This window comes from Lysinibacillus sp. UBA6686, from assembly GCF_002455205.1.
Taxonomy (GTDB): Bacteria; Bacillota; Bacilli; order Bacillales_A; family Planococcaceae; genus Lysinibacillus; species Lysinibacillus pakistanensis.
This window is the reverse complement of record NZ_DKJS01000014.1, coordinates 1-57,671: the sequence shown is the minus strand read 5'-3', so window position 1 is coordinate 57,671 and position 57,671 is coordinate 1. Positions and strand designations below refer to the sequence as shown.

Here is a 57,671-nt window from a genome sequence, read left to right as displayed (position 1 = left end):
ACACAGAGGAAAAAAAGGCAGATTTAAAAAAGCCGAAAAGTGCAGTTTGTTTTGATGCTCCAAGCTGGTATGAACTTGTGGTAGAGGGGAAAAAAGTTGCTGGTAGTGCACAAACACGTCAAAAGGGTGTTATTTTACAGCACGGAGCCATTTTACTAGATTTAGATCAGGAAAAATTATTATCCGTTTTTAATTTTTCAAGTGAAGAAGCGAAGGACCGTATGCGTAGAAAGCTACCAGAGAAGGCCGTTGCCATTAATAGTCTTGTCAAAGAACCTGTAACCATTGAACAATGTGTGATAGCTTTTCGGGATGGCTTTGCAAAATCGTTGCAAATTGATTTAAAACCATTTACACTTTCTGAGGAGCAATTAGAATATGTCCATGCACTAGAAGAAAAAAAATATGCATGTGACGATTGGAACTTCAAAAAGTAAAAAATGGTATAAGAAAAATATTTTTTTATCGTTCAAACCTTGTGATGGCAAGCAGTTCTGATTCTATTCCAAATTGCAAGAGTTGAATTAAAAAACTATATATAGTATCTTTTTTTAAGACAAATACACAATATGTAGTGTTTAACAACACATGATATTGTGTATTTATTGTGTGTAAGGCAGAAAATAAGGGAGGCAAAACGATGGTACTCACAAATCATCAACCCGAAGTAAACAAACAAATTGAACAGTTAAACAAAGATATTGAGCTATTTCCACAGGTTCACCCTGTAACACCTGATATGCATATCACGCATAAGGGTGTATCAAGGCTTGTCATGATCGATCGCTACTCGTTTAAAGATACGGAAAAGAAAACGCTAAAAGCTGGTGATTTTGTCGTATTAACAGTGAAGGCAGATCCAAAATTTCCTGCCCGTGGTTTAGGGACAATTCAGAAGTTGGACATGTCTGCAAAAACAGCAGATATTTTGATTGAGGAAGACTACCGTAGCGCTTTAGATAATCCAAAAGAGCAAGAAACAGGTGTGATTACGCGTTCAATTGACGTGTTAGAAAAGCCTCTTGAAATTTTTTATGAACAAATCGCAAAACGCAATGCAACAGGGCTTGCTGCTGTTGAAAAAACACCAGAGAAACGCCAAGAATGGTTTGAGAAGTTTTATGATCAGTTAGTATCATTAAAATTTATTCCAGCTGGACGAGTTATTTATGGAGCTGGTTCTGAAACAGATGTAACCTTCTTCAACTGTTACGTAATGCCATTTGTAGCAGATTCACGTGAAGGAATAAGTGATCACCGTAAGCAAGTAATGGAAATTATGAGCCGCGGTGGTGGTGTAGGGACAAATGGTTCGACATTACGTCCACGAAACACTTTAGCCCGTGGTGTAAATGGTAAATCATCTGGTTCTGTCTCATGGTTAGATGATATTGCGAAGCTGACTCATCTTGTCGAACAAGGTGGATCCCGTTAACCGATAACGGCGGGATTAAAATCTCGTGAATTGCTGGAACACCCTTAGAGCTTTTCTTGCTACAACGTAAGCTGCGAAGCTAAACGTGAATGCTTGAAAAAAGAAAAGATTGGGCAATCAGCAGCGAAGCATCTATGGAAACGTAGTTGAACGTTCAACGACTATTGAACCTTCCTAAACTTTGAACCACATCGGAGGTGGAAGCANNTAAATCGTATTGTACGGAGACGTCCTTACGAGGCGCGAGACAAGGAACGATTGATTAAAAGAATTATTGAGTTGCATGAAAATGGTATGAGCCAAGTGGATATTGCAAAAACACTTAACATAGGAAGAGGAACAATCCTTAGATGGAACAAAGAATTAGAGCTTTTTAAAGCGAGAAAGCCTGGTCAAGCGGGAAAGCTGAAAAATAAGAAGTATCATTACGATGAAAACTACTTTAAAAATATTGATACAGCAAATAAGGCTTATTTAGTAGGTTATATTACAGGTGATGGCACTATATATGACCGTGGTAAATCGAAACGTCTTGTTTTATCACTTGCTGAGCAAGACCAGCAACTGCTTGAAGATATCGCAAAAGAATTGTCTATGCAAGAAGCGATTAAATTTCGTAAAAAATATGCACCAAATGAACAAAACAAATACTCTTTAATAATTAATTCAACAGAAATGTGCAATGATTTAATGAGGTTGGGAATTAAACCTCGAAAAACAGGCTTTGAAAGTTGGATTGATTTTAAAAATGAGGATTTACAATGGACCTATTTAAGAGGTTTTTTTGATGCAGATGGCCATTTTTCCAAGCGTGGGAGAATAGGTTTTACGGGTAATCGCGAAATGCTTTTATCATTACTTCAATTTTTGCATAATCAACAACTGGCTTTAACGGTCCATAAAGTTTACCCAAAACAAGGATGCTTTGACTTATTTATTTATCGAAAAGATGATGTGTTAAAGATTATTCGTAAGTTATATGAACATGGTTCCATACAACTCAATAGAAAGTATGAAAAAATCAAATCCTTCTTTGATGATATAGTCTGATCTTATGTGAAAGCATAAGAATGTGGCAGAAATGACCACATCGTAAAAGTATCTTAAAATACTTTTTTGTAACAAAAAGCGTGGGGCACAAATGATTATGCTGGCAGATTGGCATCCTGATATTGTGGAATTTATTATTTCAAAAATGCAAAATCCACGTATCTTGAGATACCTAATCGAAAATACAACGGATGAAACAATCATTCGACTAGCTAAAGAAAAATTAAACTTTAAGCCTCTTTCTTTCCAAGAAGAAGCTATGTACCAAGGCATTGTCAACTATAAAAGTATCGAGGGATTAGGCGGTTTTGATACAGCAATTATCCGTGAAGCGGAAAATAAATTGCGTGATGGTGGTACGTATACTGTTCATAATCCAGAATTCTTAACAGGTGCAAATATTTCTGTTACATTAACAAAAGAATTTATGGAAGCTGTTGAAAATGATGCTGACTTCGAGCTTCGCTTCCCAGCAGTTGAAGAGTATTCGAAAGAAGAAATGAACGTTTATAACACGGAATGGCATAAAGTAGGTGATGTTCGTGAATGGGAGAAAATGGGCTATAAAGTACGCACATACCGCACAATTAAAGCAAAAGAATTGTGGAATTTAATTAATGTATGCGCAACATACTCTGCAGAGCCAGGTATTTTCTTCATCGACAACGCGAATGATATGACCAATGCGAAGGCATATGGTCAAAGCGTTGTAGCGACAAACCCGTGTGGGGAACAACCACTTGCACCATATTCTGTGTGTAACTTAGCGGCTGTGAATTTAGCACAGTTTGCGAATAAAGAAAATCAAACTGTGGATTATGAAGCACTACGTGAAACAGTTCGTGTAGGTGTTCGTATGCAGGATAATGTTATTGATGCCACACCTTACTTCTTAGAGGAAAACCGTGTACAAGCTCTTGGTGAGCGACGTGTAGGTTTAGGCGTTATGGGCTTAGCTGATTTACTTATTTATTGTGAGAAGGAATACGGTTCAGAAGCAGGTAATGAGCTAGTAGATGAAATCTTTAAAACAATTGCTGAAACGGCATATGAGGCTTCTACAGAGCTTGCTAAAGAACGTGGTAGCTTCCCATTCTTAGTAGGTGCTACAGACGAAGAAACAGCTCGTTTACGTAAAGCCTTCACAGAGACAGGCTTTATGCAGAAAATGCCTGCTCATATTAAGGAGCAAATCTTAGCGACTGGTATTCGTAACTCACATTTATTAACAGTTGCGCCAACTGGTTCAACAGGAACAATGGTAGGGGTAGCAACAGGTCTTGAGCCATACTTCTCATTCACTTACTACCGTTCTGGTCGTCTAGGTAAATTCATTGAAGTAAAAGCTGAAATTGTTCAAGAATATTTAGATCGTCACCCAGAAGTAAACGAGCAAGAGCTTCCTGAATGGTTTGTCACTGCAATGGAGCTAAAACCAGAAGCGCATGCTGATGTACAATGTATTATTCAAAAATGGATTGATTCATCCATCTCTAAAACAGTAAATGCACCAAAAGGCTATACAGTACAGCAAGTAGAAAAAGTATATGAGCGACTTTATAAAGGTGGCGCTAAAGGTGGTACGGTCTATGTGGATGGTAGCCGTGATTCACAAGTGCTTACACTAAAAGCTGAAGAAAATGATATGGATCAGCTATCATTCGAGGAAGAATTGGTAGAAGAACATACAAAACGTCCAGTCGTATTAGTAGATACAATCCAAGCGTTAGAATCTACAACGGTTATCGGCTCAGACGTAGGGAATACATGTCCAGTATGCCGTAAAGGAACAGTCGAAGAAATGGGTGGCTGTAATACATGTACAAACTGTGGTGCACAGTTAAAATGCGGTCTATAGATAATAAAAGGACCATCTGTTGTAGATTTGAAAGAAAGTCGTACCGTTTATAAAAAAGTTATACCGTTTTGCCCCTTTGGATAATAGTAATCTAAAGGGGTATTTTTATGTCAAAATGAACTAGAACATCTAAATTCGAAAAGTGGATTAAAGAAGGTCGTGGAAAACGCTTTTTATTTTATAAAAAGAAAAACTAAATAAAGAAGTGCATAAATAGGAAGTGCGGTTGTGGTTAAAATATACAATGACATTTCAGATTTAGAAAGTTTTCTTTTCCACTTAGTAAGTGTAAGTTTCCTACAATAAATCGCACTAGAAATAAAAATAATTATTAAAGCTAAATTCATTACGTTTTCTAAAAAGGTAATCATATAATCGGCTCCTTTATGGTTACTCAATCATTATCGTTTTGATATATTACATGAGTAATCGATAAAGAATCTCATATTTTAAGGATAGTAAAATATGAGATTCCTTGTAAATAGACAGCTGTTTTTTTATCCAGCTTTTTCAAGACCACATGTAGCTACAAATATTGCAATTGTAATAGGACTAACGGATATTTCTAAAATAAAGAGAAGGGTAGCAGCCTCTGACCAATAATTCCACCATCAATTAAGGCCTTTATTTCATTATATGCACCTGCACTGATTCCTAATGTTGAGTAATAATAAAGTTAAATTGAATTTAAATCTAAACCCACGAATTTTGATCAGTCTTTGTCAAAATACGTGGGTTTTTCTATTCTCGATTGTTAGGATTATTTGTATCTAATAAAAAAGTATTATCTTTTCTTATTAGGTATTTTGGGATTGAGAAACCCATCTGTCATACGGGAAGGGATTTTCAATTCAATTTCTATTTCCGAAAATGGATAATCAATAGACATACTAATAAGGTGTTTTATTGAAGATTAGATTACAGAAAAGGATCAAACTTTTTTATAAAAATTAAACAATACTTCACAAAGGACGAATCCATTTTGATCATTTTTTTTCAAAACAGGTTCTTTTTATTTAACGTAAGATGATAATTTGTGAGGTGTTTTTGATCAAACTTTATTTTAAATCAACAGTATTTGTGGCTTTGAAATAAAGTTGCGATGTTTATAAAAAAGACAGGATGTTTAAAACAAAGTCGCGATATTTATAAAAAAGTTGCGAAGTTATACCCCTTTAGATACGCTTAGACTAAAGGTTTTTTATAAAAAGTCATTATTTAGCAAACGAGCCATTTAATTACATAATAAACTTTGGAAATATGCTTTTATTTACGGAGATGTTATTAATGACCGCAGGGGGGAAATATGGAGTCAAAACTAATTATCATACGGGGAAACTCTGGAAGTGGAAAAACAACGACTGCGAAAAGTCTTCAAAATTATTTGGGAAATGGAACGCTATTGATTTCCCAGGATGTTGTGCGCCGTGAAATGTTGAAGGTCCAGGATAGAGAAGGGAATCTTTCCATTGATTTAATTCGCCAAATTGCGGAATACGGAAAAGATAAATGTGAATTTATTATTGTGGAAGGGATTTTATATAAAGAGCGTTACGGGGAAATGCTAAAAAACTTAATTCAGTTCTATGACCATGAGGCTTATGCTTTTTATTTTGATTTATCTTTTGAGGAGACAGTCTTACGACATAACTCTAGGAAAAAAAAGATGGAATTCGGAGAGGATTCTTTACGTGCCTGGTGGAATCCAAATGATTATCTTGGCGTAGTCGGAGAAATGAAATTGACTGGTGATATGTCACAAGATAGGGTATTGAAATTAATTTTAAATCAACTACCAGTACAAGTTGATTTGAAATATTAACTTGTTTGTTCAACTAAAGGGGCTTTTCTTTATAAGGAATGCGTCTTACTTCATCTAAAGGGCCAGAATATGGAGGAAACAGTAAGAGTAAGAATACTGATTAAAGATTATTTGTGAAGTGTTTCACTTAAACTAAGTGCTTTAGTTCAATAAGAATTTAGAAGGGAAAAATGAAACTTCATCGAATTATCTTTTATAAAAAACAAACATTAAGGGTGAAAAGGATGATGAAAGACAAAAAACGTTTCAAAAAGACAAATAATAGAGTAGTACATGGTAAGACACCAGAAGAACGTTTTAAGGAAATACGAGGAATGACAATAGAGGAATGGAACGAACAACAATTCAAAGCTAAAACTGGAATGACACCCGATGAATGGTATATTAATGAGGCGAAATCAACAACACCTTTTAATTTTATAAAAGAACGCTACGGTACTGTTACCGAGGATGATATAAAGCTTGTTAAGGATTTGCAACTAATGGGATTAAAAGATGACGTTATATATGTATTACTTGATTATGTAGCAATTGTAAGTAGAATCGGAATGGTTCACCTGTTGGTAAAAGAGATGGGAGAAAATTGGTTTAATGAAAAAATATTTACAATTGAAAAAGCGATTTCTTACGTTAGGGAACAACAGAAGAAATATATGTGATTACAATTAAAATGGAAAGTTTGTGAAACATTGTTCTTAAAAAAACGGGCGCGATTCTGTTATAAGGATCAGCGCTCTTTTTCATTAAAGGGCCAGATTGTTATAAAGGTTAGCATAAAAGCCCCCTTCTTTTTGAATAATAACATTCGAGGGGTGATGAATCATGTATTATTTAAGAGTTATTATTTACATTTGTTTTTTAGGAATATTGATACACGCTCAAATATCATTTGCTGAAACAGATGAGGAAGTACCCTTTTTAATTGACAATGGTAAATGTCCGAACGCGCAAAGTTTGGGACATGTCCGTTTAGATAAAGGTCTTATAAATGCATTGAATAAAATTATTCCTGAGGTTTATAAAGAAGATAATTATAAAGGTTGGAAAATAGAAACCATAGCACATCTTTCAAAAGCACCACATCCGGAAGCATATTATGCAATGGCGAAACATTATTGCGGGGAGGAAATAGCTAACAATTCTTGGTTTGTGGAAGTACTATTTCCACAGTATTTACCGGCATATGATGCATCTCACAGACAAATTTTTGTGACCAAAAACAAACAAGGGCAATGGTTTGCTTGGTTTAGATTTCATTAACCATTCCACAAACGTGCGCAATTGTGGAACAACAACAGATAGAAAATAATCAAACTATTTTATAAAAATTGCATAGCTCTTCAAAAAGAAAGAATCCGTTTTAATCAATCTTTTTTTAAAACGGATTCTTTTAATTTAACGTAAAATACGTGTTTGCAGGGTTCAAAGCTACAATAAAGTTATACTGTTTGTAAAAAAGATGTACCTTTTTAATAAAGTTGTATCAGTTTTACCGATTTGGATATAATTTCTGAACGAATGCAATTACACCAAGGTAAAATTGATATATCCCTATACAACAAACCACTCAAAAAAATGGGGTTCTGTTAGTGATATATACAAAAGCAACTAAATCATCGAAGCCAAAACATATGAGAAAACTTTGAGAATGGAATTATCAGTTGAAACAAGTAAAAAAATTGTTTATGCAAAAAACGAAATAAAATAATTGATATGGTTAGTCTAGGGAATTATTAAAGTAATACACCAGATAGCCTTTTTGTTTTTTTTAATCTAAAATATGATGGTTAATTACAGTTAATGGAGCAAAGAAGCCAATAGAAACATAGGGTTTCTTATCGTACAGGAAGTTGATTTTATAAACGAAGAGAGTCTACCATGAAAACAAATATAATCCATAATTTTATCTTAATAAAAAATTTTCAAGGTATTTTTCTATTTCTTCAATTGAATTTATAGTGAATTTTTTATCTTTATAACTTATAATGCCTTCATTTATGCACTGAGCTATGGAACGATTTAAGCTTCTAATTGGTGCACAGACCTCACTTGATAAAATTTGCTTTGTAAGGTTATCTAAATCACCGATTTTATAATGATTATGTATACTTAATAAAATACGATCTTTAACTGTTAGCAATGATAATTTTGCTGTAGCATCTGAACTTAAAGTTAATTTTGAGGCAAGTTGTTTAATTATATAAAAATTAAAATTAAAATCGATTTTCATCCATTCATAAACCTTTGTTTTATGGATAGCTATCGTTTCACAATTTTGTTTTGCAATAACACCGAGTGTTTTCATTTTTTCATTAAAAATTTCTATTTCCCCAAAACAACTATATGAATCATAAATATATAGGGAAAGCATGGCTCCCTCATAACTTTGTCTATACACTTCTGCCCTACCTGTAGTTAGAATATAAAGATAATTATTTTGTTCATGCGGGTGAATAATAAGGCTACCTTTCTCGTGTCTTCTATAAATAAATTCTTTCTTAATATGCGATGGTGCATTCTTCACAATATCTTTTAAATCCATATGTTCACCTTCTTTTCGCTTTTGGTCATTTGACCTATTTACATTATAGATTGAATTATATAATCAGGGCAAATAGGTATTGGAGGTATTATTATGAGGAAATTAATTATTGATACAGATACTGGCAGTGATGATGCTGTTGCGTTAATTATGGCTTTAAAATCAACTAATCTTAAAGTAGAAGCGATCACAACTGTTTGTGGCAATGTCCCAGTGGAATTGGCAACAAAAAATGCACTAATGACTATTGAAGTTGCTAATGGTCAAAAGCCACCTCTTTATGTTGGAGCAGGCAAACCACTTATGCGTGATTTAGTTACAGCTGTTAATGTTCATGGTGAAGACGGAATGGGAGATTGTCATTTAATTAATCCTACTCTTTTGCCAGAAACAAAGCATGCCGTAGATGCTATCCTTGAAATGATTGAAAATAACCCTGGTGAAATCGAAATTGTAACGATTGGGCCGGTTACAAATATTGCCCTTGCTATTTTAAAAGCGCCAGAGACAATGAAAAAGGTAAAGCATATTTACACAATGGGTACTTCTGGCTTTGGCCCTGGAAACACTACACCTGTTGCTGAATTTAATGTGTATGTAGATGCAGAGGCATATAGTATTATGCTCAACGCAGGTATACCTACTACCATCATTGGATTTGATGTCTGTTTAGGCGAAGCAGCTTTGACTAAGGACGATATGGATGTATTAGTATCAAGTGGAAAAGAAGAAGCTGTGTTCTCTGTTAAATGTAACCGTTCCTTGCTTGAATATAATTTACAAAGTAATAATGAACATATTGTTGATTTACCAGATGCCGTGGCAATGGGTGTTGTATTATGGGATGATATCGTTCTTGAAGACAAGTTATGTTACTGCTATGTGTGTACGATAGAAGCTGCTGCCTATGGTCAAGTGATAGTAAACGATGGTAGTAAACTTTCCATTTCTGATGGATTTGCAGGGAATACTCCTAATGCAAAAGTTTGTAAGACCATTGACAATCAGTTATTCAAAAAACGTCTATTAGAATTATTGGTAAGTTAACATTTTGGGGTGATTAAAAAAGTAGTATATTTGGAATTTACCTATTTCAATTATCGGGTGCAATTCTTGTCAATATTAAACCCACTCATTTTGACTAATCTTTTTTTCAAAATGAGTGGGTTTCTTCTATTTTAGCTATTTCATTCATCTTCTTTTTCATTTACATCGAGTAAAAGTATACTTACGATATACTGATTATCTTGAATCCATTGATTATAAATTCCACCATGCTCTTCTACAATTCTTTTCACATTTTTAATGCCTATTCCCTCGAATCGTCTATTCTTTCGAGTTTGAAGCTCCGCAGTATCAAATACATTTGAAATTTCTATAAGTAGGTTATTATCAAGTTGTTTGATAAGAAGTGAAATCTCTTTTTCTTTAGAATTAGATAAACGTAAGACTGCGTTTATAGAATTATCTATTAAATTTCCAAGCACAACTGCAAAAATATCAGTATCTAATTTCATCTTTTCAGAAAAGAAAGATTTAACGTTTAAAGTTATTCCATTTCTTTCAGCAATAGATTTTTTTTCATTCAGAAGATAATTTAGCACATAGTTATTTGTAAAATAATAATCAATGTGTTCGATTGTCTGTATCGAATTTTGAAGATATTTTTCAGCTCCAGCAGTATCTCCCTGACTTAACATACCCAATAGAACTACGTATTGATTTTTTAAGTCATGCTTCATTGAATATAGTTTTGATTGTGAATCCTTTAGTTGTTTGAAAAATTTCAATTCTGATTCAAACACTTTTTTTTGCGTTTTAGTTTTTTCAAGCTTTTCATAATAATTTCCGAGGGTTATATAAAGATATAGTATGCATAAATTCATATAAATAATAAAAGTAGCAATCAATATAAAAATAAAATTAGGTTGATTAATAATATGAATTTCAGATATTACAGCAGTGCTTAACACACAAATCGATATGATTGGTATAGAAATTAGTGTCATTAGGAGAAAAACATTTATAGGTCTCTTTAATTTACGCTTTTGAGGAAAGATAATTTTAAAAACAGATACAGCCATTAGTTTTAAAATTATAGCCATACCTCCTCCTACAGCCATAAAGAGAAAATTTGAATTATAACTTTCTAATCGTGATACCACTCTCGTAATAAAAAACGAAACGAAATCACAGATTAAAAACATAAATAGTAAATAAATTACCAAAAGGAACTCTTTTCTCAAATCTATCTGAGTCCTCTTTACGATAACTAAAAACAATAAAGCAGTGAAGATCATATTGATAAGTATATAAGGAAAATTATTGAAGTTGAATAATGTAACGATCGTGTCTTTCATTATATAAAGTCTCTTAACTTCATCAGTATTTGTTTTCTGGCACTATCTATAAATTTTCGACTTATTGGTATTTCAACAGTTTGATTATCATTTAAATTGGCAGTAATTGTATTATTGCTAATTTGTTTTACATATCTAACATTAACAATAAACGAGTTGTGGACCTGCACAAAATTATCATTAATTTTGGATAAAAGGGCTTTTGTTTGAAGAATCGTTTCATATATATCAGAGGGTGTGTGAATAAGTACTTTCCTTTTATTTTTTTCAAAGTAAATAATTTCACTAAAAGAAAGACTGTAAAAAACTTTGTTAAATGTAAACCTAAATTTTGAATCATCTAAATCTAAATATTTAATAGCTCGATTCAAGGTAGGATATAGTTTGTCTTTTGTAACTGGTTTTAAAATGTAATCAAAAGTGTTAACCTTAAAAGCCTTTTCCATATATTCTTTGAAATTTGTAATAAAGATAATTGGACAATTATAATTATTCTTTCTAATGGTCTCGGCAATCTCTATTCCCGATAGATTTGGAAACTCAAAATCTAAAATAAACAAATCATATGTATTTTCTTTAAGTAATTCAATTAAACGAAAAGGATTGTAGAATATATCGATATCAAATAACGAGGAGTCATATTCTAACATTAAATCTTCGATAGCCTTTGCAATAACTGGAACATCATCACAAATAGCAACTTTTACTACCATCGTTTCACTCCTAAATTCTTATTATATTTGTCCTAGACAGTAACCAGAGACATTCTGAAAATGCTTGTTATTTTTATAGTTTACCACTTCTACCATTCTACAACCATCTTCCATAATTAGTTTAGTTAGACAGTATTATTAGAAAAGATCCTATTCTCTATCATTAGACTAGAATAGAAATAATGTCAACAATTACATATAACTTGCAGTTTGTTACACAAAAGAAAAATAGCTTAAAAATAGATTATTATTTAAACATATTTTTAGTTATCTGAAACCATTAACGATGTTTAGTTCCTATTTGTTAAATTTAGAAACTGAAATTCTGTTAATCAATACTAATTTCAAAGGAGATATTTATATTGACGAATACTACAAACAATATTGTTATATCACAATTATGTAAGCGACATGGAGAAAAAGATATTTTAAAAAATGTGTCATTTGAAGCGAAAGAAGGGAGAATCACAGCCTTCCTTGGACCAAATGGTGCAGGAAAAAGCTCCACACTTCGTATTTTGTTAGGGCTTGATCGTTCAACAGGAACGGCAACTTTTGGTGGAAGTAACTATGTAACATTTAATACTCCATTGAAAGTGGTAGGAGCAGCATTTGACGGTATAGGTGGTACGCCTTCTAGAAGGGTAAAAACCCATCTGAAAATCATAGCACAAAGTAACAACATTTCTTTCCGTCGTGTGTCCGAAGTATTGAAAATAGTCGGTTTATCAGAAAAAAGCACAGCTAGGCTGGGAACTTTATCATTGGGTGAAGGGCAACGTCTTGGACTGGCAGTAGCACTTTTGGGAGACCCTCAATATATTGTTCTTGATGAACCAACCAATGGACTTGATCCAACAGGAATTCGCTGGTTTAGAAAATTTATTCGTCAGCAATCAGACATGGGAAAGACGATTTTGTTGTCATCACATCTTCTTTCCGAAGTGGAAGCTGTGGCAGACGATGTAGTTATTATTAATCACGGAAAAGTAATAGCAACTGGTGAACTTCAGCATGTTATGAAAAATCTAGAATCATTGGAGGATGTGTTCTTTTCTCTTACAGAAGGAGGTGAAGCAAAAGATGACGACTTTTTCTAGGACCATACGATTTGAACTAATAAAGATTTGTTCAAGTAGAGTATGGTGGGTAATTTGTGCTTTAGTTGTCGTTATTCAACCATTACTTGCACTTATCTCTGCAAAAAGCTTCGCCGAGTTGGGTTTAGACGCGACACCAGAAACTCACCCGCAATTAGTGGAAGCGTTACCGCCTTTGGATTATTTTGGATTTGATATAGTGCCATTTGGGTTATTACTGATGGTTGTCTTTGGAGGAATTATAGGGGCAAGTGAATATAAACATCATACACTACGTACAACCTTACTAAGTCAAAGTAGTCGTATAAAGGTTTTTTGTGCGAAAGTACTCGCACTTTTAATATGCAGTACATTTATATCATTTTTAGCGATTACTGCTACAATTTCTTTCACGCATTTTAGTTTGGGGGAACAAGGATTACATCCATTTTATTTAAGTACAATAGCTTGGCAGTTTATTGGTTTTTCAGTGCTGGATTGGATTTTACTAACCATACTTTCTTTTGGGATCGGGATGCTCTTTAGAAATGCTATTATACCTTTAGCTTTTTTGGTTCCTCAGATTTATAATCTTGGAAATTATTTAGCGCAAAGATGGGAATGGGGGGAGTATCTCCCTGTGGCAGCAGGTAATCTTCTCTTTGCAACACCAACATACCCTTTAAAACATGATCCATTAAACGGAGGCATGGTACTGCTCATATGGGTAATATTAACTTTAATCACATCTTATTTCGCTTTTATTCGTAATGATGTAGGAGGGAAATATTGATGTACACCGCGTTACGTAGTGAGAAAACTAAATTTTTTTCTTTTGGTTGGTGTATTTTAGGTGTAATCGGAGCTATTATCGTTCCCTTACTTTTCTTATTAACATCCGATACCCCGAAGGCAGGGAGTGAGAAGGAGATACTTTCTCTGTGCTTGCAAGCTCTCTATTTAGGTCACCCAGGAATTATTGTTGCCAGTGCGGGGTGTTTTGGACAAGAATATTCGCACTCTGCTTTAAGAACAACACTTCTCACACAACCATCTAGATTAACATTATTTTGCGTGAAATTTGTGAATATTACCACAATTGTAGTGTTTACAGGAATAGTTTCAATTGTACTTAGTTTACTTGTTCTTTTTTTTCAACATGATATGGAATGGACAGGTACTTTAGTCATACGGTTACTTGGAAGTATTTCTCTCCCCATACTTAGTTGGATTCAATTAGCTTGGATTACCTCTGCTTTATCGATTATCACAAAATCGCTTATAGCACCAATCGCTATCATGTTACCGCTTATTTTGGGACTTAGCCAAATGTTTTTTGCAATTTCTCAGTTGGCAAAATTTTTACCTACTCTTGCTACATTGAATCTTTTTTCAATACCTGAAGTAAATACCTTATTGGATAAATGGTCGGGGCTAGCGGTTCAATTTTCTTGGGTAGTATTATTATTAACCATTTCTGCTTGGGTGTTTTTATATCGTAATGTTCGTTAATTTAATATAGTCTTGATTCTATTAATAAAGTGCAATTATACTGAAAATTTTGTTGCAAATTCTTCAGTATAATTACGTAATTTGTTTCATGTTAAGATGAGGGGATATTTTAAGCTTAAACAACACATATGTACATTCAAAATATTGTGGTTTGCAATATTATCGCTTGGTATAAAAATTCACATCAATCCCGCTCCAAATTGTTGTTTTCTAATGGAAAAGTCATACCTGATTGAGGATGAAAAGTCAATAATTAAAAGTAATCTTATTTATCGTATTCTAATAGGAGGAAATAACATAGATTTATTTTAGAAACAAATCACTAGCTCGCATTAGAATAGTTTAACGAAGTAAATGAAACTGAATTTTCTGTAACTATTTTTAGTTCAATCGCATGGATAAGTTTACACGAAAAACCTCAGAACCTACTTTAACTTCAATTGTATTAAAGATAATACGTGAAAGAGGTGGGCATACTTGAGTGCCGCATTCAAAGAAAAAAATAATATCAATATAATTATAGGCTTTTTAGTCTTTTTTTATGTAGCTTGGACCATTAAAGAATTATGGTTATTAGAATACATATATTCATTCGGTGAAATAATATCCCCTCTAGTAGATGCATTGGTTAAGAGTCTCATTTGGATTGTTCCAGTGTCGATTTATATAAAAATCCATTTACATTCAGATCCAATCAGCTATCTAAAAATGAATGTTAATGTGAAGGAAGGTGTGTTTTGGGGAATTCTTCTTTCGCTACTGTTAGGAGCCGGTTTAATTTTAGAAGCATTCCTCTTTAATGGTGTTTCTTTTCATTTTTCATTATCTTTTGATGACTATCTGAATACTGTTCTAATGGCGGGGCTTGCTGAAGAGATTGTATTTAGAGGATTAATTTTACAAGAGTTCAATAAAAAATTAGCTTTTTGGAAAGCGAATATAATGACGGCTTTATTATTTTTAGTCATACATTATCCAATTTGGATATACAATAATATCATTTTTCAATTTGGTTCTCATATTTACATTTTTCTCATTGGCTTACTATTTGGATTTGTTTTTAAAAAGACGGGTTCATTATGGACTGTCATCTTACTACATGCATTTCATAATTATGTTCTTAGCATCATTTAATCAAAAGGATTTATTATAAAGAGGAATTATTCAATTCACCTCTATGGATTTTTTAGAGGTGAATTGATTTTTTTGTTGGATATTTAAGTTAACATCATCTATCTTAAACGAATGGAGTAGGATAGTTGGAGAGTATTAACTTGTGTTCAACAATCTGGCCATTTGATTAATCTGAGAAGACTGTCCAAATAACAACAAGGAGATTGGTAAAATTTCACCATTTAAAGCATTCTCATTCACCATTGTTTGTTTATTCACCCTTTAATCGATTGTTACCATTCTCTTTTCCTTTTTGAGATATAAAGATCATCTATTTATAATCGGTATTAAATGTAATTATTACATTTAATACGATTTTCCTATCTTATGTATAGGGATTTGATGCTTACTTAAAGTTCATTGGGCTGCTTAGACAGCTCTTTTTGCAGTTTGGTAGAATAAGGAATAATTATAAATAATAAGCCTGTAACGATTACTTAATAAATCTAACTTTGGTAAAAAGAAATATTTTTTTAAAATTGAACCTATTATGATTTGGTAATCGTCTAATAGCAGAATTTAAAGTAGGTTGAAGGGGAGGGTAGTAGATTGGACAGAGAAGAAAAAGATTTTATATTAGAAAAAATAATGATTGAATATGGTAATGAGTTGGTACGATTGGCATTTTCTTATGTAAAAGATACAGAGATTGCTAAGGATATGGTTCAAAATACGTTTATCAAATGCTACAAAAACCTTGAGTCGTTTCGATTTGATGCACAAATAAAAACATGGCTCTATCGCATAACAATCAACGAATGTAAAGATTATTTAAAAAGTTGGAATTACAAAATGGTACAGGTGAAAAGTTTTATCAATGAAACAGCAAAATCAATATTACCATCAACAGAAAAAACGGTTATCAATAAATACAATAATGAAGAAATAAAAGATACTATCTTTTCTCTTCCAAAAGTGTATCGGGAAGTGGTTTATCTATACTACTATGACTCATTAAACACAGAGGAAATTGCCAAAGTTTTGGATATTCCAGCTAATACGGTGAAAACTAGATTAAGAAGAGCAAAACAAAGATTAGAGTCGATGATAAAGGAGGCAGAACTGAATGGAAGATAAACGATTAAGAGATAAATTATATAATATGTCTGAACAAGAACTAAGATTTACGAAAGAAGACCGTAATGAAGTATTTAAACAAATTCATAAACTCGAGAAGAATAATACGCAAAAAAATTCTCTTGTTTCTTCTTCAAAAAAATTCGCACCACTGACAGTTTCTTTATTAATAGTAGGCTTGTGTATATTTTTGTTTATGCCATCGATTCTTTCGGGAAACTTTAATGAAAAATCTAACACAAATGTTGCAAGTGAACCTGTCGTTGAGGAAGCTGGATTTGTAACCACTTTACTTACGGTGAAGTCGAAAGAAATGGATAATCGAATATATCTTAACCTTTTACTTTCTTATAGTAAAGATAAAAAGACAATGAAAGTTTTATCGATTCCTCATTTTACGTATGCGCCAATAGCAGATAACAATGATGGGACTACTTTGTACGATAAATTGTTATTTGCTTATAGTTTTGGTGGTGCTGAAAATGTAAGAACTACTGTTTCAAAACTATTAGATTTACCAATTGATTATTATGCAGTAATCGATTTAGAAACCATTTCAACGTTAATTGATTCAGTGAATGGTATCGATTACAACTTGCCAGAAGATATTCGAGTAAGAGCGATAACTAGAGTAGCATTTGACTTCGAAAAAGGACCGCATCGTTTGAATGGAGAAGAAGTTGTGGCATTAATGATGGCTGCTACAGTGGGAGAGGGAAGGGGCTTAGATGAAGAAAACCTATTAAACATACTGAATGCTGTTATGAATAAAACAGAAAACGAAATTCCACCAACACTATTAAAAGAACTGCTTACTCAAATAGAAGCTAATGCATCACTAGATTATTGGTTAGAGAATCAAATAGAAATCAATTCTATAAAACCGTTATCTTTAATTGATGGAATTAGAGATGATATGATAGATGGTAAATACTACATGGTGTTTGACAAAGATTTTTTAAATTCAATTTCAGAAGAACTAACCACATTTAACTAAATAGGAAATTATTTTATTGAAATACCTATAGTGCGTTAATGAAATGTAGATTAACGCACTTTTTAATATTTAAGGTAAAAACAATTGGGTTACTGTAATTGAAATTAAAGAGTGTCAAGAGTTAAAGATTAGGCTACCGAAATCAAAGGTAGCTTTTTTATTGAGCAAACGGTGCTGTTTAGTTCAATAATTGTATTTGGTTGTTCATTACCTATACTGTATAATTTAGGATATATTTATTGCTTTAAGTATTTCTAAAGAATTATTTTGGAGGGGATAATTTGTTGTATTTAACCTTATTAATCTGCATCGTTTTAATTGTAATGATGGATAAGCTTACTCAAGCTTTTAAATTATCAAGCATTTGGGGGTTGATTGGTCAAATTTGTGTGTCGCTTGTATTAATAGTGGTCGGCAAACTCGAGGTTAGTTATATTAATCTAGGAAATCACTTTGAATTAGGATATTTGACGATTCCATTTACTTTATTAGTTCTTGTAGGTTTTACAAATGTAATGAATATAGAAAAAGCGCAAAATACTTCAATATTGCTGTTGCCATTTGTTTCTTTAGTTTATTTCTCAATTGCAGCTTACGTCATGGGCCATTCATTTGTTCTAATAATAGGATTTTGTACTTGTTTAGTGATTTTGTTTATTATGCTATATGGTTATTTTTCAAGTAAAGTATTTGTAGGAAGAACGATTATTATGTCAGTAGGTTTCATAATAGCGGTACTTTCAATATCTTTCATTAAAACATCTATTGTAACAATTTATATCCCGTTATTTACTTTAGCATTACCATTTACTTTATATTATTTTATTTCAGATAAATTTACGAGTATAACATCAATTTTAGTTAGCACTATAACAGCTATATTCTTTGGTGGATTAATGTTTATAGTTCCTTTTAATATAATGTGGTATTTCATTGTTGGGTTAACTATTATTTTGGTTATTATGCAATCTTCACGTAAATATCGTATTATCTAGATTTATAAATTAGCTTGTGTAAGTACTTTTATTTTACTCTTATCAGGGTGTAATGCATTTCCATCTAAAACGGAAGAACCTTCTTTAAAATTAATATCGAAAGTTGTAAATACTGAACCTGTTGCATTAGATATCACTCTAAATGAAAAAGAAGAAAAATCAATATCCTTCTCATGTAGACTTTTATTGTAATAAATATGTGGGATTAGTTGTCTATTGTTGACTTTCAACATTCAAAACTACACTCCATCACTCATTAACCACAAGACTTGTGCGTAAAATTCACTACAGTCCTTTTGTTATGGCCTACTTTGCTTTACTATAATCATCGCAGTTAAACTATCCAGCTTGTTAAGACTTTTCAAAACACATTTTGTATTATGAAACAAAATGTTTAAAGGAGTGAGGAACATGAGTGTAGAAATTTTTAATGGTGAGCGTTCTGAGGAAAGTGTTCAATTTGAAAAATTGTTATTTTCCCAGAGTAATAAAATAAGTTTTTCTAGTATTGAAAATACCGAGCAGTTTATAAAGCAAAGGGGAATTGAAAATATTCAGCCCTATGTGATTGGGGATGATGTTAAATTTTTAAGTGATAGTAAGGAGCAGGTATTTGAAGGTATGCAGGTTTTTACTTTAAATGACCGAAAGTTCTTGAATCAAAAAGTTATTCTCTATATACATGGTGGTGCTTGGACGAATCAACCTTTAAATTTGCACTGGATGCTTATGGATAAAATAGCGCAATCGTTAAATGCGAAAATTATTGCGCCCATTTATCCTAAAGTACCACATTTTAGCTATAAAGATACCTACCCAAAGATCCTAAACCTATATAAAGAAATTCTTGGAACTGTTGAAGGCTTCCATCAATTGACCATCATCGGAGATTCGGCAGGCGGAAATATAGCACTTGGACTGGTCCAACTTTTAAAGAGAAATAATCTACCACAACCAAAAGATATTATTTTACTATCAGCATGTGTTGATATGAGTTTAGAAAATCCTCTTTTACCTGTATATGAGGAAAAGGACCCGATGCTAGCTAGTGTGGGCATGGAAGTTATTACAAAGATTTGGGCAGCTGATAAACATTTAAAGGACCCGTTAATTAGTCCAATTTACGGTGACTTTAAAGGACTTGGGAAAATTACTCATTTTATTGGAACACACGAAAGCTTATATCCAGATGCCATAAAATTTGATGAACAACTAACAGAACAAGGCAATGACATCACTACCTTTGTTTATCCTAACATGAATCATGTGTTTGTAGCTATGCCTATCCCTGAAGCCGTAGATGCTCAACAGAAAATTATTAATATTATTGGGAATTAAATATTGAAATAGGGTCATTTTAAGTTCGTTATTCAATTAAAAAGAGCTTTAGAAAATAGTAAATTATCAAACTTTTTATAACAATTGAGTATAGAAAAAGCGTGTTTTGATTAATTCAAAACACGCTTTTTTAGATAGATTTTTTAAGAAAATATCAAAAAAGATTAGGAACTTTTTTTGTTTTCGAGCCAGTTATCCTCGGAAAAGGACCAATCGTCGAAAATTTATTTACATTGTTAAAGGAAAAATTTATAGTGAAGGCGGTAGAAAGGACTGTGATGATATTGAAGGTAGAAGTTTCCGTTGACCCTAAATGTATAGAGCCAAAGGTTACCATTCATACAGCAGAGATGACAGATGAAATTGAACATCTTATGCATTGTATTGCTTCAGCAGGAATCCATACATTATCGGTGTTATCAGATAGAGGGGTTGAGTTTGTCAATTGTCAGGATATCGTCCGCATTTATACGGAACAGAAAAAGGTCTTTGTTCAAACATTAACGGGAATCTATACGGTACGCTTACGTTTGTATGAGCTGGAGGAAAGGCTAAATATGCAGATATTTGTACGAATCTCAAATGCTGAAATTGTCAATCGCCATATGATTAAACGCATGGATATTAGCAGAACAGGGACAATTGGGGTTGAACTAGTAGGAAATATCAATACATATGCATCAAGGCGCTACGTCACAAAAATTAAAAAGCAGTTAGGATTATGAGGTGAAAATGTGCATAAAGACATACTAATACGTATTGTAGGAGGATTTGGAATCGGTGTTACCCTTGGACTATTAGTACAATTTTTTGTAGCAATGGGGATCGAACAAGAGGGCTATGCTTGGGTTGTTCCAGAATTTCAAGCATTTTTCCCAAGTGAAGCAATAGCTATTATCGTTCAGATTTTGCTAACAGGTTTGATTGGCATAACATTTGCTTTAGCTGCACAGTTTTTTGAAATAGCCAGATGGGGGATGTTAAAGCAATATATCGTGCATTTTGCTGTAACGGCAATTGTTTGGATACCAATTGTCATGACGTTATGGATGCCCAAGACGATGGCAAATGTGTTCTCCTTACTCGCAAGTTTTTTAGGAACATATGTTATGACATGGCTATTGCAATATACATTTTCAAAGCGTGATATTGAACAAATTAATGCGATGTTAAAAAAGGAAGGTGAGTTGCATGACAATTGAAATAAAGGAACTAACCAAATGTTACCGCGAAAAAGTAGTAGTGGATCAGTTATCATTCAGCATAAATCAAGGTGAGTTTTTTGCACTTCTTGGTCAAAATGCAGCAGGCAAAACGTCCACAATTAAAATGCTTTGCGGACTTTTGTTGCCAACAGATGGTGATGCTTTATTGGATGGAAAAAGTATCGTTGAAAATCAGGTTGCGGCAAAAAAATTATGAATATTTCTCCACAGGAAACGGCAGTTGCACCCAATTTAACAGTATTTGAAAATTTACTATTTTTAGGTCGAATTTATGGTTGCTCCAAAACACAGGCAAGGGAACGGGCGAACGCAAATATGGAGTTATTTGCCCTCTCACAACGTCAGAACGACAAGGCCAAAACGCTATCAGGTGGATTTAAGCGTCGATTAAGCATTGCAATGGCTATGATGTCAAATCCTAAAATACTTTTTCTCGATGAACCTACATTAGGGTTGGATGTACGTGCGCGCCGTTATTTATGGAAAATACTAAGCGGATTAAAGGGAAAGGTAACGATTGTTTTAACAACTCATTATTTAGAAGAGGTCGAGATGCTTGCAGATCGTGTAGGGATCATGCATCATGGCAGGCTATGTGCGCTTGGCACAATTCAACAATTGATGCATGAAACAAAACAATCATCCTTGGAAGAAATATTTTTAGCATATACAGAGGAGGGCTTATGTTGAGGGCTAATGTGTTTGCGGCAAGAAATCATAAGGAAATCGTTCGTGATCCAGTAACACTACTAATTGGCTTAGGCTTACCAATTCTGCTTATGGGCTTATTTTCAGTTATGCAAAAAAATATGCCATTTGCCTTCTATGAAATTAGTAATCTAACTCCAGGTGTTATTGTTTTTAGTTTTTCCTTTCTTACTCTTTTTTCAGGAATGCTACTTGGGAAGGATAGAAGCTCCTCCTTTTTAATGCGCATCTTTGCCTCACCCATGTCAGCAGGAGATTATATTCTAGGCTATGTTCTGCCTTTGTTATCTATTGCATTTTTACAAATTATATTGTGTTTGCTTGCTGCCATGTTTTTAGGGCTGTCACTGGATAGCTCTATTCTATGGATGGTAGGGGTACTTATGATTATCTCCTTACTGTATATTGGCTTAGGCTTATTGTTTGGGACAATTTTTACGGATAAGCAGGTTGGCGGTATCTTTGCCATATTTGTAAATGTATCTACATGGTTTAGCGGAACCTGGTTCGAGCCTGATATGATTGGTGGTACTTTTCAAGCAATTGCACAATTTTTACCATTTGTTCATGCTGTGAGTGCAGCACGTGCAATTCAAAGCACAAGCTATACAGATGCTTTCATCCCACTTGTTATTGTCATTGGTTACACAGTCGTCATATTTGCAATCGCTATCCTCCTATTTAAACGGAAGATGCGTGGCTAATCGGAAAAAAGGGCAGTCAAGCTAGAACTATTTCTAGTTTGAACTGCCCTTTATCTTCATTCAGCAAATGTATTTTGTATCGAAAGCATAGCGGCAGATGTTTTATGCGCGTAAGCGTAGCGGCAGATACAAAAGACTCCAGCTCTATAGGTGGTGAAATGAATACGGCTATGGTTCCTTTTCAGTAGTTGTCCAAACACCTACTGAATGAAGATATAGCCTCCGGCGGATGTCACGGATTTTCAAAGGAATGAATTGTGCGGGCACAATTCAAAATCCGGACGCAATTACGCCAAGGCGAAATTGATTTTTAGTCATGATTTAGTGTAGCTGCAATTTCTGGCTGTTTTTCCACCTGCAGCAGCATATTAAAGGAAGCAATCGCTACTTCCACTTGATCGTCCTTTGGTTCACGAGTTGTTAATAATTGAAGCCATAAGCCAGGATAGCCAAGGAAGCGTAACACTGGGAGGTTACGGCATGCATTTGTAGCTTGCAATACTTCGAAAGAAACACCAAGTACAACAGGAATTAATAAAATACGGTCCAAAATGCGTAACCATAGTGGATCAGTAGGCACGAAGAAATATAAAAACATGCCGACAAAGACAGTGAATAGCATAAAACTACTACCACAACGATAATGTAAGCGTGATTGAGCTTGTACATTTTTCACTGTTATCTCCATACCAGCTTCATAGCAATTTATCACCTTATGTTCTGCACCATGGTATTGGAATACTCGTTTAATAATAGGAGTTAAAGATATAAAATATAAATAGGTTAATAGTAAAAGTAGCTTGATGCCACTTTCAAGTAGAATTTGTCCAGTTTTCCCCTCAATCCATTTTGAGAAAAAGTCCGCTATAAATACAGGAATTAATGTGAAGGCGAATTTTCCAAACAAAAAGGAAAGTATACCAACAACGGCAACGCCTAAAATCATTTGCAGCTTAGAGCCTTCCTCTTTATGCTCCTCTTCTTCACCGGGTGTAACGTCGTAACGATCCCCTGAAAATTGCATATGACGTGAGCCTAGTCCAGCCGATTCAATCAACGCCACAACGCCGCGTACAAATGGAACTTTTTTTAACTTTTGTAAAATAGGATTTTGAACTTTTTTATAATGATAATAATCAATGGAATCATCGTTACGGCGAATGGCTGTAATCGTATGTTCCTTTCCTCCGAACATTACACCTTCTAATTGTGCTTGTCCCCCGTATACAGGTGAATTGCTCAAGGCTAACACCACTCTCTATATATATTTCAACTGTACCATTGTACTAAATTTAATGAAAAACCTCTAGAGTTACGCATAGTAAAATTTCTATATGGCTACACTATTCGTACAGTAAAGGAAATAATGAACAATTTAAAAATCAATCAAGTATACTAATAAGGAGGATTTTATTTGAAAATAGCTAGTATAACTTCCCTTGTCAGTGCCCTTGTTTTAGCATTGTGCTTAAAGGGCTTACATTACTTTCATCTTATTAAATGGAGTCCAGTAGGTTTTTATAAGAAATTGGGGCTTTTTCAAGAAAGCTCAAAACTCTTTCATTGGAGTTTTCTTATTTTATGTTTATTTATCATAGGCTTTTTATTATTTATTGTGTTGAGATATATCTATATTATTCCAGCTGTTTTATCTTCATTTTTACTTGGTTTATTTGTGACGATTACATTAGAGTGGGTCGTTCTTGATTTACCTATGCAGCTCTCCTCCTTTACAAAATTATCGATTCCCTTTATGGTGGTCGTTATTTGTCTCCTACGTTTCTTGCTTGAAACAGCGAATTTTCATCAGAAAGAACATACAGCTCAAAAATGAAATTAGTTGCTGTATACGTCGTGTATGATAAAATAAATGGCAAGTACATAGAAAGAGGCGAAGATGCGTGAAGTTATTATGTTTAAATGGACCGAACTTAAATCGATTGGGTAAACGAGAGCCACATATTTATGGACATGAAACATTAGAGGATGTTAGAGAAAATGTTCAAAATCTTGCGGCTTCTTTAGGTGCTACAGTTGAATTTCGTCAATCCAATCATGAAGGGGTACTAATCGATTGGGTGCATGAAGCAGAGGACGAAAAATATGATGGTATTATCTTTAATCCCGGTGCATATACCCATACAAGTATCGCGTTACATGACGCCATTGCTGGAATCACTGTGCCAGTTATCGAAGTACATATTTCAAATATCCACAAACGTGAGGCTTTCCGTCATCATTCCTATCTTGCTCCGGCATGCCTTGGCCAAATCTGTGGACTAGGTACGAAAGGCTATGAACTGGCACTACGCACATTTATTGAGAGGGAGAATTGATTATGTTGAAATTGCAAAAGCTACGTAAGGCACTTCAAGAACAAAACATCGATGGCATTTTAATTACAAACGGGTACAACCGTCGTTATATGACTGGTTTTACAGGTACAGCGGGCGTAGCGATTGTGTCTCAAAATGATGCTGTATTTATCACAGATTTCCGTTATACAGAGCAAGCGGCTGCACAAGTACAGGATTTCCGAATCGTACAGCACGAGGCAACGATTATTGAAGAAATTGCAACGCAAGTAACAAATATGGGTATTAAATTATTGGGCTTTGAGAAAGATACTGTCAGCTATGGCACATTTGAACTGTATAAAAGTAAGATTCAAGCTGATTTAGTGCCGATTTCTGGGCTAATTGAAAAAATTCGCTTGATTAAGACGGAACAAGAGATTAATATTATTAAGGTTGCGTGTGAAATTGCTGATCACGCATTTACACATATTTTAGACTTTATCAAGCCTGGTAAAACAGAGCTTGAGGTTTCGAATGAATTAGAATTTTTCATGCGTAAACAAGGAGCAACCCAGTCCTCATTTGATACGATTGTTGCATCTGGTCTTCGTTCAGCACTACCGCACGGCGTTGCAACAAATAAAGTGATTGAAAAAGGCGACTTTGTCACATTAGACTATGGCGCATTATATAATGGCTATATTTCGGATATTACACGTACTGTAGCAGTTGGCGAGCCCTCTGAAAAATTAGTGGATATGTATAATGCAGTCCTTGCTTCTCAGCTATTAGCACTTGAAAAGGTAGGTCCTGGTCTAACAGGCATCCAAGCAGATGCGATTGCACGTGATTACCTTAAAGAAAAAGGCTATGGTGAGGCATTTGGTCATTCATTAGGACATGGAATTGGTCTTGAAGTACATGAAGGTCCTGGCTTATCAATGCGTTCAGATACGGTGTTAGAGCCAGGGATGGCCGTAACGATTGAACCAGGAGTTTATTTACCAGGTATCGGTGGTGTCCGTATTGAGGATGATATCTTAATCACAGAAACTGGTAATGAGCTGCTAACACATTCGTCAAAAGAGCTTATTATTTTATAAAATTTGGAGGAACACAAATGATTTCAGTAAACGATTTTCGTACAGGTCTTACAATTATTGTAGATGGCCAATTATATCGCGTGTTAGATTTCCAACACGTTAAACCAGGTAAAGGTGCTGCGTTTGTTCGTTCTAAATTACGTAATCTGCGTAACGGTTCAGTGAATGAAAAAACATTCCGTGCTGGTGAGAAAGTTGAAAAGGCACAAATTGACAACCGTAAAATGCAATATCTTTATGCACAAGGTGACGAGCATGTGTTTATGGACTTAGAATCATACGAGCAAACTGAACTAGCTTCAGCTGCTATTGAATATGAATTAAAATTCCTTAGAGAAAATATGGAAGTTTATATCCAATCATACCAAGGTGAAATGCTAGGTGTTGAGTTACCAAACACAGTTGAGCTAGAAGTAACAGAAACAGAGCCTGGTATCAAAGGTGATACAGCTTCAGGTGGTACAAAACCTGCTACACTTGAAACAGGGCTTATTGTACAAGTGCCATTCTTTGTTAACCAAGGTGATAAATTAATTATCAATACAGAAGAGGGCTCATACGTTTCTCGTGCGTAATGCCTTTAAAAAACCTACTCTTTTCTTAACGAAAGAGTAGGTTTTTATTTGTTTTTTATACATATAAAGCAAAAAAAACTGTTTTTTGTGCCATTCGATAGAGGCATTGTATGTTTTTTTACTAGCTTAGCAATTGTTTCTATCATCCGATTGATGGTTATACATGGCAGAAATGTTACAATAAACGTAAGGAGTGAGTGCTATGCTACAAACAACATTAGGGATACCTTATCCAATAATTCAAGCACCGATGGCAGGTGTAACATCACCAAAATTTGTTGCTGCCTGTGCGGAGGAAGGTATTTTAGGCTCAATAGGAGCGGGTTATTTAGATGGAGAGCAAACAAAAAACTTTATCCAGGAAGTAAAAAAGCTTACAAAGAAGCCCTTTGCTGTCAATTTATTTGTGCAGGAAGATCCACGTATTGATATCGAAGTCCTTCAAAAAGCTCGGATGGCATTACAACCATTTTATGATGAATTAGGTCTTTCACCTGTACAGAGTGTTATGTCCAAGGAAGTATTTGAAGGACAAATACAAGCCGTTCTTGATGAAAATGTCGCCGTTTGTTCCTTTACTTTTGGCATACCTTCAGCAGATGTTATTCAACGCTTAAAGGATAATAAGGTATTTGTTATCGGTACAGCCACTACATTAGAAGAGGCAAAGCGTGTGGAACAGGAGGGGATGCATGCTGTAGTTCTTCAAAGTGGTGAAGCTGGAGGTCATCGCGGTTCCTTTACAGAGCCTATGCAATTAATTACATTACCTGACTTATTGCAGCAAGTAGTTGGACAGATTTCTATTCCTATTATAGCTGCAGGGGGAATTGTCTCGAAAGAAGATATAGAAAAAGCTTTAGCCAATGGAGCACAGGCTGTTCAAATTGGCACGGCTTTATTAGTGGCAGATGAGTGTGAAATTTCACCGCTCTATAAAAATGCCGTACTCCAATCAAAAGCACAGCAAACAACAATTACTCGTGCATTTACAGGAAAACCAGCAAGAGGCTTAGCGAATGATTTTACAAAACGAATGAAAGATGCACCTGTAGCGCCCTATCCTTTGCAAAATCAATTAACGACTACGATTCGTAAAGAAAGTGCAGAACAGGGGAATCCTGAATATCTATCCATGTGGATGGGTGAAAAAAGCTATTTAGTAAAACAGACAGGCACTGTGAAAAGCATTATTGAAAAATTACTATAATTGTATGTTATTTTTTTCATACGACTCGTCTTTAAATAGTAGATCTCTATACAACTGTATAGAGGTCTTTTTTTATTGATTGCAACATATATTGCTGTACACGAGGGGGCGTATGTATGGAATTACAAGACGTATTAAGAGTCGCTGGAGTGGGACTAGTAGTTGCGCTTCTTCATGTTTTCTTTGACCAAACAGGGAAAAAGGAATTTTCGTTTTTCCTCTTTTTCATTGCTTATCTATACATGACAGCGGAATTGTTGAGATTTTTACGTCTATTTTTTAACGAAATCCTTACATTCTTTCAATGGCTGACCTCTTCAGGGTAAGTGTAGATGGAAATTGTCATCGTTGCTGTTGTCATGCTGCTTTTATTATTACTTATAAAAGAAGTCATACAGCCACTCCATGCGCTAATAAGTGTAATGTTTTCATTTTTATTGTTCGGTATGTTGTTCTCGACGCTCTTATTGCCGTTCATCAAGCAGCTGCTAGAGACGTTAGCTATTTTGCCATATGCAAAAGCGATTGTCATAAGTGCCAGTCTTTTTTATGTGGGGCAATGGGTGTCGATGTTACTTGTAGAGCAAAATTATAAAGTACTCGGAAACATTGTCATTGATGGGGTTAAGATTGTTATTTTGTTGTATTGGTTTAAAGAATTTTTGGCTGTTTTACAGGAGGTGTCTGCTATTTTACAACGGCTAAACTAAGGGGCGAAGGTCATGCAGGAGCAGATACTGTCATTTTTAATTGATCCATTTTTTCTCTTGCTGAAGATGACGCTCACACTATGTGGCTATGTCATCATAATTTTAATCGTGAATATGCTATTACCTACATTTGAAAAAGGGACAAGAATCCTATTCTTTCTGATTGTGCTCGCAACAATAGGACCTGTCGTAGTGAAGTCCTTTCAACTGATTGATGAAATAGCACAGGGACTTGCCCACATATTTACAGCATTTTATCCTATCCTTACTTCAAGTTTTCTGTTATCAAGTAGTATTACGGCAATTGCTTCCTGGCAGCCGTTCTTGCTCTTTTTTGTACAAGTCCTAACAATAGTTAGTAGTAAGTGGCTGATACCGGGTGTGTTATTTGCCATTGTATTTGATGTTTGTAGTGTCATTGTGAAAGAAATTTCCTTTACAAGAATTGCTGAATTAATCCGTTTTACCATTATGAGCATCGTCTCTGCATCTGTCATTTGCTACGTTATTTTAATGTCGGCAAGTGGAGTAGCGGCATTTAGTGTGAATGCAGCGGTTGCAGAGCCTGTTAAAAAATTAATTGAAGAAAATATTCCCGTGGTAGGTTCTTTTATCGTTGATAGTTTTTCAATGTTCCAGCATATGACACAATTTTCCTCTTCAATTAGTAGCATTAGTGCCTTTATAGCAGTTATTACTGTGTCATTTATTCCAACAGTACAGCTTGTTATCAGTGCTTACTCGTTAAAGCTACTGGCAGCTATTTTAGAGCCGATTGCTTTTGATGATATATGCAGATTACTAGATCACGTTAGTAAATCTCTATTTACATTATGTGCAGTATCATTTTTAATTGCTTTTTCATTTATGTTTTCTTGTTTTTTCCTCATCGTTTTTGTACAAGTTATGGCCGGGGGGAGATAGATTGATTCTTTTATTGGCATTGCTCTTTGTATGTCAGATATTTGTCTTTTTGACAGATGATAAAGAAATAATTTCACTGACAAAACTGGTGATTACGTTAGTATTTTTGCAATTGCTATTAAAGATTCCATTTATCAATTCATAGGAAGAAACAAGCGTACATACACTTGAAAAAGAGAAGATGAAAGGAGGCAATGTACAAGTGATGTGGAAAAGGCACGAAAAAAAACAACGTCATTTATGATTTTAATGCTTATTGCCGCCTCCGTAGGAATTTTCATCGTTTTACCAATGTATCAAACGAGTTCCACAAATAATCAAGTAACGCCGTCAACCAATGAAGAAAAACTGGAACAGACACTGAAGGCAATGCAAGGTGTTGGGGAGGTTAAAGTATATCTTTATTACGGAGAGATGACTGATGAGAAGGACGAAAATAAACTATTTAGCCAATATTTTCGAGGGACTGAGCAAAGCACAAAAGAAGTAACAGGGCTGCTCATTGTTTCAGAAGGTGCTAAAGATATCTTTGTGAAAAATGAGATTCGTGCGGTTGTCAGTCAAGTGATGCAGTTACCGATACATCGAATAATTATTGTTCCAATGGAAAATAAGGAGGAAAAGTAAATGCGCGTACGTAGAAGAACAGTTTGGTTTATGACATTATTAAGTCTAGTAGCAGTAATTTCAGTATATTATTTGGTTGATCCAGCAAAACAATTTAATGGACTAACTATTTTTACTGATGATACTTTACAGCAAACTGCCGTTACAGGTGTAACAGATCAAGAGGCTACGAAAGAGGGCATGACACAGGAAGTCTCCTCGCCGAGCCATTTGTTTGAAGAAATGCGCATGCAAGTGAGTGATGAAAGAAGTCAGCTTCGTCAACAATTAACACAGAAAATTGCTTCTCAAGAAGCCACTGCAGATGAAAAAAATAAAGCCTTTAATGACATTGATAGTCTAATTAAACAAGAGTCGGCAGAAGCAATGCTAGAAATGTTAATTAAATCTTTAGGCTATTCCGATGCTTTTGTAAAAGCAGACGGTGACAAAGTATCTGTTACGGTTATGGCGGAGGAGCTGTCAAAATCTCAAGCAAATGAAATCATTTATTTAGTAAAAACGGAGTGGGAAGGCGCAAATGATGTTCAAGTGAAATTCAATGCTAATAACTATTAAAAGATAAAGAAAAAAAGGAATATTCTGTTTATTTATAGGTCTTTGTTATATATCAGTGCAATGAAAAGGCTTTCGTTTAGTAAAGGAAAGCCTTTTATTTTGTTCATATTTACTTAATTTTCATTAAACTATTTCAAATTGTTCGAAAAAAATATAAAATAGTGCTTGTAGTAGATTTTATTTCATAAGGAGAGTTAGAAATGTTCAAAATTCAAGAAATTCGTGAAATCATTAAATTAGTAGATTCTTCTTCAATCGACGAGTTCGTGTATGAAGTAGATGGCGCAAAAGTTAAGTTAAAAAAGAATGGTGTTGTTGTTACTGAAACTGTAGCACCGAAAAAAGAAGTAGTAGCCCCTGTTATACAACAATCTGCACCAGCAGCACCTGTAGCTCCAGCAAAAGCTGAAGAAGTACCAGCAGCACCGACAGCTAACGACCCATCGTTACATAAAGTTGTATCACCAATGGTTGGTACTTTCTATCAAGCTCCAAACCCAGACTCACCAGCTTATGTTAAAGTGGGTGACAAAGTAGGTAACGAAACAATCGTTTGTATCGTAGAAGCTATGAAGCTATTCAACGAAATTGAAGCAGAAGTTCAAGGGGAAATCGTTGAAGTACTTGTTAAAGATGGCGAATTAGTAGAATACGGACAACCATTATTCCTTGTAAAAGCTGAGTAAGGAGTGCAAACCATGAAAAAAGTTTTAATTGCAAACCGCGGCGAAATCGCTGTGCGTATTATTCGTGCTTGTAAAGAGTTAGGCATTCAATCAGTTGCCGTATACTCTGAAGCAGACGCAGACGCATTACATGTGAAATTAGCAGACGAAGCATATTGCATCGGGCCAAAGCTATCTAAAGATTCCTATCTTAGCTTCCCGGCTTTACTGAGTGTAGCAGAAAAAACGGGTGCTGATGGTATTCACCCAGGATACGGCTTTGTATCTGAAAACGCTGACTTTGCTGAAGCCTGTGAAAACGCTGGCATTAAATTTATTGGTCCTTCATCTGACTCCATTAAAATTATGGGTATTAAAGACGTTGCTCGAACTACAATGGAGGCAGCAGGTGTTCCACTTGTTCCGGGTACTGGTATTGTTCCAGATATCGAAACAGGTAAAGAATGGGCTGCAAAAATCGGGTACCCAGTGATCATCAAAGCAACTGCTGGTGGTGGCGGTAAAGGAATCCGTGTAGCTCGTACAGAAGAAGATCTTGTAAAAGGCATTGAAATTACGCAAAAAGAGGCTGCTGCAGCATTCAGTAACCCTGGCGTATATTTAGAAAAATTCATCGAGTACTTCCGCCACTGTGAAATCCAAGTATTAGCAGATGGTCATGGGAATGTTGTACATTTAGGTGAACGTGACTGTACAGTTCAACGTCGTATGCAGAAATTAGTAGAGGAAGCTCCATCTCCAGCTCTATCTTCTGAACGTCGTGCTGAAATGGGAGCGGCTGCAGTTAAAGCAGCACAAGCTTGTAACTATGAAGGCGCTGGAACAATCGAGTTTATTTATGATTACCAAGAAGANNGATTTCTGGTGTAGATCTTGTACAACAACAACTAAAAATCGCATCTGGTGAAAAACTTCCTTTCACGCAAGATGATATAAAATTAAATGGTTGGGCAATTGAATGCCGTATCAATGCAGAAAATGCTTATAAAAACTTCATGCCTTCAGCTGGTACTGTCGATACGTATGTAACGCCAGGTGGCTATGGTGTGCGTATTGACTCTGCAGTATATGCAGGCTATACAATCCCACCGTATTATGATTCAATGGTGGCAAAACTAATTGTTCATGCGGACACACGTGAAGAAGCAATTGCAAAAATGAACCGTGCGCTAAGCGAATTTGAAGTATCTGGTCCTGGGATCAATACAACAATTCCATTCCACCAAGCATTGATGAACAATGACGTCTTCAAATCAGCACAATTCAATACGAAGTTCCTTGAAGAGAATGATGTTTTGGGGACAAACAAGTAATTGATTTGTGGATTTGGGGAATAGAACGCATTTCAAATATCGCAATAAAATTACCTTCTAACATTCAATTGTTAGGAGGTTTTTTATTTGGCTAGAAAAGGTCGGCGTACAGGGATTTTTGATTTAGAAGATGTGATAGAATCTATACAGTTACCAAGTTTTAAGGGTACGGTCAAACGTGCACGATGAAAGTATGTAAAGCTACACTTATCTAAAAACACTTATCAGACATTCAGGAATCATTTAAAAGCGTTTTAAAACAGTCACTTGATTTATGACTTCTTAGTGCCATAAGAAAGCATTGAAAGTCGATATGTTGAACTAGAGGCATTTAACGAGCAGATGAGCATTGATAATGAAGTCTGGAAAGCATTTACACAGGTAGTTTAATTGTAGCTACAGGAGAGATTGAGGAAGCATTAACAATAGGACTTGTTTATATAGTATTCAATCATTAACACAAGTCCCATTCTTATTGATCTAAAGACCATGTTAAAAGCTTAGGAGTACCTAAGTGTAACTACCACTTACTATTATTATTATAATTTTTTCTATAAACGTAGTCTTCATTATTAATTTTTAACCAATTACTAATAAAATTAATACCCACTATAAAAATTCCAAATAAAACAAACGCCATAGTATAATGACCTAAGAAGAATAAAATAAACGCCGCAACCAATATTAATAACATTAAAACTATTATCGCGACCTGTAATTTCCCTTTCTTCTTATCATTCATATGTTCAACCTCCTATCAAATCGCCAATATTTTCCCATTTAACTGAATAATCAGCCTTCTATTTTGTTAAATATTCTAACACATTTACAAATATTAGTGTAGGAAAGTGTAAGCTTATAAAGAAAGTTATGATGAGATTGCGGTAGCTCATCATTAAGTTGGTGTGATTATGTTACGCAGAACTTGGTTACATGGATTGCCATAAATCCTAGTAGTGCAGCTAATGCCCAACTGCACCTATAAACGCTGATTCATCATTAATGATGTGTTTACTTCTTTATAATCGTAGCCTGCTTGAAGCTGCCTTAAAGTCATTTTGAGGTAGCTCCTTTTTTTATCTACTCAAGGAATAGTTTCTCCCCAGCATTCTCCATTTGAATTTGTTCAAAAAATTTTTGGATAGGTAGTGTTTTGTTATATAAAGAAATTTTTGCAGCTAGACCTGCACATTTTGGGCCTACTTTTTGTCGTGTCATCTATTGATAGACGAGTGTCAGGAAAGAGGAAAGGCGCCAGCGAAATGCTCGGTTACAAGGAAGCAAGCGATAGAGTCAAATACTATGTGGCGTCTAATGTTTAAGTCATTGCTTTTTGTTGTCCAAAATTAATTTTATCCCTCATTTACCATCTTATATACCTATTAAATTATCAATAGTTGTAGATTTACCATTGATGTGAATATCCATGGTATCAATATCAGGATCTAACGTTAATTTATATACATGCTGTGTTATTGCATTATCTTGTTGATTCGTAACATCTAATTTTACTATTAATGTGTCACCTTGAGCTTCAAGATCTGTTGTAACTTTTCCGTTTGAGCGAAAAACGATATAGGAAATATGCTTATCTACTACATTGATTTTTTGAAGCGTATATTTATCATCAATTACCTTTTGCACTTTATCCGGAACAATCTCAATTTCACTAATACTTAACGTTGATGTATTACATGATGTTAATAAAATTACTGACAAAAACACTAAAAAAATTTTTTTCAATGCCTTTTCATCTGCCTCTCCTCATCTAACTGAAAATTTCATCATTAAGATTGTAACATAGAAAATCATGTGTTGGTAAAAAAAGGGGGTAAAAATGAAATGGATGAGATTCACCGTTACTTCCAACAGTTGCTATATCTTGTATTTTTATGCAAAAGCCCTAAAATGGCATGTGATGGCTAAGGTGTTGATTTAGAAAAGAAATAATTATCCAAAAACATTATTCTTTCAGCTCTTTTTTGTGTTTCTTATCAAGGATTTTATTTAAAAAGAACAGTAGACTACAAGAAAAAACCATCGACATTACCCCTTTAACCGCACGCATAATAAATGTATCGGAAGGAAAATCGAATATAATATATCCCCAACAATAAATAAACGTTACAACTATAAATAATTTAAATAATATATTCTTCATAAATTTTCTCCCTATCTCCCTTTACGAACTGCCTTTTTCTTTACTAGCTGAAAATTTAATCTACAGATAATTGTAACATTATAAAGTCTAAGTGGTAATATATAAACGTTGAGATTCACTATTACAGTAGCCAATAAATGCCCCATTATTTAGTGTTTTTTAGGCAAGCATAACAGATGATCATGAAAATGCGCTCAGGATGAGATTTCGGAACAAACAATAAAAAAGATTTTTTCCGTTTAGCTTACGTTAAATAGTGAAAGGAGGATGTGAATGCTAATATTTTGGAGTGTTTCCTTTGTTATCGTAATTTTTGCCTTCGTTTTAGGAGTAGTTAAGCTTTCGTGGGTTTATATGCTTATAAGTACAATTTCATCCATACCAGTTGCCTCTTATTATTTTTTTGGAGCAAACAATGCTTGGAAGTATATTGGTTTGATTCCTGTTTTTTTATTAATGTTGACAGTAGTCTTTTGGTTTTTGGAAAAAAGGAAAAGAGGGGTAATGGCTGATTTCATAAAAATGTAGATTAAAAGTAGAAGTGCAAAACAAAAAATATAATAGGAAAGGAGCATGTCGTATTCCATTTTATTATGAGAATTTTTTTAAGATTCCTTTCGCGACTGTCAATTATGGAAGGGAGGAGAGGGGAGTATCCAATAGCGTTCTGAGATGGCTCTATTTGTAAGGTTAATGCATCGGGAATTAAGTAATATAAGTTTCTTGAAAAAATATAGTTTTGGTTGTAGCAGAAAAAGTGAGGTTAGCATTTTTAACTGTCAAACCTCCTAACCTTTAGTAGCTAGGAGGTCTTTTATGTTATAATTCACTTTTTATTATTTGATACGCCTTTGTATCAACCGTATCTAATCATTATGATTATTCTACTGCTAATGCAGATAGTTGAAAATACGATTTTAATTTTACTGCTTTCATTTGGCGCGCTAATTTCATATAGTAGCCTGCGCCAGTCCAACCTGTATAGCGAAACGTATTATGCTTGTGACAAATCGGTAATAGGTGTACATTACCACCTTCATCAACTGTACTTGAGTTGGTTGCTTGTAAAATCACATGACCGCCTACTAATGTGCCACCACAGGAAAATTCATTTGTTTTTTCATCACTTTCATCTTGTGAATCTCCTACATAAATTTTATTATGCTCCGCACAGCAAGAATCCACATCCCCTGCTGGCAAATACTTTAGCAACAATTGAATCCAAGATTTCTCTCCATGCTTCGGATCATGAGTACTACCCTCCACATTAGCAAACTTTGTGCCGATAGCAAGAGGATCTGTTACACCATCATATACCGATCTTAAAGGGACAATGATAAATTCATCTGTATAGTCGATCTCTGGGTTCCATAAATCAGTAAAATAAGCACCTTGCTCATCCTTTGTTTTACGATAAACTACTCGGAATTTCGCTTCCTGCTCCTGTGTTAATTGCAATTTCGCACCCTCTACTGTCGTTGGCATATTAGCAAACATTCTCATTCCTCCTATAAGTTTAAAGTCTGTTTATTATATTTTTTATTGTATTCATCTAGCATTTCTTGGAATTTCGTGACGAACTCAAAAATAGAGATGAAATCAGTATTACTGCTTGCCTCTGTATTGTTAATGCTGACACTTTTATCCGCCGGTGTTGCTTCAAGATAATAGCCTAAAATTTGTGGATTCGTAAATCGTACCGTTACGCTATTAGCAGAGGATTGCACACTGGAATTACTTTGGGCTGAGGATGAGGAAGAAGACCTGCTTCCCCCGAAAATAAAGAAACCTCCGCCACTTGCTGAATGATCCTCAACACTTTGTGCAAATGAATTTGATATAGCGGTTGCAGAAGTAAATTTAATAGTAACATCTCGCGCAATAACAAATGCCGTAGGGAAGCATGGGAAAACGCATTGATTCATTTCCTTTAAGCGTTCCTTTGAAAAATCTTGATAATCTTTCGATGGCGCAATGGATTTGCTCGATGTATTATACATATCCTCTGTCAATAAAAAGACTCCAGGATTAAACCATTCTCGTCCAATTTGTACCTTTGCCACAGATAGTCCAATTTGGATCGACATCTCTGAGCTACTAGCGAATGCATTACTGATTGCTTCCTTATGGCTAGAGCTACTGGAATAGCCTCCAAAGAAAAAGGATACACCGTAGTTAGAGGAAGATGCTGAAGCATAGGAAGAGGAAGCTTGATTTGCTTCTTTTAAGCTTGATGTAAGAATAATTTGTGTAAAGTTTTCTGGTACATGATTTGGTGCAACTTCATTTTCATCCACTTGCTTATTAGCCTCCTTGGAAGATTGTAAAACAGTGGCAAGTCTTATTTTCTCTTTTAATGCCTCAATATCTTGATTTGTATTGTCAAGCTGCTGCTGTAATGGAGAGAGCATGGATTTGAATTGAAGCTTATTATTCTTTTCGAAATATTGCATCGCAGCGCTTGTTGCCTTTTGTGCCTTGTCAATTAAATCATTTTGTGCAGTTAAACAGTCCTTAAAGTTAGCACTAAGTTTGTCAAGTAGGTCTTTTACTTTGTCATTTTCAACGCCAAAAATGCGCATAACTGTTGAAGGTAGGACGGTTGTGACTTCCTGTAATCCTTGGGAAGCCATTATATCGACCAATGTTTTTAACATATCTAATGTTGTATTAGCATACGTTTTCTGCAGTGCTTCAAGAGATGCTTTAAACGCTGTATCACTTTTTTCATAAGCCTCTTTTAATGCTTGTACTTCTGTTTCATCTGGAATAATTGCTAAAAATGAGTTAATATTACTTGTAATATTGCTACGTTGAGCTACTAATAGGGCCAACTGCTGTGCTAACGCTGCAGGACTTTCAAGTAAGTCAACAGGTGTAAAGGAGGTATTTAATAATGTAAACCAATTTTCTGGATAAAGCTGTACAGGATAAACATGTCCACCATCAGGATTCATCTTCCCTACATTGGCAATTGTAGAACGAGCCTCAGCGATCTCACGCCCTACGCCACTATCTAAAATACCATTAATAATTTCCATATCACCTGGGGAAAAGACACTCAATACTTTACCGAGTTTTTCCTCTACTCCAAGTACTTCTGCCTCTGCTGTTATTTCATACCAATCTAAAAATTCATTATTACGTTGCTTGTAGTCTTCGGCTGTCTGCTCTGGGTACTTTTTCGCAAGCTCATTTTTCTTTGCCACCTGCTTTTCAGCCCATGCTTGCTTTGCCTCTACATAATCGCTATACAATCGGTAGAATACTTGTTCAAGCGTAAGTACATCCTGCTTGCCATCACCAAAATTATAAGGATATGGTGTCATTAGTACTTCTCGCAGTTTGTTTTTTGCCTCGAAAAGCTTACTATTTAATTTAGGCGTAAGCATATCCAGTGCGGTTTTATACTGGGTTGATAAGTGACGCCCATTATCAGAGGCTGTCATCTGACAGGCATCAAATAATTTATTGACAAGCTTTGATTCATTGGCTCTAACAAAGGCAGGCTTTGGTTCGTTATTGTCAATGTCATAGGCATACTGCGAGGCACTAATTAACGTCCCGGGAAGGCTCATACAAAAAAATTGATTTGCATTACTGCCACCAATAACGGAAGTAATCTGTTCATATAACTTGTCTGCAAAGCTTTGAGTATTGTCCCCATCTTGTAAATCTGTTGCTGTCAATAACCTATTTTGTTCATTTTCCACTGTACTTCCCCCTATACTTAATTGTGATAGCAAAGCTTTCACCAAACCACTATATGAGGTAAGCCTCTTCGATATAACATCCTACCTAAAAAAATCTTTAATAGTTAAAATTCATCATTATTAGGGATTGGTATTTAGGAGATTTTTCCGTCTACATTTATAGAATTTCTACTTTAAAAGTGAAGAAATACTCAAAGATTTCTTTCTTTTTATTTTATAGAGAAATAATTTGATGTTATCGATAGAATTTTTATAGTTATCGAAAAAAATTAAGCTTTATCGCCCAACTTTTTAAATTTATCGGCTAAAGCGGCTTTCGACAGCCAAACCTTCCTTTTTATAGTATAATAAGCGTAAGAACAGCATTGGTTTGTGATGTGTTAGGGAAAGGATGATATTTGTATGGCTGAGAAAGTAGGACAATCTTTCGTACAACCAACACCTTCTGGAAAAGAAGAACTTGGGAAAATAGAAGTAGCAGCGGAAGTAATCGAAGTTGTGGCTGGGATTGCAGTAAATGAGGTTGAGGGCATTGCTGCAACTCGTGGTAATATTGCAACGGGTGTTGTTGAGCGCTTCGGTAAAAAAGTGCACAATAAAGGCATTAAATCGGGTGTGACAGAAACAGGTGAAATTGCCATTGATGTATTTTGTTCTGTGAAATATGGCCATGCTATTCCAAAGGTTGCGAAGGAAGTACAAAGTCAAATTCGTCAGGCAATTTTTAATATGACTGCACTTGAAACAGCAGAGGTGAATGTACACATTACTGGCATTCACTTTGAAAAAGAAGAGGTTGCTGTACATGAATAGCAAAAAAAGGGTTGCCGAGATTGGCAGCCCTTTTCTATTAAATAGGAAATGTTTTAGCAATACATTATAGCTCAATATGCTTTGGCTTTCTCCAAAATAAAGCAAGGATAACGCCAAGGGTTAATACGATTGTTGCAAAATAGTAGGGGTAGTTTAAATTAATATCAAACAAGATGCCCCCTAAAATGGGTCCAAAAATATTCCCAAGGCTTGTGAACATGGAGTTCATACCACCCACAAAACCTTGCTCGTTTCCGGCAATTTTGGATAAATAAGAGGTAGCGGCAGGACGTATTAAATCAAAGCCTACGAAAATAAAGAATGTTACAAATAAGATTGCAAAATAATGACTTACAACAGTCATCGCAAAAGTAAGAGCAGCAGAGAGGATGAGTGAATAACGAATAACATTAATTTCACCCATTTTTTTCGTCAGCCAATCGAATAATAATAGTTGTGCAAGGGCACCGACTATCCCGCTCCCAGTAATGATAATTGCGATATCTGAAGGTGTAAATGAAAATTTATGATCCACAAATAAACTAAAGAGCGATTCAAATGCCGCTAGACCAAAGGAAAGCACGAAAATTAGCACAAATGGTATGAAATACAGCGGACTAATTACTCGTCTCACACTGCCTAAAATAGATGGTGCAGCTTCTTGGTCGTCTAAAGAACGTGTCGGTTCTTTTAACAAAATCAATGACAGGATTGCCGCTACAAAACCAAGTATACCAGCAGCATAAAACGGTATCCGCGTACCAATCTCAGCTAAAAATCCACCAATTCCTGGACCAATGATAAACCCTGTACTTATAGCCGCACTCATATAGCCTAGTGCTTTTGAACGCTGTGATAATGTAGTAATGTCAGCGATATAGGCTGTTACTGCTGGCATGATGAAGGCAGCACTCACGCCCCCTAGCATACGTGAGATAAAGAGAATTTCTATCGTGCGACCAATCCCAAACAATAGCTCGGAAAGCCCAAAAATAAAAAGACCTGCCACAATCATTACTTTACGGCCTATATTATCCACTAGCTTACCGGCAATAGGAGAGACAATAAGTTGCGTAATGGCAAAGGCTGCCACCATGTAACCTACAACTGAGCCTGAAATATGTAACTCATTCATAATAGTAGGTAACACTGGAATAACTAAACCAATGCCTAAAAAGGCAATGAATAGATTCGATAATAAAATTGTTAACGTTAAAATTTGTTTCTTATCCATATTTTTTCTCCTTTAATCTTTCACAATACATGAGAACAAAGTCTACTAGAATATTTCCATGAGTAATACAATAAACCCTATAGTAACTATAGGGTCAAAAGATTTGTTTACTTTTTTTAATTTTGCTTTAGATAAGTGTGGTAGTGGGAGGGAGTTGTTATGCAGGTGCTCACATCAAATTTTTTACACAATTAATTTTTGTCTAACCTTTAATTCAACGATGAATTTTTTCTCATGCTCAAAGGTGAAGGAAGCAGGCATATAAAGCTCATAGACGATTGATTCATAGGCTTCTTGTTGTGCTTCTACGTATGCTCTTAGTTTTTCATAATATGAAAAGTATGTATCAGGATGATAGATAAAGGCAATACATACATATTTACCGGCTGGCTTTATTGTTTGCTTGATATTTGGAGAAAGCTTAGAAAATGTTCGTTCCGTTAAAAGTGGTGTAAAGATAGCGTCATAAATAATAGAATGAACATCTGTATAGCGTGCTAGTGGAAAAATACAACCATAGCGACTATTTAAGACACTTCCTTCACGTTCAATTATTTTCGTAAGTGTTGCATAATACGTATTCGTGCTAGATGTAGGTGTTAGCTCAGTAGTCGTAACTTGTAAAATAGGCATTTCCTCTTCTACTTGAACATAAACATCTCCGAAAATTGGAATATCAATTTGTTCTTGCATTTGTTTTTTTGTTTTAAGCAAAGTGTACTTCACTTCATTTAAGCGCGTGATTTTTTGTTCTATACGCTGCTCCTGCTGTTCTAAAAAAACGATCAATTCTTCCGAGGTTAAGCCAAGCGCCCTTTTTATATCCTCAAGGGAAATTCCAATATATTTAAGCGACTTAATAATATCTAAGTAAAAAATCTGAGTATCTTTATAATAACGATAATTGGTATGGGTATCGATATGAGCAGGTTTAAATAAATCAATTTGGTCATAGTAGCGCAAGGTCTGTACAGATAAGTTAGAGAGCTTAGCAACCTCACCAATTGTATAATAATGTTCTTTCATAAATGAATTGCCTCCACTAGTAAGAGCTAAAGAAGTTTCGAATGGCATCAAAGCGAATTTTATGCTTGCAATCCTCGCAGTAAAATAAACGGGATTTACGTTCCTTCAATTGTTTGTATTGTTCCTCATCTTCATATAATTTGAATGATCTTTTACAGCTTGTACACTTCACTTCATAATGCATAATAAAACACCTCCAAAGATGAAATAGAAGTCTCTTTATTATAACATTCTTATTAAATGAACAAGAAATGCGGATGGTTATTTTCTACTTGTATCATACTTTTCATTGAGATGCATGAAAACAAGCAGAAAGTTGCTTGAAAAAGGTTTCAGATTATTGAAAACTTGCTGGAATTCGTGTTTCTCGTTCAAATTTATGCTATTATAAACCTTAATGCCACTTAAGAAGGAGAGCTTTACATGAAACGACATGAGGCACGCGAAAAAGCGTTGCAAGTTTTGTTTCAGCTGGATAATACTGACGTAACAATTGAAGAAGCAATGGAGCATATTAAAGGTCAGCCAACGAATGTCTTCTATGAAAAGATTGTTACTGGAACAGCTGAACATTTGGAGGAAATTGATGCTACTTTAGAGAAGCATCTTGAAAAGTGGTCACTTGCCCGTCTGCCCAAAATTGAGAGAACAGTTTTACGCTTAGCTGTATATGAGCTTTTATACATGCCTGAAACACCAAAAAGAGTAGTACTGAATGAAGCAATTGAGCTATGCAAAACATTTGGCGATGAAGGATCGTCGAAATTTGTCAATGGCGTACTTTCTAAATTTACAGAACAATAAAATGTGTTGAATTGGAAGGAGTAACGAAGTTTTATGTCAAGTGCAATTATTAATGGTAAAGAAATTGGTCAAGCTATTCGTCAATCAATAGCAGAACGTGTGTTAAGCTTAAAAGAGCAAGGTTTGACACCAGGCTTAGCGGTTGTTTTAGTAGGGGACAATCAAGCTTCTGCTACATATGTGAGAAATAAGCAAAAATCATGTGAAGAAATGGGTATGTTTTCAGAGCTAATAAAACTACCTGAAGAAACGACACAGGAAGAATTATTAGCACAAATTGAACACTTAAATACTCGTGAGGATATTCACGGTATTTTAGTACAATTACCACTTCCAAAGCATATTGATGAGGATACGGTTATTGCCACAATTGCTGTGGATAAAGACGTTGATGGATTCTCACCAGTAAGTGTTGGGAAAATGATGCTTGGCCAAGAAACATTTTTACCATGCACACCATTCGGGGTTATGAAGCTTCTTGAGTATTCAGGAATCGAAATTGCAGGAAAACACGCTGTCATTGTTGGTCGTAGTCATATCGTTGGTAAACCGATGGGACAACTTTTGCTACAAAAGGATGCAACCGTTACTTATACGCATTCAAAAACACCAGATTTACCTTCATTCACAAAGCAAGCAGATATTTTAATTGCTGCCGTTGGACGTGCTAACTTTATTACGAAGGAGCATGTAAAGGAAGGCGCTGTTGTGATTGATGTTGGCATTAATCGTGACGAAAATAACAAGCTTTGTGGGGATGTAAACTTTAATGAAATTGATGGCATCGCATCACATATTACACCTGTACCAGGCGGTGTGGGACCAATGACGATTACAATGTTACTATTCAACACAGTACAAGCTGCTGAAAATAAGCTTGCAAATAAAGTTAAACTATAATGAGCATAACTTTTAATTATTTAAAACCATCTCGAAATTTTTGAGATGGTTTTTACTTATGCTGAAAAGCCTAATTTATATTTATGCTATTTTGAGAACTTTTGCCATGCTATTACCGTCTAATATACTGTTTAAGACATACATACTAAAAAGGAGGTTTTTATGGAAAACCTAGATCTTATACTAATTATTAAGCATATTATTATTGGACTTGTGCAAGGCTTCACGGAGCCAATACCAGTGTCGTCGAGTGGTCATGTCATGATTGCAAGTGAAATACTTGGTTTAGGTGAGCAAGGCTTTACTTTTGCTATTTTAACGAATACAGCTTCATTGCTGGCCATTGTTTACATCTATCGTGAGGATATTGTCCGGCTCATTTCACACTTTTTCCTTTATCTTAAAACAGGTGATAAGCGCTATAAGGCAGATTTTCGTTTTGCCGTTTATATCGTAATTGGCACGATTCCGGCAGGCGTTTTAGGTGTGTTATTTAGTGATTTTATTGCAGACAATGTTAGCATGACAACGATTGCAATTATGCTGTTTGTAACAGGTATCGCCCTTTGGCTTATTCGCAATATGCGAGGTACAAAAAAGGATGCAGATTTGACTGTAAAAGATGCTATCATTGTTGGCTTAGGTCAAGCTGTCGCACTCACACCGGGCATCAGTCGTTCAGGAGCAACAATTATTTCAGCTATTGCTGTGGGAATGAAGCAGGATACAGCCCTACGCTTTTCCTTTATGCTTTATATTCCAATAAGCCTTGGGGGTGTTGTGCTTGGAATAACAGATTTTTTAAATGAACCCAATAAAGGTACATTAGCCATCCCATATGCTGCAACATTTATCGCTACATTATTGATGACATATTTTGCAATGCGCTGGTTTATGGGTATTATGAAAAGTGGCAAGCTTAGTTACTTTACTTATTATTGTTTTCTTGTAGGTACGCTCTTATTAATATTTTATTAATATAAAGCCTTCTAACAGTTAGTTGTTGGAAGGCTTTTATGCTGTTGAAAACAAATTTACTAGCGCTGTTATATCTATTTTAAATGATAATGAGTAACAAGCTTTTACATTGAATTATAAATATAGTAATCAAAGTACTACATTATTGCTGATTGAAGTATAAGGCACTTGCTTTCTTGGGGGAAAACGCATAAAATCTATCATTTGAATATGCAGTAATTTCTTCAATAGGATGAAAGACAGTCATTTTTTCTAGCGAAACTACATTTTGGCACGTCAACGACTTTAAAAAATGTTATGATAGTTGTAGTTTTGTGAAAAACTTGATTTTAGTAAAGGAGCCGAAAACATGTCATCTGCTTCTTATTTAACGGTAAAAGCATTAACAAAATATATTAAACGAAAATTTGATGCCGATCCACATTTACGTGAGGTATATGTTAAGGGGGAGCTATCGAACGTTAAAATTCATCAATCTGGACATATCTATTTTACTTTAAAGGATGATGGTGCACGAATTGCCGCAACAATGTTTAAAACAGCAGCCACTAAATTAGCGTTCGAACCCAAGGAAGGAATGCAAGTATTTATCCGTGGTGATGTAAACGTTTACGAGGGCTATGGAACCTATCAGCTATATGTACAGGAGATGCAGCCGGATGGGGTTGGTAGCTTGTTTGTTGCCTTTAACCAATTAAAAGAGCAATTACAAAAAGAAGGTCTTTTTAAAACTGAATGGAAGCAGTCTATTCCAAGATTTCCTGAGAGAATCGGTGTCTTGACATCTACAACGGGGGCAGCGATTCGCGATATTTGTACAACGTTAAAACGACGTTATCCACTTGCTGAAATATTGATTTATCCAACGCTTGTTCAAGGGGGACAAGCTGCACCAAATATCGTTCAAAATATTGAGCAAGCAAATTTAGATGCTTCTTGTGATGTTCTCATCGTCGGACGGGGTGGAGGATCAATAGAAGATTTATGGGCATTTAATGAGGAGATTGTAGCTCGTGCTATTTTTAGTAGCCGCATACCTATTATTAGTGCTGTTGGTCATGAAACAGATACGACAATTGCGGATTATGTGGCAGATTTGCGTGCTCCTACACCAACGGCTGCTGCTGAAATAGCTGTACCTGATCAACAGGATTTATTTCAGCGTGTACTGACTCAAAAATCGCAGCTCCATCAAATGGTGAGGGCGCAACTTATGGCTGAGCGACAACGTCTAAATAAGCTCCAACAGTCTTATCCATTGTCAATGCCAGAAAGACTATATCGTCCGTTTACTGAAAAACTAGCTCAGCTCGAATCAGACTTACAAAAAGCCATGCAGGTAGATTTGATGAAAAAGGGTGCACAGCTTCAGCAACTACATAGTGCTATCGAGCAACATTCACCAAAAAAGGCACTCACTTTCTATCAACGTGAGCTAGAAACACGAATTCAACAATTAACACATGCCTCCAAACAATATGTGACGAAGCAAAAACATCAATTTGAGGCAACTGTTCGAACTTTAGAAGCATTGAATCCACTTGCGATTTTAACAAGGGGCTATACAGTAGCGTATAAGGATGAACAAATGATTAAATCATCCGCTGAAGTCAAACAGCAGGATCAATTAACCCTAACCTTCCATGATGGAGAGGTTATCGCCGAAGTGACAAAAATCTTGCCAAAGAATGAGGGGGAATAGTTGTGGCAGAGAAACAACAGACTTTCGCGGAAGCAATGACAGCACTTGAGGAAATTGTCCGTCAGCTAGAGCAAGGTGATGTGCCATTGGAAAACGCCATTGATTTATATAAGCAAGGAATGGAGTTATCACAATTTTGCCATAGTAAACTGCAACATGCTGAGGAGCAGCTGATATCTATTGTCCAAGAGACAGGTGAAACGACTGCATTTGATCCATTAAAGGGAGAGAAGTAAGAAATGAATGAGCAATTAAAGCATTTTATTGAAAGCAACATACCACAAGTTGAAGCTGAAATGTTTGCACTTGTTGAGAAGATTGATGCACCAGGTGATTTAAAAGAATCAATGCTATATTCGCTAAAGGCTGGAGGAAAACGAATTCGTCCACTTTTCGTGTTAGCCGTACTTGAGCTATTTAACAAGGATTTAAAGGATGGATTAACTGTAGGATCAGTTATAGAAATTATCCATACGTATTCATTAATCCACGACGATTTACCAAGCATGGATAATGATGATTTCCGTAGAGGGAAACCGACTAATCATAAAGTTTATGGAGAAGCACTAGCGACACTTGCTGGAGATGCATTAAATACGCTTGCATTTGGAATATTAGCACGCATGAATGTATCTGCTGAAAAACGCATTGAATTGGTTAACCTTTTAAGTATAGCAGCTGGTGCAGAAGGTATGGTTGGTGGTCAGGTACTAGATATGGAAGGTGAGCAACGCCAGTTAAATTTAGCTGAGCTTGAGCATGTTCATATTAATAAAACCGGTGCTTTATTACGATTTAGCATTGAAGCGGGAGCAGTGTTAGCTAATGCGTCTTCAGAGGAACGAGCAACCCTAAAGGAATATGCACATCATATCGGTCTTGCATTCCAAATTCAAGACGATATTTTAGATATTGAGGGTACAACGGAGGAGCTAGGTAAAACAGCAGGTAAGGATGTAGCGAGTGATAAAAGCACATATCCCGCCCTATTATCATTGGATGGAGCGAAGGATAAGTTAGCTGAACATTATCAACTTGCCATTCATGCACTTGATCAATTACAAGTCGATGCTAGTTTACTACGTGAGTTTGCAGCCTATATTGTTCATCGTAAAAACTAAAAGATCAATTACGCCTCAGCGTAATTGCGTCCGGGTTTTTTGAGCTCGCTCGAAAAGCTCCTCTTCAAAATCCGTGACATCCGCCAGGGGCTTTGAACCAATAGATGTTTTGTAAAGATAAACAAGGCAATAAGAGCGAGGAATATGCTAGAATAGTCGAGGATGTTTGTCGAATGTGCAAACAATAAGTGTTCGTACTTTTAGCATATTGATAACACTGTTATAATGGTGGAAACACAAATACGGTGAATATTTTATTGAAAAGGTGTGTGAGAAAGGTGGATTTAAATAAAATAACTAGTCCATCCTTTTTAAAAAACTTAGACAAGAGGGACCTTGAGCATCTTGCGCAAGAAATTCGTACCTTCTTAATTGAAAAGTGTTCTGTCACAGGTGGTCATATTGGACCGAACCTAGGTGTTGTGGAGTTAACAATTATGCTTCATAAAATGTTTGACAGTCCAAAGGATAAGTTTTTATGGGATGTTGGCCACCAAGCTTACGTGCATAAAATTTTGACAGGTCGTGCGAGTCAATTTGACACACTGCGTCAGTTCAAAGGGCTTTGTGGTTTTCCAAAGCTTGTGGAAAGTGAACATGATGAGTGGGAAACAGGTCATAGCTCGACATCTTTGTCAGCGGCTATGGGTATGGCTGCAGCACGTGATATTAAAAATGAGAAGAATTTCGTCGTACCTATTATTGGTGATGGAGCTTTAACAGGGGGTATGGCACTTGAGGCATTAAATCATATTGGTCATGCGAAAACAAATATGATTGTTATTTTAAACGATAATGAAATGTCCATTGCCCCAAACGTCGGCGCTTTACACAATGTACTTGGACGTCTACGTACAGCGAAGGAATATTCAAAGGCGAAAGAAGAGCTTGAGTCTCTTATCAACAAAATCCCTGTATTAGGCGGTAAACTTGCTTCAACGGCTGAGCGCGTAAAGGATAGCTTAAAGTATTTAGTGGTGTCCGGTGTATTCTTTGAGGAGCTAGGTTTTAAATATTTAGGACCAATTGATGGACATGATTTTGATGCGCTTGAGATGACCTTATCTTATGCTAAAAAAGTAAAAGGTCCTGTACTTGTTCATGTTATTACAAAAAAAGGGAAAGGCTATAAACCTGCTGAAGATGATACAATTGGCAATTGGCATGGAACAGGTCCATACAAAATTGAAAACGGAGCCTTTGTAAAATCAGAAACGAAAGGACCAGCTTGGAGTAGCTTAATTGCAGAGACAGTACGTAAAATTGCACATGAGGATAAACGAATAGTTACCATCACGCCTGCTATGCCTGTTGGCTCTAAACTACAAGGTATTCAGAAGGATTTTCCAAAGCGTTTCTTTGATGTAGGAATTGCTGAACAGCATGCAGCAACAATGGCAGCAGGTTTAGCAACACAGAAAATGAAACCATTTTTAGCGATTTATTCGACGTTCCTACAACGTGCCTATGATCAGATACTGCATGATATTGCACGTCCTAATCTAAATGTCTTTATTGGAATTGACCGTGCAGGTTTAGTTGGTGCAGACGGTGAAACACATCAAGGTGTATTTGATATCGCTTTCCTTCGCCATATACCAAATATGACAATCATGATGCCAAAGGATGAAAATGAAGGACAGCATATGGTAAAGACTGCTTTAGACTATGATGGTGGTCCGATCGCCCTACGTTATCCTCGAGGAAATGGGATTGGTGTTCCTTTGGATGATGAGCTAATGACTTTACCAATAGGAAGCTGGGAAGTGTTGCGAGAAGGGAAAGATGCAACAATTTTAACGTTTGGTACAACCATTCCAATGGCAATGGAAGCAGCTGACTTGCTTGCTCAGCAGGGGGTTGATATCGAAGTGGTGAATGCCCGCTTCATTAAACCGATGGATGAGGATATGTTGCATCGCATATTATCAAGCAAGAAACCTATTTTGACGATTGAAGAAGCAGTATTACAAGGTGGCTTTGGTAGTGGTGTGCTTGAATTTGCACATGACCATGGTTATTTAAATGCCCTAATCGATCGAATGGGAATCCCTGACCAATTTATAGAGCATGGCAATGTAGATCAGCTACTCGCTGAAATTCACATGACAACTGAAGATGCAGTGGCACGTATGCAAGTGTTACTTCAACAAAAACAGCAAGTAGGGTTGAATAAATAATGACAAAACAACCGAAAGAACGTGTAGATATTTTACTTGTAGAACGTGGGCTAAGTGAAACCCGTGAAAAAGCAAAGCGTTCCATTATGGCAGGTCTTGTTTTTTCAAATGAAATTCGAATAGATAAGGCGGGGGAAAAAATAGCCATTGATGCCCCACTACAAGTAAAAGGCTCTGATTTAAAATATGTTAGTCGTGGTGGCTTGAAGCTTGAAAAAGCACTACAAATATTTGATATGTCTGTAGAGGGGAAGCTAATGCTTGATATTGGCTCCTCTACAGGAGGCTTTACAGATTGTGCATTACAGCATGGTGCAAGGCATTGCTATGCATTAGATGTGGGTTCTAACCAACTAGCCTGGAAGATTCGCTCTGATGAACGTGTCACAGTGATGGAAAAAACAAATTTCCGTTATACGACTGCAGCAGATTTAACAGAGGGATTACCAGATTTTGCAACTATTGATGTCAGCTTTATTTCATTAGCACTTATTCTACCTGTCTTAAAAACCCTGTTGATGCCTGGAGGAGATGTGATGGCATTGGTGAAGCCTCAGTTTGAAGCTGGCAAAGACAAGGTTGGTAAAAAAGGCATCGTTAGAGATAAAAAAGTTCATTTAGAAGTATTAGAAAAGACGGCAGCAATGGCGACAGGGGTCGGCTTTGTTGTCAAGGATGCTTCATTTTCTCCTATTACAGGGGGCGAAGGAAATATTGAGTTTTTATTCCATTTAGTGAATCCTGTAGGAGATGAACAAATTCTTGCTTATACAGCTTTTGATACACTCGTTGAAGAAGCGCATAACGCTCTTAAATAACACGTGCTCGCTACCTGAGCCGTGTTTTTTCTTGTACTTTTATGCTGAAAATGGTAGTGTGAATATACATATATATAATTATTTATAAGAGGTGACCACAATGAATAAAGGACAGAGACATATACGAATTCGGGATATTATTGCCAATCATGAAATAGAAACACAAGATGATTTAGTCGATTTTTTAAAAGATGCAGGCTATAACGTGACCCAAGCAACGGTATCACGTGATATAAAGGAACTTCATCTTGTTAAAGTTCCATTGCAGGATGGACGCTATAAATATAGCTTGCCCGCTGACCAACGTTTCAATCCTATGCAAAAATTACATCGTGCATTGGCAGATGCGTTTGTCAGCATTGATGGTGCATCGCATTTTTTAGTCATGAAGGCTCTTCCTGGTAATGCGAATGCTATTGCTTCACTACTTGACCATTTAGATTGGCCTGAGATTTTAGGTACGATTTCTGGAGATGATACAATCTTAATTATTTGCCGTGACGAAAATGAGCGTGAAAATACAAAAAACCGCTTATTAGAAATGCTATAATTTAGCATGGAATTTGATACAGAGGTGACATTTTTGTGTTAAAAGAGCTTAGTATTCGAAACTTTGCCATTATAGAGGATTTGACAGTTAGCTTTTCAAATGGTTTAACTGTATTAACAGGAGAAACAGGTGCCGGAAAATCAATTATCATTGATGCCGTCCATTTACTTGCAGGCGGTAGAGGAAACTCTGAATTTATTCGTCATGGAGCAAGAAAGGCTGAATTAGGAGGTTTATTTCAAATCTCCAGTTCTTTGCATCCTGTGCATAAAAAGCTTGAAGAAGCAGGCATTGAGATTGAAGAAGATACCATTATTTTACGCCGTGATTTACATGATACTGGAAAAAGTGTTTGTCGAGTAAACGGAAAACTGGTGCCATTATCTGTACTCCGTGATATTGGTGCTAGCTTAATCGATATTCATGGTCAACATGAAAATCAGGAACTGATGGACGAAAAACAGCACATTTATTTGCTAGACCACTTTGCAGAGGAACAACTTGCTCCAATACAGGAAGTATACAGTTCCCAGTATGAAGAATATCGCTCGCTAAAAAGAGAATTGGCATCTATTTCAATTGATGAACAGTTAATGGCGCAACGTATTGATTTATATCAGTTCCAAATGAAAGAGCTAGAAGATGCCAAATTAAGGTTAGGTGAGGAAGATGAGCTTCTTGACGAACGTCGCCGTTTGATGAATTTCAATAAGATTTTTGAGCGGTCAAATGAAGCCTATGAAGCCATTCAAGGGGAATCGAAAGGTCTTGACTGGATAGGTAATGCAATGGGGGCATTAGAGGATGCTGCAAAAGTTGACGATCAGTTTAAAGAAGCCTCGGAAGCTGTAACCACAGCATTCTATGCATTACAGGATGCTGCACACCAGGTTAAAAATGTATTAGATGAATTAGAGTTTGACCCAGCCCGATTAAATGAAGTCGAGCAGCGTTTAGCTCTATTCCAAAATTTAAAGCGTAAATATGGCTCAACAATTGAAGAGATTTTAGCGTATTACGATAAGATTAAAACTGAGCTGAATGAACTTTTAAATCGAGATGAAATTTTACAGGTTAAAGAGCGAAAAGTACTAGAAATGGAATCAGCACTACAAGAGCTGGCTGTACAATTAACTGCTATTCGAAAAAATGCTGCACATGATTTAAGTGAGTCTATTATGGCTGAACTACGTGAATTACATATGGAAAAAGCAAAATTTATTGTTAATTTTGATGAATTATCATTTTTTGATGCCAACGGGAAAGACCAGATTATTTTTTATATTTCCACGAATGTGGGAGAACCACCAAAATCATTACCGAAAATTGCATCTGGTGGTGAATTATCACGTATGATGCTTGCGTTAAAGACCATTTTCTCATCTTCAAACGGCATCACCTCAATTATTTTTGACGAGGTAGATACCGGTGTAAGTGGTCGAGTTGCACAGGCAATTGCTGAAAAAATTGCTGCAATCTCTATCAACTCTCAGGTTTTATGTATTTCACATTTACCACAAGTCGCTGCGATGGCTGATCATCATTATTTTATCAAAAAAGAAGTGAACCATGATCGAACATTTACTTCATTGCTTGAAATTGATACAGAAGCTCGCATCGAAGAAGTAAGTCGCATGATGTCTGGTGCAGAAATTACTGACTTAACTTTACAGCATGCAACAGAGCTATTAAAAATGGCAAATGCCCGAAAAAAACAAATGAGATAACCCTTCATCCAGAGACATGTTTAATGTTTCTGGGTTTTTTCATTTTGCACAAATATTTACCGCTTATAAGAATGCCACAACAACACATAGTAAAAAGACAAATATGAAAAGGAGGTGTCGTATGTATCGTCGTTGGCGTCAATTTGTCATTTTGCCTATGCTCATCGTTTTATTATTCATGCCAGTTCAGGCATTTGCCGCAAAAAAGCTAATTCCGATGGGCGAAGCAATTGGAATTCAACTTCAGCTATCTCATGTATTTGTAGCACATGATGTGCTATTNNGTGGATGAAAGGAGGCGCTGTGATTGAAAAAATAAATGAAATACCTGTAAAAACGCTGGCAGATGCCAAACAGGCTGTTGCCACGCAAGGGCAGCAGAAATGGACGATGAAAAGTGAAGGAAAAGAAGTAACCCTTGAGTTACAGGAGAAAGAAGCAACACATGTAATTTCCTTTTTAAAAGATGAAACAGATGGAGTAGGAACATTGACGTACATTGATCCAGAGACAAAAAAATACGGTGCATTAGGCCATCAAATTGTCGATTCAACATTACAAGAAGCCCCCGTTTTTCGAGCTGGCTCCATCTTCTTAGCTTCGATTCAACAAATTCGTAAAAGTATACCTGGTCAACCCGGCTATAAAATTTCCTCCATTGAAAAACATCAGGAACGATTAGGGAGCATCGATAAAAATACCGTTTATGGAATTTTTGGTCGTTGGGAAGACGGCTATCCACAAAGTTTGCCAAAAGCAATTGAAATTATGCATGAAAAGGATATAAAAACGGGAAAGGCTGAAATCTACACGGCGATAGAGGGCAGTAAGGTGGAAACTTTTTCAATCGAAATAATAAAAATCGAAAATGAACGTCTTGAATTTATCATTTCTGACGAAAAGCTCATTGAAAAAACAGGTGGCATTTTACAGGGAATGAGTGGTAGCCCAATCATCCAAAACGGTCGTTTTGTAGGTGCTGTTACACATATGTTTGTAGAGGAACCAAAAAAGGGAGCAGCTATTACTGTAGCGGAAATGTTAAGAAAGTCATCCTAAAAGTGGAGCTGCCTTTGGGTAGCTCCATTTTTTCATAAAAATTTGTGTTTTTATATGAGAATCATCAAGGATTTCGTTTTTTTATGAAGGGATTAGCGATACTAAAAAAAAACTGTAGTTTTATCTCAGTTTTTTCACTAAAATAAAGAAGATAAGCATTCGACATTTTGCAGGTATTTATCATAACTTGTCGATTAAAAAAGAAAGTATCGGACTACATACTCATTTTTGGAAATAGAAAAGGTTTTTAAAACAAAAATGTCGAAAATTCCACAGTGTGCCAAAAATGGCATAAGGGGTAGTTACGCTTTGAAGTGATTCAAAGCACAGTCCAGAAGGAGGAATTGAAATGACAAAGGTAAAGGTAGCGATTGCAGACGATAATCGTGAGTTATTAAAAACGATGGAGCAGTATTTTCAAGGGCATCCCGAAATAGAAATTATTGCAACTGCTTCAAATGGAAAAGTTTGCTTACAAATGCTTGAGGAATTTACACCAGATATTTTACTCCTAGATATAATTATGCCTCATCTCGATGGTTTAGCAGTTTTAGAATCCATGTATCAAAATGAACAAATGTCATCAATTCAAGTAATCATGCTGACAGCATTTGGCCAAGAGGATGTCATGAAACAGGCAGTTGATTTAGGTGCTTCGTATTTCATGCTAAAGCCATTTGAATTTGATCAATTGGTGCAAAAGATTCTTCATTGCGCTGGACAAAAAGCAACACTTCCTAAAAAGACAAGTGTTTTACAACCTACAGCGCCACAAAAATTAAATCAACATCAATNNGCACGATTACAGCTATCATAAAAGAAATTGGTGTCCCTGCACATATTAAAGGGTACTCCTATTTACGAGAAGCTATTCAAATGGTGTTTGAGGATATCGAGTTATTAGGCTCTGTGACGAAAATCCTATATCCAGAAATCGCTAAAAAATTCAATACAACTCCTTCACGTGTAGAACGTGCTATTCGCCATGCCATTGAGGTAGCGTGGAATCGAGGAAATTATGAATCGATTTCGTCAATGTTTGGCTATACCGTTCATCACTTAAAATCGAAGCCGACAAATAGTGAATTCATCGCCATGATTGCTGATAAGATTCGTATTGATATGATGGCAAGCTAAAAAACTACAATCATATGTTAAAGGAGAATGACCAGTAGCCATTATTTATAAACTATATATAAATTCAAAGCGCCTATGTAAGCAGTTTTCAAGCTGTTTATGAGGCGTATTTTTTTATTTAGTTAGGAAGACCTAATACATTTTTGTATAATTTATGACAAAAACAGCATCTATATGATAAATTAATGAAAGATTTAGTAAATAACATGATTTTTTGCGATTGTTTTATACAATTGTGATAGCTGGATAGCATACATTAAGTAAAATATTTCCTTTTAGTAGTAAATAACAGCTAAAAATGATAGGAAAAATATAAAATATAGTAGAATGGCTTACTGATAAAGTAGGGGTATTTTCTTTCTGAGTAGTGACAATTGTCTCTAAACAAATGTAAATAGATTGTATATACTTACAGATAGAGGGAAGGAGGAGGTAGCTTGATTCTAGTTCGGAATGATAACTTCGAAATATCAGAAGAAAATGGCAAAGTATATATGGTAACTTTCAGCGCTGGTTTTCCATTAAAAGAATTTGATAGTATTTTACGCAGTCATCCCCGCCTAAAGTTGTCTAATTTTTCAATATTAAAAAATGTATTAGCGACTGAAAGTATAAATCCTGTTGAAATCGGACGTTGGCTTCCGAATGTGGAAGCGGAAATTGCACGAGATAAAATGTCTGCCTCTATATTTATCTATGAAACACATGATTATATTCAAAAAAACAAAGAAAAATTGTCGCAACAAATTTTAGAAACGCTTGAAGATGAAGGAATTGTAAATGGAATTTTGGATTTTGATATTTCGAAAATTGAACCAGGAAAAGCATTTTTAATTGCTCAAGGAACGCCACCTGTAGCAGGAACAGATGCACAAATTACATACTTACCTAAACCAGAGAGAAAGCCAGTGATTCGCGAAGATGGAAAAGCTGATTATTACGATATGAACTTTATCTCTGAAATTTCTGAAGGGTCATGGCTTGGCGAAAAAATACCTGCAACTTTAGGGAAAGCAGGGAAAAATGTACTGGGTGATACGATTGCTGCTGCACCAGGTCGTGATTTTCCCATTAAATACGATAAAAAATCTGCCTATGAAGTGGAGGAGAATGGGAAAATTGTTATCCGCTCCAAAATCGCAGGCGTATTAGATGATGTCAAGGGCATGATTGGTGTAAATCGACATTTGCCTATTCATGGTGACGTAGGTGTTGAAACAGGAAACCTTGAATTTAATGGCTCATTAAGTATAAAAGGAACGGTCACTTCTGGCTATACGGTTATTGCTACTGGAGACATTTCTATTGAGGGTGCCGAAGGTGTAAGTGGCGCCAAGCTTATAAAATCTATTGAGGGTGATGTCTATATTCGCGGTGGCATTTTCGGGCTTGGTTCAACATTGGTGGAGGCAGGTGGCAATATTTTCGTCAAGCATGTTAATGAAGCAAATTTAGTCGCAGCTGATAGTATTCATATAGGCTTTTATGCATTAGGATCACAACTCACTGCACATTCTATTTTTGTGGACGAACGAAAAGGTAAAATTATTGGGGGTCGCGCAGTAGCGAAAAATACAATTGTCACGGCTATATCTGGAAACCGATTAGAGCGTCGAACAGATTTAATCATTGAAAGTGTCAATAAAAGAGAAAGCTATTCGCTTATGCAAGAGAAGGCAACGCACTTAAAGCAATTACAATCAGATATTTCAATACAAGAGGGAAAAATTAAAAGCTTATTACCAATCCTTAATCAAATGACAAAGGAGCAAGTGGCTACATTTGAGGAAACGAAGCAGGTCTTAACGAAATTGAAGGCCGAAGCAGTGACGATTGACCGTGAGGTGAAACTAATGATGGATGAAATGCGCCATGCAGGTAAAGAGGAAATTACTGTGACAAAAGAAGCGCATCCAGGCACATATATTCAAATTGGCAAAAAATCATCCCTATTAAGTAAAATGACCAATGGTAAATTTCTCCTTGAATTTGGTGAGTTAAATGTCTAGCCAATTGTCCATTCCTGTGTTTGCACATCGAGGAGCGTCAGCTTATGCACTTGAAAATAGCTTCAGGGCTTTTGAGAAGGCATTGGAGCTAGGTGCAGATGGCATTGAATTGGATATCCAATTGTCAAAGGAAGGAATTCCAGTTGTCTATCATGATCCACAACTATCAAGATTAGTTGGCATCAATAAGCTTGTGAATGAGTGTACAGTAGAGGAGCTTCTTAGCTTTAAGCTTGGAAAGCCCTGGAGACGTTTTTTTTCTTCGTACAAAATTCCAACATTAGATGCCGTTTTAGCATGGGCAAATTCCCATCAGCTACCCCTTAATATTGAATTAAAATCAACCATCCTTGATAATAAAAATGCACTTATTCAAATGCTTCATAAACTTATTTTGCCTGTTGGCAGTCATTTTTCATCGTTTCACTATGAGCTGTTAGAAATCGTGAAGCAATATAGATCTGATGTTGAAACAGCCCTTATTGCAACTAAAAAATTAAAATGGGATTTGCTCAGTGATTATAAAGCGATTGACAGCGTGCATATGCATAAAAGGTATTATAAACCAAGATTTTTAGAGGCATGTGTAGCAAGTGATAAAGCATGTCGTTTTTATGCGATTGATGGTAATGAGGCTTTTTTGACAAACCCACATCCATCAGTAATTGGTTGGATTACTGATTATCCTGATAAAGTAATTGCGAAGCAGTACCGTCAATAAAAATAGCTATCCAGTAAGTCAAATGACTTAGATGGATAGCTATTTTTATTTTTTTTGGAAGCGCGGAGCAACTTTTCCATTTTTTCGATCGCGGTGGAGTAAAAAGCCTGCAAAAAAGCCAAATCCTATTACAAAGAGAATGACGCCCACAACGAACTGTAACCATAAAAACGGGAAAGGTGCAATAAGTTTACCAAATAATGTATCACGCATGAATTTAATGCCACCTGCAGCCATAAGACCTGGAATAAGCATTACAATAAATGCAGCTAAACGAGCCATGCATGTCCCTCCTTATTCCTAAGTTTAATTGTACCTGTGGTTATTGGAATGTCAAGAAACGTTATTTCACTATGTGACAGCTGAAGCCATAAGCACAAAGGCGATCAATTTCGTTTTGGCGAAATTGTTGCTGTCGCTTCGCTT

At 35.6% G+C, this 57,671-nt stretch carries 57 protein-coding genes and 5 pseudogenes (1 of these 62 running past the window's edge); 48 read left to right on the top strand and 14 right to left on the bottom strand.

What is annotated here, in order from left to right; all coding sequences use genetic code 11:
* The 7 genes and pseudogenes from B2R82_RS04050 to B2R82_RS04020 all read left to right on the top strand — a co-directional run.
* Positions 1–437: the 3' portion of a lipoate--protein ligase family protein gene (locus tag B2R82_RS04050; RefSeq protein ID WP_286923644.1), read on the top strand. Its footprint begins 394 nt before the window's first position; the window shows 437 of its 831 coding nt (coding positions 395–831); its start codon lies off the left edge, out of view; it ends in the stop codon at positions 435–437.
* Between the two features lie 203 nt (positions 438–640).
* A pseudogene (locus tag B2R82_RS04045) lies at positions 641–1,432 on the top strand (ribonucleotide reductase N-terminal alpha domain-containing protein); the annotation flags it as partial.
* Between the two features lie 261 nt (positions 1,433–1,693).
* Positions 1,694–2,485 (top strand): LAGLIDADG family homing endonuclease, encoded by a 792-nt coding sequence (locus B2R82_RS04040; RefSeq protein ID WP_286923643.1) that lies wholly within the window; start codon positions 1,694–1,696, stop codon positions 2,483–2,485.
* Positions 2,486–2,561: 76 nt separating this feature from the next.
* Positions 2,562–4,343 (top strand): annotated as a pseudogene (locus B2R82_RS04035) (vitamin B12-dependent ribonucleotide reductase); the annotation flags it as partial.
* A 1,306-nt stretch (positions 4,344–5,649) separates the two neighbouring features.
* Positions 5,650–6,165 (top strand): kinase, encoded by a 516-nt coding sequence (locus B2R82_RS04030; protein ID WP_286923642.1) that lies wholly within the window; start codon positions 5,650–5,652, stop codon positions 6,163–6,165.
* 224 nt (positions 6,166–6,389) lie between these two features.
* The gene (locus B2R82_RS04025) at positions 6,390–6,824 is read left to right on the top strand and encodes a DnaD domain protein (protein ID WP_286923641.1); all 435 of its coding nucleotides are present in this window, start codon (positions 6,390–6,392) and stop codon (positions 6,822–6,824) included.
* Positions 6,825–6,987: 163 nt separating this feature from the next.
* Positions 6,988–7,425, top strand: a complete 438-nt coding sequence (locus B2R82_RS04020; RefSeq protein ID WP_286923640.1) for a hypothetical protein — start codon at positions 6,988–6,990, stop codon at positions 7,423–7,425.
* Positions 7,426–8,068: 643 nt separating this feature from the next.
* Here the strand turns inward: B2R82_RS04020 and B2R82_RS04015 are convergent.
* Positions 8,069–8,707, bottom strand: a complete 639-nt coding sequence (locus tag B2R82_RS04015; RefSeq protein ID WP_286923639.1) for a Crp/Fnr family transcriptional regulator — start codon at positions 8,705–8,707, stop codon at positions 8,069–8,071.
* 93 nt (positions 8,708–8,800) lie between these two features.
* Here B2R82_RS04015 and B2R82_RS04010 point away from each other — a divergent pair, with 93 nt between their 5' ends.
* A complete protein-coding gene (locus tag B2R82_RS04010) occupies positions 8,801–9,754 on the top strand; it encodes a nucleoside hydrolase (RefSeq protein ID WP_286923638.1) in 954 nt (317 codons plus the stop codon).
* 140 nt (positions 9,755–9,894) lie between these two features.
* Here B2R82_RS04010 and B2R82_RS04005 read toward each other — a convergent pair whose 3' ends face one another.
* Both B2R82_RS04005 and B2R82_RS04000 read right to left on the bottom strand, forming a co-directional pair.
* Positions 9,895–10,812 (bottom strand): sensor histidine kinase, encoded by a 918-nt coding sequence (locus tag B2R82_RS04005; protein ID WP_286923637.1) that lies wholly within the window; start codon positions 10,810–10,812, stop codon positions 9,895–9,897.
* A 254-nt stretch (positions 10,813–11,066) separates the two neighbouring features.
* Complete coding sequence (locus tag B2R82_RS04000) at positions 11,067–11,780, bottom strand: LytR/AlgR family response regulator transcription factor (protein ID WP_286923636.1); 714 nt, start codon at positions 11,778–11,780, stop codon at positions 11,067–11,069.
* Positions 11,781–12,142: 362 nt separating this feature from the next.
* Here B2R82_RS04000 and B2R82_RS03995 point away from each other — a divergent pair, with 362 nt between their 5' ends.
* The 7 genes from B2R82_RS03995 to B2R82_RS03965 all read left to right on the top strand — a co-directional run bounded on the left by B2R82_RS03995 (position 12,143) and on the right by B2R82_RS03965 (position 18,613).
* Positions 12,143–12,880 (top strand): ABC transporter ATP-binding protein, encoded by a 738-nt coding sequence (locus B2R82_RS03995; protein WP_286923635.1) that lies wholly within the window; start codon positions 12,143–12,145, stop codon positions 12,878–12,880.
* A complete protein-coding gene (locus tag B2R82_RS03990; protein WP_286923634.1) occupies positions 12,864–13,652 on the top strand; it encodes an ABC transporter permease in 789 nt (262 codons plus the stop codon). The genes B2R82_RS03995 and B2R82_RS03990 overlap by 17 nt, the downstream gene beginning before the upstream one ends.
* Positions 13,652–14,371 (top strand): ABC transporter permease, encoded by a 720-nt coding sequence (locus B2R82_RS03985; protein WP_286923633.1) that lies wholly within the window; start codon positions 13,652–13,654, stop codon positions 14,369–14,371. Before B2R82_RS03990 ends, B2R82_RS03985 begins: the two co-directional genes overlap by 1 nt.
* A 477-nt stretch (positions 14,372–14,848) precedes the next feature.
* Positions 14,849–15,505, top strand: coding sequence for a CPBP family intramembrane glutamic endopeptidase (locus B2R82_RS03980; RefSeq protein WP_286923632.1), 657 nt, complete (start codon positions 14,849–14,851; stop codon positions 15,503–15,505).
* A 588-nt stretch (positions 15,506–16,093) separates the two neighbouring features.
* Complete coding sequence (locus B2R82_RS03975; protein WP_286923631.1) at positions 16,094–16,621, top strand: sigma-70 family RNA polymerase sigma factor; 528 nt, start codon at positions 16,094–16,096, stop codon at positions 16,619–16,621.
* Positions 16,611–17,618, top strand: coding sequence for an LCP family protein (locus tag B2R82_RS03970; protein ID WP_286923630.1), 1,008 nt, complete (start codon positions 16,611–16,613; stop codon positions 17,616–17,618). Before B2R82_RS03975 ends, B2R82_RS03970 begins: the two co-directional genes overlap by 11 nt.
* A gap of 281 nt (positions 17,619–17,899) precedes the next feature.
* Complete coding sequence (locus B2R82_RS03965) at positions 17,900–18,613, top strand: UDP-N-acetylmuramyl pentapeptide phosphotransferase (RefSeq protein ID WP_286923629.1); 714 nt, start codon at positions 17,900–17,902, stop codon at positions 18,611–18,613.
* 2 nt (positions 18,614–18,615) lie between these two features.
* On the opposite strand, the gene B2R82_RS03960 is transcribed toward B2R82_RS03965, so the two are convergent.
* Positions 18,616–18,846 carry a hypothetical protein gene (locus tag B2R82_RS03960; protein ID WP_054770999.1) on the bottom strand — a complete coding sequence of 77 codons (231 nt, stop codon included), beginning with the start codon at positions 18,844–18,846 and terminating at the stop codon, positions 18,616–18,618.
* A gap of 178 nt (positions 18,847–19,024) precedes the next feature.
* Between B2R82_RS03960 and B2R82_RS03955 the strand changes: the two genes are divergently transcribed.
* From B2R82_RS03955 to B2R82_RS03935, 5 genes and pseudogenes are all read left to right on the top strand, one after another.
* Positions 19,025–19,951, top strand: coding sequence for an alpha/beta hydrolase fold domain-containing protein (locus B2R82_RS03955; protein WP_286923627.1), 927 nt, complete (start codon positions 19,025–19,027; stop codon positions 19,949–19,951).
* 284 nt (positions 19,952–20,235) lie between these two features.
* A complete protein-coding gene (locus B2R82_RS03950; protein ID WP_286923626.1) occupies positions 20,236–20,676 on the top strand; it encodes a LytTR family DNA-binding domain-containing protein in 441 nt (146 codons plus the stop codon).
* A gap of 9 nt (positions 20,677–20,685) precedes the next feature.
* Positions 20,686–21,153, top strand: coding sequence for a DUF3021 domain-containing protein (locus B2R82_RS03945; RefSeq protein WP_286923625.1), 468 nt, complete (start codon positions 20,686–20,688; stop codon positions 21,151–21,153).
* Positions 21,143–21,867: pseudogene (locus B2R82_RS03940) on the top strand (ABC transporter ATP-binding protein). Before B2R82_RS03945 ends, B2R82_RS03940 begins: the two are co-directional and overlap by 11 nt.
* The gene (locus tag B2R82_RS03935) at positions 21,864–22,589 is read left to right on the top strand and encodes an ABC transporter permease (RefSeq protein ID WP_286923624.1); all 726 of its coding nucleotides are present in this window, start codon (positions 21,864–21,866) and stop codon (positions 22,587–22,589) included. The pseudogene B2R82_RS03940 and the gene B2R82_RS03935 overlap by 4 nt, the downstream one beginning before the upstream one ends.
* A gap of 310 nt (positions 22,590–22,899) precedes the next feature.
* On the opposite strand, the gene B2R82_RS03930 is transcribed toward B2R82_RS03935, so the two are convergent.
* Complete coding sequence (locus B2R82_RS03930; RefSeq protein ID WP_286923623.1) at positions 22,900–23,832, bottom strand: DUF1385 domain-containing protein; 933 nt, start codon at positions 23,830–23,832, stop codon at positions 22,900–22,902.
* A gap of 171 nt (positions 23,833–24,003) precedes the next feature.
* On the opposite strand from B2R82_RS03930, the gene B2R82_RS03925 reads away from it, so the two are divergent.
* From B2R82_RS03925 to accC, 12 genes and pseudogenes are all read left to right on the top strand, one after another.
* Positions 24,004–24,423: a hypothetical protein gene (locus B2R82_RS03925; RefSeq protein ID WP_286923622.1), complete on the top strand. Its 420-nt coding sequence runs from the start codon at positions 24,004–24,006 to the stop codon at positions 24,421–24,423.
* Positions 24,424–24,490: 67 nt separating this feature from the next.
* The gene (gene aroQ / locus B2R82_RS03920) at positions 24,491–24,925 is read left to right on the top strand and encodes a type II 3-dehydroquinate dehydratase (RefSeq protein ID WP_054771001.1); all 435 of its coding nucleotides are present in this window, start codon (positions 24,491–24,493) and stop codon (positions 24,923–24,925) included.
* 2 nt (positions 24,926–24,927) lie between these two features.
* Positions 24,928–25,989 carry a M24 family metallopeptidase gene (locus B2R82_RS03915; protein ID WP_286923621.1) on the top strand — a complete coding sequence of 354 codons (1,062 nt, stop codon included), beginning with the start codon at positions 24,928–24,930 and terminating at the stop codon, positions 25,987–25,989.
* Between the two features lie 17 nt (positions 25,990–26,006).
* Positions 26,007–26,564 carry an elongation factor P gene (gene efp / locus B2R82_RS03910; protein ID WP_283868609.1) on the top strand — a complete coding sequence of 186 codons (558 nt, stop codon included), beginning with the start codon at positions 26,007–26,009 and terminating at the stop codon, positions 26,562–26,564.
* Between the two features lie 202 nt (positions 26,565–26,766).
* Positions 26,767–27,774, top strand: coding sequence for an NAD(P)H-dependent flavin oxidoreductase (locus B2R82_RS03905; RefSeq protein ID WP_286923620.1), 1,008 nt, complete (start codon positions 26,767–26,769; stop codon positions 27,772–27,774).
* Positions 27,775–27,890: 116 nt separating this feature from the next.
* A complete protein-coding gene (locus B2R82_RS03900; protein ID WP_012295089.1) occupies positions 27,891–28,100 on the top strand; it encodes a hypothetical protein in 210 nt (69 codons plus the stop codon).
* Positions 28,101–28,106: 6 nt separating this feature from the next.
* The gene (locus B2R82_RS03895; RefSeq protein WP_283868607.1) at positions 28,107–28,484 is read left to right on the top strand and encodes a hypothetical protein; all 378 of its coding nucleotides are present in this window, start codon (positions 28,107–28,109) and stop codon (positions 28,482–28,484) included.
* Between the two features lie 12 nt (positions 28,485–28,496).
* On the top strand, positions 28,497–29,408 hold the full coding sequence (locus tag B2R82_RS03890) for a stage III sporulation protein AE (RefSeq protein ID WP_286923619.1): 912 nt from the start codon (positions 28,497–28,499) through the stop codon (positions 29,406–29,408).
* A gap of 207 nt (positions 29,409–29,615) precedes the next feature.
* Positions 29,616–30,035 carry a hypothetical protein gene (locus B2R82_RS03885; RefSeq protein WP_054771636.1) on the top strand — a complete coding sequence of 140 codons (420 nt, stop codon included), beginning with the start codon at positions 29,616–29,618 and terminating at the stop codon, positions 30,033–30,035.
* A complete protein-coding gene (locus B2R82_RS03880; protein WP_286923618.1) occupies positions 30,036–30,593 on the top strand; it encodes a SpoIIIAH-like family protein in 558 nt (185 codons plus the stop codon).
* Between the two features lie 200 nt (positions 30,594–30,793).
* Entirely contained in the window at positions 30,794–31,279 is a 486-nt protein-coding gene (gene accB / locus B2R82_RS03875; RefSeq protein WP_286923617.1) for an acetyl-CoA carboxylase biotin carboxyl carrier protein, read from the top strand.
* 12 nt (positions 31,280–31,291) lie between these two features.
* Positions 31,292–32,592 (top strand): annotated as a pseudogene (gene accC, locus B2R82_RS03870) (acetyl-CoA carboxylase biotin carboxylase subunit).
* 520 nt (positions 32,593–33,112) lie between these two features.
* Here the strand turns inward: accC and B2R82_RS03865 are convergent.
* From B2R82_RS03865 to B2R82_RS03855, 3 genes are all read right to left on the bottom strand, one after another.
* Positions 33,113–33,334: a hypothetical protein gene (locus tag B2R82_RS03865; protein ID WP_286923616.1), complete on the bottom strand. Its 222-nt coding sequence runs from the start codon at positions 33,332–33,334 to the stop codon at positions 33,113–33,115.
* A 629-nt stretch (positions 33,335–33,963) separates the two neighbouring features.
* Positions 33,964–34,311, bottom strand: a complete 348-nt coding sequence (locus B2R82_RS03860) for a peptidylprolyl isomerase (protein ID WP_286923615.1) — start codon at positions 34,309–34,311, stop codon at positions 33,964–33,966.
* 244 nt (positions 34,312–34,555) lie between these two features.
* Positions 34,556–34,753 (bottom strand): hypothetical protein, encoded by a 198-nt coding sequence (locus tag B2R82_RS03855; protein WP_286923614.1) that lies wholly within the window; start codon positions 34,751–34,753, stop codon positions 34,556–34,558.
* Positions 34,754–35,026: 273 nt separating this feature from the next.
* Here B2R82_RS03855 and B2R82_RS03850 point away from each other — a divergent pair, with 273 nt between their 5' ends.
* Positions 35,027–35,281, top strand: coding sequence for a hypothetical protein (locus tag B2R82_RS03850; RefSeq protein WP_286923613.1), 255 nt, complete (start codon positions 35,027–35,029; stop codon positions 35,279–35,281).
* Between the two features lie 351 nt (positions 35,282–35,632).
* On the opposite strand, the gene B2R82_RS03845 is transcribed toward B2R82_RS03850, so the two are convergent.
* Entirely contained in the window at positions 35,633–36,250 is a 618-nt protein-coding gene (locus B2R82_RS03845; protein ID WP_286923612.1) for a hypothetical protein, read from the bottom strand.
* A gap of 11 nt (positions 36,251–36,261) precedes the next feature.
* A complete protein-coding gene (locus B2R82_RS03840) occupies positions 36,262–38,466 on the bottom strand; it encodes a hypothetical protein (protein WP_286923611.1) in 2,205 nt (734 codons plus the stop codon).
* 402 nt (positions 38,467–38,868) lie between these two features.
* Here B2R82_RS03840 and B2R82_RS03835 point away from each other — a divergent pair, with 402 nt between their 5' ends.
* The gene (locus B2R82_RS03835; protein WP_286923609.1) at positions 38,869–39,279 is read left to right on the top strand and encodes an Asp23/Gls24 family envelope stress response protein; all 411 of its coding nucleotides are present in this window, start codon (positions 38,869–38,871) and stop codon (positions 39,277–39,279) included.
* A 64-nt stretch (positions 39,280–39,343) separates the two neighbouring features.
* On the opposite strand, the gene B2R82_RS03830 is transcribed toward B2R82_RS03835, so the two are convergent.
* The 3 genes from B2R82_RS03830 to B2R82_RS03820 all read right to left on the bottom strand — a co-directional run bounded on the left by B2R82_RS03830 (position 39,344) and on the right by B2R82_RS03820 (position 41,723).
* Entirely contained in the window at positions 39,344–40,513 is a 1,170-nt protein-coding gene (locus B2R82_RS03830; protein ID WP_286923608.1) for an MFS transporter, read from the bottom strand.
* 183 nt (positions 40,514–40,696) lie between these two features.
* The gene (locus tag B2R82_RS03825; protein WP_286923607.1) at positions 40,697–41,539 is read right to left on the bottom strand and encodes a MerR family transcriptional regulator; all 843 of its coding nucleotides are present in this window, start codon (positions 41,537–41,539) and stop codon (positions 40,697–40,699) included.
* 16 nt (positions 41,540–41,555) lie between these two features.
* Positions 41,556–41,723 carry a DUF2197 domain-containing protein gene (locus tag B2R82_RS03820; RefSeq protein WP_286923606.1) on the bottom strand — a complete coding sequence of 56 codons (168 nt, stop codon included), beginning with the start codon at positions 41,721–41,723 and terminating at the stop codon, positions 41,556–41,558.
* Between the two features lie 239 nt (positions 41,724–41,962).
* On the opposite strand from B2R82_RS03820, the gene nusB reads away from it, so the two are divergent.
* The 14 genes and pseudogenes from nusB (at position 41,963) to B2R82_RS03750 (ending at position 57,245) form a co-directional block, all read left to right on the top strand.
* The gene (gene nusB, locus B2R82_RS03815) at positions 41,963–42,343 is read left to right on the top strand and encodes a transcription antitermination factor NusB (protein WP_054771647.1); all 381 of its coding nucleotides are present in this window, start codon (positions 41,963–41,965) and stop codon (positions 42,341–42,343) included.
* Between the two features lie 33 nt (positions 42,344–42,376).
* Positions 42,377–43,243 (top strand): bifunctional methylenetetrahydrofolate dehydrogenase/methenyltetrahydrofolate cyclohydrolase FolD, encoded by an 867-nt coding sequence (folD, locus tag B2R82_RS03810; RefSeq protein ID WP_286923605.1) that lies wholly within the window; start codon positions 42,377–42,379, stop codon positions 43,241–43,243.
* 162 nt (positions 43,244–43,405) lie between these two features.
* Positions 43,406–44,221, top strand: a complete 816-nt coding sequence (locus B2R82_RS03805; protein ID WP_286923604.1) for an undecaprenyl-diphosphate phosphatase — start codon at positions 43,406–43,408, stop codon at positions 44,219–44,221.
* Between the two features lie 349 nt (positions 44,222–44,570).
* The gene (gene xseA / locus B2R82_RS03800) at positions 44,571–45,923 is read left to right on the top strand and encodes an exodeoxyribonuclease VII large subunit (RefSeq protein ID WP_286923603.1); all 1,353 of its coding nucleotides are present in this window, start codon (positions 44,571–44,573) and stop codon (positions 45,921–45,923) included.
* A gap of 2 nt (positions 45,924–45,925) precedes the next feature.
* Positions 45,926–46,159, top strand: a complete 234-nt coding sequence (gene xseB, locus B2R82_RS03795) for an exodeoxyribonuclease VII small subunit (RefSeq protein ID WP_286923602.1) — start codon at positions 45,926–45,928, stop codon at positions 46,157–46,159.
* Between the two features lie 3 nt (positions 46,160–46,162).
* The gene (locus B2R82_RS03790; RefSeq protein ID WP_286923601.1) at positions 46,163–47,044 is read left to right on the top strand and encodes a polyprenyl synthetase family protein; all 882 of its coding nucleotides are present in this window, start codon (positions 46,163–46,165) and stop codon (positions 47,042–47,044) included.
* A gap of 278 nt (positions 47,045–47,322) precedes the next feature.
* Positions 47,323–49,224 carry a 1-deoxy-D-xylulose-5-phosphate synthase gene (dxs, locus tag B2R82_RS03785; protein WP_286923600.1) on the top strand — a complete coding sequence of 634 codons (1,902 nt, stop codon included), beginning with the start codon at positions 47,323–47,325 and terminating at the stop codon, positions 49,222–49,224.
* Entirely contained in the window at positions 49,224–50,042 is an 819-nt protein-coding gene (locus B2R82_RS03780; protein ID WP_286923599.1) for a TlyA family RNA methyltransferase, read from the top strand. Before dxs ends, B2R82_RS03780 begins: the two co-directional genes overlap by 1 nt.
* 100 nt (positions 50,043–50,142) lie before the next feature.
* On the top strand, positions 50,143–50,592 hold the full coding sequence (ahrC, locus tag B2R82_RS03775; RefSeq protein ID WP_283868585.1) for a transcriptional regulator AhrC/ArgR: 450 nt from the start codon (positions 50,143–50,145) through the stop codon (positions 50,590–50,592).
* A gap of 35 nt (positions 50,593–50,627) precedes the next feature.
* Positions 50,628–52,319: a DNA repair protein RecN gene (recN, locus tag B2R82_RS03770; RefSeq protein WP_286923598.1), complete on the top strand. Its 1,692-nt coding sequence runs from the start codon at positions 50,628–50,630 to the stop codon at positions 52,317–52,319.
* A 303-nt stretch (positions 52,320–52,622) separates the two neighbouring features.
* Positions 52,623–53,378: a SpoIVB peptidase S55 domain-containing protein gene (locus tag B2R82_RS03765; protein ID WP_286923597.1), complete on the top strand. Its 756-nt coding sequence runs from the start codon at positions 52,623–52,625 to the stop codon at positions 53,376–53,378.
* 349 nt (positions 53,379–53,727) lie between these two features.
* Positions 53,728–54,515 (top strand): annotated as a pseudogene (spo0A, locus tag B2R82_RS03760) (sporulation transcription factor Spo0A).
* A gap of 437 nt (positions 54,516–54,952) precedes the next feature.
* Complete coding sequence (locus B2R82_RS03755) at positions 54,953–56,524, top strand: DUF342 domain-containing protein (protein ID WP_283868559.1); 1,572 nt, start codon at positions 54,953–54,955, stop codon at positions 56,522–56,524.
* A complete protein-coding gene (locus tag B2R82_RS03750) occupies positions 56,517–57,245 on the top strand; it encodes a glycerophosphodiester phosphodiesterase (protein WP_286923596.1) in 729 nt (242 codons plus the stop codon). The genes B2R82_RS03755 and B2R82_RS03750 overlap by 8 nt, the downstream gene beginning before the upstream one ends.
* A 45-nt stretch (positions 57,246–57,290) precedes the next feature.
* On the opposite strand, the gene B2R82_RS03745 is transcribed toward B2R82_RS03750, so the two are convergent.
* On the bottom strand, positions 57,291–57,527 hold the full coding sequence (locus tag B2R82_RS03745; RefSeq protein WP_283868557.1) for a DUF2627 domain-containing protein: 237 nt from the start codon (positions 57,525–57,527) through the stop codon (positions 57,291–57,293).
* Between the last annotated feature and the right edge of the window lie 144 nt (positions 57,528–57,671).

Coding starts and splice junctions, on each gene's coding strand:
- B2R82_RS03790 (WP_286923601.1), top strand. CDS start 46,163: ATGAATGAGCAATTAAAGCATTTTATTGAAAGCAACATACCACAAGTT.
- nusB (WP_054771647.1), top strand. CDS start 41,963: ATGAAACGACATGAGGCACGCGAAAAAGCGTTGCAAGTTTTGTTTCAG.
- B2R82_RS03960 (WP_054770999.1), bottom strand. CDS start 18,846: ATGTTGAAAGTCAACAATAGACAACTAATCCCACATATTTATTACAAT.
- B2R82_RS03780 (WP_286923599.1), top strand. CDS start 49,224: ATGACAAAACAACCGAAAGAACGTGTAGATATTTTACTTGTAGAACGT.
- B2R82_RS04005 (WP_286923637.1), bottom strand. CDS start 10,812: ATGGCTATAATTTTAAAACTAATGGCTGTATCTGTTTTTAAAATTATC.
- B2R82_RS03890 (WP_286923619.1), top strand. CDS start 28,497: ATGCAGGAGCAGATACTGTCATTTTTAATTGATCCATTTTTTCTCTTG.
- B2R82_RS03955 (WP_286923627.1), top strand. CDS start 19,025: ATGAGTGTAGAAATTTTTAATGGTGAGCGTTCTGAGGAAAGTGTTCAA.
- B2R82_RS03825 (WP_286923607.1), bottom strand. CDS start 41,539: ATGAAAGAACATTATTATACAATTGGTGAGGTTGCTAAGCTCTCTAAC.
- folD (WP_286923605.1), top strand. CDS start 42,377: ATGTCAAGTGCAATTATTAATGGTAAAGAAATTGGTCAAGCTATTCGT.
- B2R82_RS03900 (WP_012295089.1), top strand. CDS start 27,891: ATGGAATTACAAGACGTATTAAGAGTCGCTGGAGTGGGACTAGTAGTT.
- B2R82_RS03845 (WP_286923612.1), bottom strand. CDS start 36,250: ATGTTTGCTAATATGCCAACGACAGTAGAGGGTGCGAAATTGCAATTA.
- B2R82_RS03805 (WP_286923604.1), top strand. CDS start 43,406: ATGGAAAACCTAGATCTTATACTAATTATTAAGCATATTATTATTGGA.
- B2R82_RS04020 (WP_286923640.1), top strand. CDS start 6,988: ATGTATTATTTAAGAGTTATTATTTACATTTGTTTTTTAGGAATATTG.
- B2R82_RS03855 (WP_286923614.1), bottom strand. CDS start 34,753: ATGAAGAATATATTATTTAAATTATTTATAGTTGTAACGTTTATTTAT.
- B2R82_RS04025 (WP_286923641.1), top strand. CDS start 6,390: ATGATGAAAGACAAAAAACGTTTCAAAAAGACAAATAATAGAGTAGTA.
- B2R82_RS04015 (WP_286923639.1), bottom strand. CDS start 8,707: ATGGATTTAAAAGATATTGTGAAGAATGCACCATCGCATATTAAGAAA.
- B2R82_RS03750 (WP_286923596.1), top strand. CDS start 56,517: ATGTCTAGCCAATTGTCCATTCCTGTGTTTGCACATCGAGGAGCGTCA.
- xseA (WP_286923603.1), top strand. CDS start 44,571: ATGTCATCTGCTTCTTATTTAACGGTAAAAGCATTAACAAAATATATT.
- B2R82_RS03880 (WP_286923618.1), top strand. CDS start 30,036: ATGCGCGTACGTAGAAGAACAGTTTGGTTTATGACATTATTAAGTCTA.
- B2R82_RS03835 (WP_286923609.1), top strand. CDS start 38,869: ATGGCTGAGAAAGTAGGACAATCTTTCGTACAACCAACACCTTCTGGA.
- B2R82_RS04010 (WP_286923638.1), top strand. CDS start 8,801: ATGAGGAAATTAATTATTGATACAGATACTGGCAGTGATGATGCTGTT.
- B2R82_RS03745 (WP_283868557.1), bottom strand. CDS start 57,527: ATGGCTCGTTTAGCTGCATTTATTGTAATGCTTATTCCAGGTCTTATG.
- B2R82_RS03985 (WP_286923633.1), top strand. CDS start 13,652: ATGTACACCGCGTTACGTAGTGAGAAAACTAAATTTTTTTCTTTTGGT.
- B2R82_RS03865 (WP_286923616.1), bottom strand. CDS start 33,334: ATGAATGATAAGAAGAAAGGGAAATTACAGGTCGCGATAATAGTTTTA.
- B2R82_RS03915 (WP_286923621.1), top strand. CDS start 24,928: ATGTTGAAATTGCAAAAGCTACGTAAGGCACTTCAAGAACAAAACATC.
- B2R82_RS04030 (WP_286923642.1), top strand. CDS start 5,650: ATGGAGTCAAAACTAATTATCATACGGGGAAACTCTGGAAGTGGAAAA.
- B2R82_RS03820 (WP_286923606.1), bottom strand. CDS start 41,723: ATGCATTATGAAGTGAAGTGTACAAGCTGTAAAAGATCATTCAAATTA.
- efp (WP_283868609.1), top strand. CDS start 26,007: ATGATTTCAGTAAACGATTTTCGTACAGGTCTTACAATTATTGTAGAT.
- ahrC (WP_283868585.1), top strand. CDS start 50,143: ATGAATAAAGGACAGAGACATATACGAATTCGGGATATTATTGCCAAT.
- B2R82_RS03895 (WP_283868607.1), top strand. CDS start 28,107: ATGGAAATTGTCATCGTTGCTGTTGTCATGCTGCTTTTATTATTACTT.
- B2R82_RS04000 (WP_286923636.1), bottom strand. CDS start 11,780: ATGGTAGTAAAAGTTGCTATTTGTGATGATGTTCCAGTTATTGCAAAG.
- B2R82_RS03990 (WP_286923634.1), top strand. CDS start 12,864: ATGACGACTTTTTCTAGGACCATACGATTTGAACTAATAAAGATTTGT.
- B2R82_RS03970 (WP_286923630.1), top strand. CDS start 16,611: ATGGAAGATAAACGATTAAGAGATAAATTATATAATATGTCTGAACAA.
- B2R82_RS03905 (WP_286923620.1), top strand. CDS start 26,767: ATGCTACAAACAACATTAGGGATACCTTATCCAATAATTCAAGCACCG.
- accB (WP_286923617.1), top strand. CDS start 30,794: ATGTTCAAAATTCAAGAAATTCGTGAAATCATTAAATTAGTAGATTCT.
- B2R82_RS03830 (WP_286923608.1), bottom strand. CDS start 40,513: ATGGATAAGAAACAAATTTTAACGTTAACAATTTTATTATCGAATCTA.
- B2R82_RS03850 (WP_286923613.1), top strand. CDS start 35,027: ATGCTAATATTTTGGAGTGTTTCCTTTGTTATCGTAATTTTTGCCTTC.